This window comes from Proteiniclasticum aestuarii (genome assembly GCF_017368455.1).
Lineage (GTDB): Bacteria > Bacillota > Clostridia > Clostridiales > Clostridiaceae > Proteiniclasticum > Proteiniclasticum aestuarii.
Genome location: NZ_JAFNJU010000008.1, coordinates 1 through 56,584, shown reverse-complemented (window position 1 = coordinate 56,584; position 56,584 = coordinate 1). Strand labels below are relative to the sequence as shown.

Below are 56,584 nucleotides of genomic sequence, written 5' to 3'. Positions count from 1 at the left end.
GAGAAACATCATCGTGGACTACACGGAGCGGATCGGAAGAGGGCTTGACATCGTGGGTCTCTACAACATCCAGTTTGTGGTGGACCAGAGCGGCAAGGTCTTTGTGCTGGAAGTGAATCCAAGAAGCTCCAGAACGGTGCCTTTTCTCAGCAAGATCACCGGGATGCCCATGGCGGATATCGCCACTCAGGCCATCCTTGGGGTAAGCCTTACAGAGCAGAACATTCCGCTGGGCCTTCTGCCGGAAGAGAAGCAGTATGCCGTGAAGATGCCGGTGTTCTCCTTCGGAAAGCTGAGAAAGGTGGACATTGCCCTGGGACCGGAAATGAAATCCACGGGAGAAGTCATCGGAAGAGATGGGTCTCTCCACAAAGCGCTCTATAAGGCCATGATCGCTGCAGGGTTCGAGATGCGAGCATACGGAAAGGTGCTCTTCACCATCGGAGACCGGGACAAGGAGGAAGCTCTGTCTCTTGCGAGGCGCTTCAGTGACATCGGCTACGGCCTGGTGGCCACGGAGGGCACCAGAAGATTTCTTGAAGAGCATGGCCTCAAAGCCCAGGGGGTCGAAAAGATCGGGGAAGGAGAGGAAACGGTACTGGATGTCATAAGAGGAAGGAAAGTGCAGTTTGTGGTGAACACCTTCTCTATGGCAAAAAGAGATTTCATCTCCGACGGCTTTCTCATCCGAAGAGAATCCGTGGAAAGCAACATCCCCTGCCTGACGTCGCTGGATACGGCAGCAGCCATTTTAAATGTACTGGAATCCATGAACTTATCTGTGGAAGCCTATTAGGAGGAATTCAATGAGTAAAGTGATGAAGATGAAGATCCTGACCAATGAATCCATTGCCAAGAAAGTGTTTCGCATGAAGCTTTCGGCGGAGGAAGTGGACTTCAAGACCCTCTCTCCCGGAACCTTTCTCAACATCAGAGTGGGCAAAGGGATGGAGCCTCTGCTGAGACGCCCCATCTCCATCTTCGATGCCGATGAGAAGGAGAAGACTCTGACCATCATCTACAAGGTGCTGGGGAGAGGCACCGAGCTGATGAGCTTCCTGAAGGAAGGGGAGCATCTGGACGTGCTGGGACCTCTGGGCACAGGGTTTCCTGTGCAGGATGAAAGCCGGAAGGTGCTTCTTGCAGGCGGGGGCGTCGGTGTGCCTCCACTTTATGAGCTGGGAAAAAGGCTCAGGGAGAATGGGGTGGAGATTGTGACGGTGCTGGGTTTTCGAGATGAAGCCAGTGTCTTCTGCCAGAAGGATTTTCTGAAGCTGGGAAAGGTGCTGATCGCCACGGAGGACGGTTCTGTAGGAGTAGAAGGATATGTCACCGATGCCATACGAGAGATGGGGGAGGATTTTGATACCCTCTACGCCTGTGGTCCCAGAGCCATGCTGAGAAGCCTGGATGAAGCCTATCAGGATAAGAAGAAAGGCTATCTCTCCTTTGAGGAGCGGATGGCCTGCGGCATCGGCGCCTGCTACGGATGCATGACGGAAACGAAAGATGGACTGAAGCGGGTATGCAAGGACGGACCTGTATTCAGGCTGGGCGAGGTGGTTTATGAATAAGGATATGCTGGCGGTGAATCTCCCTGGACTGAATCTCAAGAATCCTGTGATGCCGGCTTCAGGCTGCTTCGGATTCGGAAGAGAATTCGCAGAGTATTATGATCTGGGCCTTCTAGGCGCCATCATGGTGAAGGCGGTGACGGAGGCGCCCAGACGCGGAAACAATATGCCGAGACTTGCGGAAACGCCGGCGGGGATGCTGAACGCCATCGGGCTTCAGAATCCGGGCCTGGAAGGAGTAAGACGGGAGCTTGCATGGCTGGAACAGTATCCGGTGCCCATCATCGCCAATGTGGCAGGATATACGGAAGAGGAATATGTCCGGGTGGCGGAGAAGATTTCGCAGTCGCAGAATGTGGCGGCGCTGGAGATCAACATCTCTTGTCCTAATGTGAAGGAAGGAGGCATCCTCTTCGGTCAGGATCCGGAGGTGGCCTATGCTCTGACGAAGAAGATCAAGGCGGTCTCGAAGAAGCCGGTCTACATGAAGCTCAGCCCCAATGTGACGGACATCACCGCCATGGCAAAAGCGGTGGAGGCGGGTGGCGCCGACGGCATCACCATGATCAATACGCTGGTGGGCATGCGGCTGGATCTTCAGACCGGAAGAGCTGTCCTTGCCAATGGAACCGGGGGCCTCTCCGGGCCTGCCATTAAACCTGTGGCCGTCAGGATGGTCTATGAGGTCTACAAGGCGGTGAAGATCCCCATCATCGGCATGGGCGGGATTTCAACGGCAGAGGATGCCCTGGAGTTCTTCTATGCGGGCGCCAGCGCCGTGGCGGTGGGCACAGAGAATTTCGTCAATCCCTACGCCTGCCCGCAGATCATAGAGGGTCTGCCAGAGCTGCTTAAAGAATATGGATTCAGTCATGTGAAGGACGCTGTCGGATACGCACACAGATAGAGAAAAGGAGAAAAATATGAAAGATGTGATCATAGCCCTGGATTTCAGAAACAGAGAGGAGGTGCTGACCTTTCTGGACAGATTCCAGGAACCCGTATATGTGAAGGTGGGGAAGGAGCTGTTCTATGCGGAAGGTCCCTCCATTGTGAGAGAGATCAAAGCTCTTGGCCATAAGGTGTTTCTGGATCTGAAGTTCCATGATATTCCCAATACGGTCCAGGGTGCTGTGAGAAGCGCCGCAGGACTGGATGCGGATATGCTGAATCTTCATGCCATGGGTGGAGGCGAGATGATGCGCGGCGCCATGAAGGAGCTGGAAGGCAGAGAGAAGAAGCCGCTTCTGATTGCGGTAACGGTACTGACCAGCATGGATGAGAAAACGCTGAAGAGCGAACTTCATGTATCGCTTTCCCTGGAGGAGGAAGTGCTTTCTCTTGCCAGTCTGACAAAGAAATCAGGACTTCAGGGTGTAGTCTGCTCCGCCCTGGAGGTGCCGAAGCTGAAAAAGGCTCTGGGCGAAGATTTTCTGACCATCACGCCAGGCATCCGCCCCAAGGAGAGCGCCTCGGGAGATCAGAAGAGAGTGGTGACACCGGCCATGGCAAGAGAGCTGGGGTCAGACTACATCGTGGTGGGCAGACCCATCACTAAGGCAGAGAATCCTTATGCAGCTTACCTGAAAATCAGAGCGGAATTCATGGGAGGAGAAAGAATATGAGAGAAATAGCAGAGATTCTACTGAAGATCAGAGCCGTGAGTCTTTCTCCCTCAGAGCCCTTCACCTGGGCTTCCGGAATCATCTCCCCCATCTACTGTGACAACCGGCTGCTTCTTTCCTACAGGAAAGAATGGGGCGTGGTCATGGAAGCCATGCGAGAAGTGGTGGAGAAGGAGTTTCCCGATGCCGAGTGCATCATGGGCACTGCCGCAGCAGGCATTCCTCATGCATCGGTACTGGCCTATCTCATGGAGAAGCCCTCAGGCTTTGTCAGAGGAAAAGCCAAGGATCATGGAAGAAAGAATCAGATTGAAGGAAAGATTCAGGAAGGCATGAAGGTGGTGGTCATAGAGGATCTGATCTCCACAGGAGGCTCCTCCATCGAGGTGGTGGAAGCCCTGCGAGAAGCCGGATGCGATGTGCTTGGTATGGTCTCCATCTTCACCTACGGTATGGAAAAAGCGAATCGAGCCATGAAGGAAAAAGAGGTGAAGCTTCATGCCCTCACCACCTACAGCGAGCTTCTGGATACGGCGCTTACCATGGACTACATCACGGAGAAGGACAGAGAAAAACTGAAAGTCTTCATGGAGAATCCTCAGGATGAGGGATGGAGAAAGATGTAGAAATAAAATAGAAGGATGCACCGGATTGCCCTTTCAAGTAGTATGAAAGGAGAAATCCGGTGCACTGTTTTATTCGGTCTGATCTGATCGTATTCATTTCTAAAATTACAAGAAGGAGAATATGAAGGTCCAAAAGATGTATGTAAGCGAAAGGATGAGTATTACTCCTACAAAAATCGTTAACCGTTTAGGAATTGAAAATTCAGTGTTTCTCATTTTCAGCTCTTTACGCGCATCCATCCATCCCCAAAGGTAAAAACCGGATATAAATAATAGCGTTCCCACGGCAGTTCCGTGATAGGTGCTAACCATGAAAGAAACAGCACTGTTGATTATCCATAAGATGATAATGGTGCCTAGTATCATTTTCTTGTAGTGATCATTTTTCTGTAAATACAATGCCAGCTCTTCATCTGTCTCGTCTAAAGAATCAGCATCTTTCTTGAAGGAGTCTTTTTGTGACATCATGCACCTCCGTGGCGTTTCATGTTTTCTTTTAGTATAGCTAAAATCAGGCAGGGATTCCATTTTTCAGCGCTACCACCATGCAGTGTCTTCTCTTCAGCTAGGAGCGCAGCACCTGATTCTAATACTGTCTTTTTCGTTCGTATCAGTGGCATCCTATACGAAGGAAAAAGACAAAGTTCAAGATATGAAAATGATACGCTCATACAACTTCTGCCATTAGTATAACTTTGTTTATAGGATGAAGAGTTGAAATATAGAATACAAAACTGCATAGAATAATAACGTTTTGAATATTCAGTATAAATTCTTATGCTATTGTTTTATGATAGATTTAGATGCATATAATAAATCAAGGAGGTACATATGAAAAGATCAGACGTTTCAAGAAACATTTTACTGGCAGGTGGTGTGATCGCTCTGTTATCTGCGCTTCTACCCTGGCAGAGCAAAGATATCATTGGCCGGATTCTTTTTGGTGTGCTTAGTGTTTTACTCTTTGCTGGTGCCTATCTTCAGCAGAAAGATCATAAGAAAAGGAATTAATGCAGTCCGATCCCGAAGAAGCTGTATATAGGATTCCAGTGGATTCTTCTTTCGATTCGATCCAGGTCAGAGTGGATGGTCAGACTGAAGCATATGTGAAAGCGTTTTGAAGTAAAAACAGGTTGGAGGACACATTATGTGATGATGAATCAGAATAACTGAAGTAAAATTGATGTTTTTCAGTGAAATCCTTGACTGTGCACCTTGTGCGTAGTTTAGAATTGAGACATAACTAGGGGGGGATGGCTTCAGTGAAGATCAGAGAAATTGAAATCAGGACTGGAATGGACCGAACCAATATCCGGTTCTATGAAAGAGAAGGCTTAATCAGTCCTTTGAGACAGGATAACGGATACCGGGAATTTTCAGAGGAGGATCTGGAAACTCTTCTGAGAATCAAGCTTCTGAGAAGTATTCATGTACCACTGGATCAGATCAGGGGGCTGATGGAGGGGGAAATATCTCTTACTGACCTTCTGGATAATCAGATTCATGTCCTGGAAGATGAAAAAGAAGATGTGAATTATGCTCAGGAAATCTGTAGACTCATGAAAAATGAAGAAAGCAGCGTTCTGCATCTGGATGCGAAAAAGTATCTGGATCAGCTGGATGAAAAATCTTGTCTTTCAAAAACGGATTACTTCTCAGTTAAAAAGGATAAACTTCCTCAGGTATACAGTCCCGTGAGAAGATTATTGGCTAGAATATTGGATTTATCCATCTATGGCTTCTTACTGGATTCTGTTCTGGTGTTCATTTTTAACATGATTACATCAAACAGAAATGCAGTGGAAAATTTACTGTTCACTGGGGTGGTTATATTATTCATGCTGCTTATGGAACCACTTCTACTGATGAAATTTGGCACAACACCTGGGAAGGCACTTCTGGGACTAATAGTGAGAAATCCCGAAGGAATGAGACTTTCTTATGCAGAGGGATTTCGAAGAACCTTCGGTGTCATCCGCTATGGAATGGGGTTTCAGATTCCAATCTATAACATCATACGCCATTACAAGAGCGCAAAAATCCTTGAAGAGAAGGAGACTCTTCCTTGGGATGAGGAGATCGCCTACACCATGAAAGATGAAAAGGTCTATCGGAATGCTCTTTTCATCGGTGCTGTGATTGTCGTGATCGCTTCGAATGTGTTCCTTATAGATTTGGAGATGCTGCCACCGAATAGAGGGGAGCTGACCATAGAAGAGTTTGTGGAGAATTACAAGCATTATGAGAAAGTGCTTGAAGTCGGAAAGGATGATTATGAGCTGAACAGATTCGGAGAGTGGATCAGTACGCGAAATGATCAGGTTTTCTATGTGGATATTGCACATTTTGAAAAGCCCCTATTCAGATTCGAACTTTCGGATAAGATCATTAAAAGTGTGTCTTTCGATGTGACGATAAGAAACAAGAAGATGCCTCTGGCAAGCAATCGTGAAGAGATGATTCTGACCTATTATGCTCTGGCAGGAGCTCAGAAGGAGACGACAGTCTTCTCGCAGCCGATCCATGAATTCAGCCTGCAAAACCTTGAGAATGGATTCACGGGATTCAGTGAGACCCATCGAGGTGTGGAACTAGATGTTGAGGTTTCCTATGAGGGATATGAGGAAATGGCGGGCGTGCTTTTCCCGGTGGATGAGGAGACGCTCCAGAATTATAGCCTCGCTTTCTCTGCAGCTGTACACTAAAAGGATAAGACAGCATAATCAAAGGCGTAGAATAAAGTTATGGAGGGCAGCAACTATGTTTGAGGAAAGAAACAAGAAAATATGGGAAAAAGTCAGACCCAAAGGAATGAAATCCTATCTGATTCAAAACGGATTACTGACGCAAGGTCTGACTTTCTTCATCGCATTGGGCTTCATTTCACCGCTTGTTAACCATGGGTTTTCAGCGTATTATTTCCAGTCTGAAGCGTTTCGAAACAGACTGATTTTCATCGGAATCGTGGCTCCAGTGTATGGTGTGTTCATAGCGTATTCTTCATGGAAATCCCTTGAAAAGAAATTCGGATAGTTACAGCATGGTTTCAATAATATAACAGTTGAAAAATGAATACTTCATACAGTCTGGAATCGGCTGTATATAGACAAGAGCTGCAAATGGATTATTGAATCTTCATCTGCAGCTCTTCTAGTTCAGGTTCAGTTTACGGCCAGGGCCACAGATTGAATGTGCTCTATATGGAAGGGGCCCCACGCGCGGGAATCGGAGCTGTCCAGCCTGTTGTCGCCCATGAGAAAATATTCCTCTTCACCCAGGGTCATGAGAAGATCGTCTTCCCCGGGTCCGCTGTAATAGGCATAGGGTTCACTGAGAAGTTCATGGTTGATGTATACCTGATCTCCATCTATGCGGATGGTCTCTCCAGGGAGTCCAATGATCCGCTTCACGATGATGAGAGGTTCACCGGAATCTTCCACAGGGATTCCCTGGTAGGTGACCTCAGCGCTGACGATGTCTCCACGCCTGATTTCCTTGAACTCCGGGTCGATGTAGAGAATCCTTGAGTCCTCAGTGACGGCTTCATGCATGGATTCCCCGAAGATATTCGTATGCACATAAAGGCCGAGATGGATGAGGATGCTTAAGGTGGTGATGAAGCCCAGAAGCAGGGATAGAATCGTCAGTGAGGAAAGGAGGAAGATCAGATTCCCTTTTGGCAGTTTTCTGTTCATCCATTTTGCTCTCATAGATAGAACCCTCTCAGAAGAAAGAGCAGCGTGCCCAGAATCCCGATCAGATAAGCGGCGGGCAGGATTCTCAGGGCATATCTCAGGAAATCTCCATTGGTGTATGATTTTGATGCTGAAGCATCAGAGGCGCTTCCTGTAGGTGTTTTCTCTCTATTCATGGACTTCATCTCCTCTCATGGTAAAAGGTTTATTTCATATAGTAACATTATTAGGTATTGCTATATGAAAATCAAGAAGAATGGAAAAGAATCGGAAAGGAAGAACTTTCTACTAAAGAAACTTTTATGCTTGAAGGACTATGATGTCTACTGTTGAAAGAAAACAGGAAACAGGTAAATAGAAGAAATATAGAATTTCAGGGAGCGGATGAAAGATGATGGAGAAAGTTAGAAGATTTATGCAGGGTCGCTATGGTGTGGATGAACTATCGAGGTTTCTAATGTTTTTAAGCATCGGGATGATTTTTCTGGGCGGAATCACGGGAAATGGACTTCTGAACCTATTAAGCATTGTCTTCATCGGATTTGCCTATGCGAGGCTTCTGTCTAGAAACTTCTACAAGTGTTCCACGCAGAACCAGAAGTATCTCAAGCTCAGATATAAAGTCATGGGCAGATGGAGCAGTTTGCTCACGGGATTCAGAGAGAGAAAGATCTACAGATTCTACAGCTGCCCTCAGTGCAGCCAGAAGGTGAGAATTCCTAGAGGGAAGGGGAAGGTAAGAATCACCTGTCCCAAGTGCAGTAATGAGTTTTCAGGAAAGAGCTGATAGGGCAATGAATTCATAGAGGAGGACATCGCGGAAGCGGTGTCCTTTTCCATGCCTCTGATTATTGTGATTATAATGAACAGAATGTGCAGATCAGTGGAATGAAAGGAAAATCGGGACCAATTTGACATGCTTGGCTAAAGTTGCAATCGGATATGGTAAAATACCTATAGGAAAAGAAATATTTTTGCTAAAAAGTCATCATGCATCAGAGGAAAAGACCGATTGCAGGATGGCAAGGGGAACAGTCTCTAAGCGAATCAGGGGGTATAGTATGGAAAAAAGAAAATTTGAAAAACTGGGTGTTTCACCTTCACTGCTGGGATACGGGTGTATGCGGTTTCCAGTGAGAGAAGATAAGACCATAGACGAGGAGAAGGCCCAGGCGCTTCTGGACCACGCCATTGAAAATGGCGTCACCTACATCGACACAGCCTATCCTTATCATGATCAGCAGAGCGAGACCTTTGTGGGAAAGGCACTATCAAAATATGACAGGGACAGCTACTACCTGGCCACAAAGCTTCCAGTCTGGATGGTGAAGGAGACTTCAGATGTCCGGAAATACTTTGAGGAGCAGCTGCGAAGACTTCAGACAGACCATGTGGATTTCTATCTTCTTCATGCGCTGAACAAGGAAAGATGGGAAGACATCAAGAGACTGGATATGATCCGTGAAGTGGAAAAGCTGCGGGAGGAAGGAAAAATCAAGTACATCGGATTCTCCTTCCATGATGAATACCCTGTGTTTGAGGAGATTCTCACCTACAGAGACTGGGACTTCTGCCAGATTCAGCTGAATTATGTGGATACGGTGATTCAGCAGGGCATGAAGGGATATGAGCTCACTGAGAAGCTGGGTATTCCTGTGGTCATCATGGAACCTGTGAAGGGCGGAGCTCTGGCAAAGCTTCCTTCTGTCATGGAGGACATCTTCCATGAAGTGAGTCCGGAAAGATCCGTGGCTTCCTGGGCGTTCCGCTATGTGGCTGCGCTGCCCAACGTCAAGGTCATTCTCTCAGGTATGACGGAGAGGAGTCAGCTGGAGGACAACCTTCAGACCTTCGGGAACTATAAGGTTATGTCTCCAGATGAGATGGAGGCCGTGGAAAAGGTCACGAAAATCTACAGGAGCAGGCAGAAAAATGAATGCACCGCCTGCGGATACTGCATGCCCTGTCCCTTCGGCGTGAACATTCCAGGGAACTTCAAGCTCTGGAATCATGGTGCCATCTATGAGGACCTGGCCGGAGCTAAAGAAAAGTACCAGCTTATGGATGCATCCAAACGAGCAGACATGTGCCAGGAATGTGGAGCCTGTGAACCACAGTGTCCACAGTTCATCACCATCATTGAGGATCTGAAGCGTGTGGCCCTGGAGCTGGGCTGATCGGTCACATTGCATGTGAGAAGAAGTCCGTGAGGTCTTTAAAAGAATAATAATCTGAAGCCGTCCTTCTCTTTTGGAGTGGCGGCTTTTATGCTACCAGAATGAAAGCCAAGGAGGATAACGATGCCTGAATCAACTGTTAATGAAGCCATTGAAAGATTCCTGTCCCAGGCGCTCTTAAGAAGTTACTTTCCAAGAAGCTCCTATGCCAGGGAGGCCGTCTCCAATCTTCTTGAAATGCTGCGGTCAAACTATAAAAGTAGAGAAGCAAGGACTCTCTTTGTATTGGAGTACCCTATCTAGTATCTGTTTTTTCAAAGCGGTATTATGCGATATTATTGTGTTTCAGGCTTTGCAAATTGTAGTACAATGTGTTACAATTGATTTACGAAAGGAAGTGATTAAATGAGTACTGTATCAGTTAGAATGAACAAGGAAGAGCAATCTGTATTTACTGAATATGCAAAATTGACAGGAGTGCCATTATCTACTTTACTTAAAAAAGCGCTTGAAGAAAAAATAGAACATGATTTTGATCTGAAATCAATTCTGGAATATGAGAAGAGCATTGCAGACAATACTTTGAAAACCTATACCCATAGCGAAGTGAATAAGATGTTAGAGTTGTAATATGGGATATGAAGTTATTTACTCAAAGGAGGCTGTAAAGAGCCTTAGAAAACTAGATAAAGGGCAAATTAAATTAATCTATAGCTGGATTGAAAATAATCTCGTGAATACAACCAATCCAAGAACTAACGGGAAACCATTAAAGGGAAATCTGAAGGAATATTGGAGATACAGAGTAGGAGAATATCGTATTATTGCAGATATTCAAGATGCGAATATTACGATTGTAATTGTGAACATCGGTCATAGAAGGCAAGTTTATAAATAAAAAGCATCCTCCTCGAAGGGTGCTTTTTGTTTATAAACATCTCTACCCCGAAGAAGTTTGGGGAAAGAGTGTTCCCGTTCCTTTAAATGGCAGATGGATCTGGCTAAGAGATTCAGTTTGAAGTGCTCAGCATGGAAGGATTATCGAATAAGTTATGGGTCGGCAAAAGAACGCCGCTTCGAGGAAGCAGGAACCATGCATCCTATCTTCAGGACGCGAAGTATCTGGGGGAAGCGGAGCTAAGTGGATACGGGCTCTATGATCTTGGAAGCTACCCGGGCATCAGGTGAAGTTTATGCAGTAGATCGGGAAACCCCTCAGCGCCTTCATGTTCTGGAGGGAGAAGGTGAAATATATGCCTATGAGGAGGTCAAGGTGGAAATGGATGGAAAGGAAATGCAGCATGTGGGTACCTACAGGTATCTTCATGAGGTGAAGGGAGAGAATCAGATTCCTTATGAGGAACAGCCCTATGGTAAAGAAAGGAAATAGAAGAACCTTGTCTGGTACGCGGCCTATGGTTCCAATATGCTGGAGGAAAGGTTCCTGCACTATATCCATGGCGGCAGCTTCAGAGGAAAAGGCAGAAATCAGAAGCCCTGTGGGGACACCTCCAGTCCAAGAGCGAAGAAAGCCTATGTGTTTGAGCACGACATGTACTACGCCAAGGAATCAGGAGCCTGGGAACATGGAGGCGTCTCCTTTCTGGATGTGACAAAACCTGGTAAAGCCTATGGCGTGGCTTATCTCATCACAGAAGAGCAGCTGGATCATCTCTGGAAAGAAGAGAATGGTGGACAGATGCCTGTATCGGGGAAAAGCTGGTATGATCATAAAGCGGAACTCGGCACCATGGACGGTTATCCGGTGTTGACCGTGACAAACAGAAGGGTCCTTGAGAAGAATGAACCTGGAGAAAGGTATAAGGATGTGCTCATGGAAGGGCTCCGGGAAAACTATAAGGAGCTCAGCGAAGTAGAGATCAGATCCTATGTGGAGTCAAGAAACAGATAGGTCAGCAAAGTAAAAATCAGATCGGCGCCATGGGGAGGCGCTGATCTGATTTTTCTTGTTGAAGGGCTATGAAATAATGAAGTTTTTGATCCCTATCTAGGCAGGAATGCCAGCTTCAGGACGAATACGATGGCCAGGAAGTAGACCAGAGGATGAATCTCCTTGGGCTTTCCTGCCGCAAGCTTTGTGATGGGATAGAAGATGAGTCCCGCACCGATACCGTTGGAGATGCTGTAGGTGAATGCCATGACAGCCAGGGTAAAGAATGCTGGAAGGGATTCTTCGAAATCATCAAAGTTGATGTTTTTGATGGTGGTCATCATGAGAACGCCCACGATGATCAGTGCTGGAGCAGTTGCCTGTCCTGGTACCATCAGTGCAAATGGAGCAAGGAAGATGGCCAGAAGGAACAGGACTCCTGTGGTTACGGCTGTTAGACCAGTCTTACCACCTTCTGAAACACCGGCTGCGGATTCCACGTAGGTTGTGACAGTGGATGTTCCAAGAAGAGCACCAGCTGCAGTTGCTACGGCGTCAGCCATGAGCGCTTTGTTCATGTTCGGAAGCTTTCCGTTTTCATCCAGCATACCCGCTTTTGCGCCGGTTCCGATGAGGGTTCCGATGGTATCAAACATATCTACAAGTACAAAGGATAATACGACCACAAAGATGCTGCTGGCTACTGCGACGAAGCCGCCGCCCATGCTTAAGAGGTCTGAAAAACCTGGGTTGAGTGCTTTACCGAAGGTAGGCATGATATTCAGGGAGAATGCGTTCCATGTGGTATCGGTGACGCCCATGGGAATACCGATGAGTGTGGTGATGATGATACCAAGAAGCAGTCCGCCTCTTACTTTTCTGGACATAAGAACAGCTGTGATCACAAGACCGATGACAGCAAGAAGAACCGTTGGCTGTGTGAAATCACCAAGGGTGATTAAGGTTGCTGGGGAGTCCACGACGATTCCGGAGTTCTGGAAACCGATGAAGGCGATGAAGAGACCGATTCCGGCGCCGATGGCGTGCTTTAAGGAGTTCGGAATGGCTTCCACGATGGTTTCTCTGAAACCTGTGACGGTCAATAGAATGAAGAAAAGTCCGGAAATGAATACGGCAGCAAGAGCTGCTTCCCAGGTGTAACCCAGGGTCAGGACCACGGTGTAGGCGAAGAATGCGTTCAGTCCCATACCCGGTGCCTGTGCGAAAGGAAGTTTCGCATAAAGACCCATGATCAGCGTACCGATTGCTGCAGAGATACAGGTTGCCATGAATACGGCGTTGAAATCCATGCCTGCTTCAGCAAGGTAGATGGGATTCACGACCAGAATGTAGGCCATGGTGACGAAAGTGGTGATACCGGCAATTACTTCAGTTCTGACTGTGGTGTTGTGTTCCTTTAACTTAAAGAAATCGTTCATTGTTTGCCTCCTGATTTTGCTTTGATTTGGTTGAAGTCTGAAAAACACTCTTATAACTGGAAAAATCTAAACACATATATAATTTCGCTGGTTCAAAAAAAATAAAGCTCGGAAGGATAGGCCTGTGTTACAAGTGAAACCTATCCGTCCGGGCTTTTCTCCCATCGGTGTGACATTGAAGTCAATGTCTGTATCGCTCGGTCCAGCTTCTCTTTTAAAAGAGAACGGAACCCTAGATACACTTTCACTCATAGTAGGATATTTTACGGTCATCCTGTAGAGACTGTCGAACCACATTATCGGACATTATATGAGCTGTTTTCATTATTCAATTCATGTGTTAATAATACCAAATGATACGGTGCAGGTCAAACATTTTCTTATAAAAATATTTTAATGTTCGTGTTTTGATCCTGGAGAGGAGAGAGTGGTAAGAAAAGTTCATTTGATTTTAAAGATCGCTTTGTTTACTATGCACAAAGAAACAGATTGAATTTTAGATACTTTACGGATGTATTGCTGGTCCTATCCATGATAAAGTGGTTCATAAGAAAAGGATTTCAGATTGGAAAGGAAGGAATAGAAATGAAAACAGCAGTGATAGCAATTGGTGGAAACGCCATCATAAAGGAAGGACAGAAGGGGACTCTGGAGGAGCAGTTTGATAATGTCATGAGTAGCTGTGACCATATCATCGATCTTCTCGAAGAAGGATACAATGTGGTGCTGACCCATGGAAACGGTCCTCATGTCGGAAACTCCATCATAAAGGGCGAAGTGGCCAAGGACAAGGTGCCTGCCTATCAGATGGATGCTTATGGCGCAGAAACCCAGGGGCTTCTCGGATACATCATCAAGCAGAGTCTGTCCAACAGACTGAAGGAAAGGAAGATGGAGAAGGAAATCGTATCTCTTGTCACCCAGGTGGAAGTCAGTGAGGCCGATGGAGCGTTTCTGAATCCGACCAAACCAGTTGGGCCTTTCTTCAGCAAAGAGGAAGCGGAGCAGCTCATGGCTCAGAAGGGCTATATAATGAAGGAAGACAGTGGAAGAGGATATCGCCGAGTGGTTGCTTCACCAAGGCCTATGGAAATCATCGAAAAGAAAGCCATCAGAGACCTGGCTTCTTCAGGGTACATCGTCATAGCAGCCGGCGGCGGCGGCATTCCAGTTGCCAGAGGTGAGGAAGGCCTCTATCATGGGGTGGAAGCGGTCATCGACAAGGATTATGCATCGGCGCTCCTGGCACTGGAAATCGATGCGGACCTTCTCATCATCCTCACGGGTGTGGAAAAGGTATCCATCAATTTCGGCAAGCCGAACCAGGAGAACCTGGATGTGATGGATGTGGAAACAGCAAGGAAACACATGGCCGATGGTCAGTTCCCGGCTGGAAGCATGGGGCCGAAGATTGATGCTGCGCTATCCTTTGTGGAAACCACAGGCGGAAGTGCACTCATTACATCCATGGATGAATTGAAGCGGGCTGTGAAAGGCGAAACCGGTACTAGACTGGTCAAGTATTAAGCGTATACTGAGAGATCAGAAGAGAAGAAAGGTCAGGAGCAATGCATCTCCTGACCTTTCTTGTGGTTATGAAGAATTTTCTTAAGAAATCAGAGATCCAGCAGTCTGTAGATCTTCAATGCCAGCTGATATTTCAGAATCTCATCGGACTCCTTCAGATCGGACTGAAGGATTGTGCTGATTCGATCGATACGGTAGAGGATGGTATTCCTATGGGTGAAAAGGGAGCGAGCCGTTTCGGCGATATTGAAGTGATTGGCGATCCAGGTTTCCAGAGTAGGAAGAAGTTCGCTGTTGTACTTCAGGTCGTAGTCGTGGATGGGGCCTAAAGTGCTTTCGAAGAAATGTCTCATTTTGAGTTCATTGATGTTCTCTTCCAGGAAATGGTGAACCAGGAAATCGTCGAAATGATAGATTTTCTTCTCAGAAGGGGTCATATGGATCAGTCGGAGAGCTTCCTGGGCCTCTCTGAAGGATTTATGGAGATCCAGAAGTGACTTGGAGGTTTTTCCGATGCCCATTTTTATGCTGATCTGGGGAATGTTTTCTTCAGTTTTTCTGAGGACTTCTTCTGCAATGGCCTTCATCTCCTGGATGGATAGGAACTCTTTGGGATTTGTTCCCAGAAAAAGAATGATCTGGGTGTTCTGACTGAAACCATGGAGAACAAAATTCCCATCACTTTTGTAGTGATCCAGATATCGGAGGGTATCCTTGATCTTCTCATCTTCAAAGCTTTTCTTGTCGATGAGGCTGTCTGTTGAAGAAGAGGAGAAGATCTCCAGATCCAGAATCATGGGCGTGTAGGAAAGAGCTGGGTTCAGGCCATGAATCTCACAGAGATACTGCAGATTTTCGGTGTCTCTGATCTTGCCGGAAAGAAGATCATCGAAAAAGTCTCTTCGAATTCTGTTCTTTGTCCTCATGAGCTCATTGTTTCGGATTCGCTCCAGAGCAAAGGACATGGCCGCATTTTCCAGTGCGATATAGTCGATATCGCTCAGATCCTTCTGGGTATTCAGAACCATGATATAGCCATGATGCACTGCGCCGATGGATACAGGCATCAGTACGAAGGGAATCTCCTGTTCTTCAAGGATAAGCGTTCTCACAAGCGGTTTCTGAAGGCTTTCGAATTCTGGGGGAAGGGTCTCTATGAACGGTTCTCCCGCAAAGGATTTCTGAACTTCCAGTTTCAGCAGGTTCTCGAAATCGTAATGGGTGTCGTCCTGCAGGTCCCAATGTAGAACATTCCAGTATTTGTCCATGAGCACAACCGGATTCTCGATCATGGAGGAGAGACTCTCACAGATTTTCCTGAGTCCGCCTCCATGGAGAGAGATCCTAAGAAATTCCTCATGGATCTCCAGGGACTTTCTGTTATTGATGTCATATTTCTCCAGGGTTTCCGCCATGACAATGGTGGTGATTTTTGCAAAGGAAAGACCATAGGGGATTTCAATGACAGGAATCCCATACTCATCTCCAAGCCTCAGGATGCATTCCGGGATTTCTCCGAAGTATCGCTTCGGCTTGATGCAGAGGGCAGGGCAGTTGATGTTCTTCAGCTGCTTCATGACTTTTTCCTGGGCTTCTCTGCTGTCTTTGAAGAAATAGCCTGAGGTCACAAGCATTTCGCCGGGAGAAAACCAGTCCAGGGCATCAGGATTGTCCATGATGTTGACGCTGGTGATGATATGGTCGAGCCCCTTTTCTCCTGCCAGAAGTTTCAGATCGATGAAGGAGGATAGTTTCAGAAACTGACGTATGGTGAGCATGGTAAACTCCTTTCCTGATAAAAACAGATTGTGTCGGATTCACTTTTCATTTGACTCAATTATAGGCACTATTGACAAAAAGAACAATGAATTTGTTTCTATTGCACAATCGAAAAGTTCGATATTAGGTTATATCATCCAATGATGAAACTGTTTACAAAGCGTATTATGATACATGACAAGACCAGTTAGGAGGAAGAATCTGAACGGGATCCCCAGGAACTTCTTCCATACAAGACAACGAACTGATAAATAATTTATTTTGGAGGTATATCATGGGTCAACTTATTGGCTGGAAAAAGGGAGACTGGGGTGCTTACTTCGGACTTCTGGCAAACAATCTTACGAATTTCTTTACCATGGCGGGGCTGCTTATCTTTGCGGTAGGGATGCCTGCTGACTTTGTCTATACAAGAATCGCACCAGGATTTGGTCTGGCGATTTTACTGGCAGGATTCTTCTACTGGTATGCAGGGAAGAACCTCATCAAGAAAACAGGTAGAACCGATGTAACGGCGCTGCCTTCAGGTCCCAGTGCACCATCGATCTTCATCGTCGTGTTCCTGGTGATCATGCCCATTTCCAGGTCCACCGGTGACATGTACTATGCATGGCGTGTAGCCTTAGGCTGGTGTTTCCTGGAAGCGGCCATCGAACTTTCCGGAGCCTTCATCGGTGAATGGCTGAGAAGAATCATTCCCAGAAGCGTTCTTCTATCGGCTCTTTCAGGACTGGGTCTTCTGCTTCTGGCGATGAATCCAATTCTGCAGTCCTTCGAAGCACCTTATGTATCCTTCGTGGTCATCGCAGTGATCTTCATCAACTGGTTCGGTAAGAAACCCATATTCCCGAAGATTCCAACCGGATTCCTCATTCTTGCAATGGGTACGGTTCTTGCATGGGTATTCGGTCAGATGGATCCAGCAGGTGTTACAGAAGGCCTGAAGCAGGTTGGTTTCTCCATTCCGCTTCTGCAGGTGGGCGATCTCTTCCAGGGAATTTCACCAGCCATGCTGTTCCTGATCTCTGCCATTCCACTGGGTGTGACAAACTTCATCTTCACCCTTGAAAACATTGAATCCGCTTCTGCAGCGGGAGATGAATACAATGTCAGAAACATCATGCTTGCCAATGGTCTGTCTTCCATAGTGGGAAGCTTCTTTGGAAGTCCTTTCCCTACAACGGTCTATATCGGACATCCAGGATGGAAGTCCATTGGAGCAGGTATCGGTTATACATTGGTTACTGGCATCACCGTATTTTTCATCAGCATCCTGGGACTGGGTGGACTGTTCCTTGGCATCATTCCACTGAGCGCCGTATTCCCAATTCTTTTCTATGTCGGAATCGTCGTTGCCAAGCAGGCAGCCAACGAAACACCTAGAATCGAACTGCCTGTGGTATTTGTATCCCTTTTCCCATGGATTGCAAACTGGGCACTGACCCTGCTGAACAATACCCTGAGTGCGGCAGGCACCAACGCGGCGGAAGTCGGTCTGGAAGCATTCACCAGTGCAGGTGTATACCATAGAGGCCTGGTGGCCCTTGGCAGCGGAGCACCGATCTCCAGTATCGTCTGGGGATGTATGGTGGTATTCGCCATCCGAAGCGACTCAAGAAAGGCCATCATCACGGCCATCACGGCGGCAGTTCTTACTTACAGCGGCGTCATTCATTCCGCTTCAGTAGGACTGGGCCAGCAGGTGGAGATCACCATCGGATACCTGCTCATCGCAACACTTTTCGGTTACAAGCTTTTCATGGACAAAAAAGGAACCAATGCTGAAGGAAGCAATATGCCTGACCAGACAGCATAAATCATAGAAAACAGAAGAATCGGAAGGAAAAGGGTGTATTCCTTTCCTTCCGTATTTGAAAAGGAGAACATCGTATATGAAAGAAGAATTACTAAAGCAGGCGGAAGCTGAAAATCTGGAAGAGATAAAAAGACTGCTTTCTGAAGGAGCAGACATTGATATGCAGGACGATCAGGGCAGAACCCCTCTGATGATCGCTGTCCAGAAGAACAATCTGGAAATGGCCACATACCTGATGGAGCAGGGCGCGGATCTCAATGTGAGAGACAACACCATGCTCAGTCCATGGCTTTGTGCCGGTGCCAATGGATTCCACAAAATTCTGAAGAAGGCTCTGGAGTTCGGCCCTGATATAAAAAGCGCCAATCGATTCGGCGGAACGGTTCTTCTTCCAAGTTCGGAAAAGGGGTACCTGAAGACCGTGGAAGTGGCCATCGAAGCAGGAGTTCCAGTAAACCATGTGAACGATCTAGGATGGTCTGCGCTCCAGGAGGCGGTAATCCTTGGGAATGAGAGTTTTCTCTACAGCGATATCGTGCGACGCCTCATGGAGAACGGAGCAGACGCCAATACAAGAGACCATGATGGGAACAGCAGCATCGATGTGGCGAAGAAAAGAAATGAAAAGAGAATTCTCGCCATTCTTGAGAAAAGAGAAGAAGAAATGGAAGAAGAGATTCTTTCCATCAGAAGTCTGATGGATAAGGAAGCCTACGGGGAAGCGCTGAAGGAGATCGAAGCACTTCTTTCAAAAGATGAGAATCACCTGGAAGCCTACTATCTGAAAGGATACGTGCATACACTCCTGGGAGAGTATGAAAAAGCGCTGGAAGCGTATCGAGCGGGCGCAGAAAAGGAAGGAGATCTACCTGAATTCTACTTCTACACAGCGAATATTCTAAGGCTCATGAAGCGAAGCGATGAGGCTCTGAAAGAATATGAGAAAGCCATAAGCATGGATGAGAAAGATTTCTTCTACCGTTACCATATGTCAAATTACCTGAGAGAGCTCGGAAAGCATGATCAGGCCATCGAGGCCATGGATGCGCTTCTTGCGGAAGACCCCATGAGATACGACTACTATTTCCACAAGGCAAACAGTCTACGTTCTCTGGGCAGACACGAAGAGGCAGTAGAGGCCATGGATCAGGCCATTCTGGCGGATCCGGTGAATTCACTGTATGTGTTTCATAAAGCCCAGTCCTTCCATCTGATGAATCAGCTGGATGAGGCGAAGAATCTTCTGGTAAAGGCATTGTCCATGAAGACCAGTCCGGTATATGAAGCGGAGCTGAAAAAAGTGGAAGAGAAGATGATGCAGGTGTAGCAAAGGGCATGCATGTAGACAGGACGGAGGAAGGGGAGATCATAAAGATGGAAAGAGGAAGCATGGAACTTGCGGGACTTAGGATTCATGAAGGTTTTCATGAGAGGCTTAAGAAAGGCGGCTTCAAGGGCAGAGTCCACAGTGTGTTTCAGAAAGCTGTGAACATCATGGATGAAGAGGAAGTTCTCTATACCCTTCTGAGCGCGGAAATGGATGAAGGTCCCATGGCGCTTCAGGTGAATGCTGCGAATCTCTCTGCCCTCATGATCCGCCCCGGCGATCCTGTGCATGGGGATGCCGACAGGTTGACCCTGGGTCCGGTGCGTTTTACCCTTCGAGATGTTCCAGTCTATGAGCTTCTGCAGGAAGAGTATGTACCCTCACCCTTCCTGAGCGAGAATCTCATAAGGGCCAGAGCTGTGCTGGAAACAAGGAAGGAGAAGGAGCAGTCTGCCTATGAGGTGGAGATGAACCGGGTGCTCAAGAAGAGAGTTTCCTCTCTGAAGCAGGCTTTCCTTGAGGAGAACACTGACGGCATTCTCTCCGCTTCCTACTCCCTCGTGGGTCTGGGTCCAGGGCTCACACCCAGTGGAGATGATGTTCTCCTGGGGATTCTAACCATCCTGAACAGGAAAAATCATCCCTATGAGCAGTTCAGACCCCTCTTTGAAGAGATAGTGGACTATGCTCGCATGCAGACGAATGTGCTCAGCTACTATGGACTCAGAAGAGCCTACGACGGGTTCATACGCAAGGATATAACGGACTTCGCCTCTGCCCTGCTGAAAAAAGAGAAGTTTCAGCAGGAATTGGAACGGATCCTGATGATCGGACATAGTTCAGGTCAGGATATTACTGAAGGCATACTGATGATGCTTGAAATCATAGAAACAAGAAAGAAGGAGTGTAACAATGGCAATTAGAACAATTATTAAGAAGAATACCTATTTTGATTCTGTATCCCTTATGACCCTGTCTACGAAGGCCAACAGCGTAGAAGGTGTGAAACAGGTGAACATCGCCATGGGAACTACAATGAACAAGGATGTACTGAAAAATACCGGACTTCTACAGCCGGAAGCGGACAATGCGAAGCCAGGAGACCTCATGATCGTCATCGAAGGTGAGGAAGGATATGACATGGATGCGCTGCTTCAGCAGGTGGAAGAAGTGATGGAGAGAAAAACCCAGCAGGAGGATGACAAGGAAGTCACCTACAGCAGCATCGAAGCGGCAGTGAAGCAGCATAAGGACGCGAAGATTGCAGTGGTTTCTGTACCAGGAGCCTACGCGGCAAGAGTTGCAGGCAAGGCGCTGAGAGAAGGACTGAATGTCATGATGTTCAGTGACAACGTATCTCTGGAAGATGAAATCGCGCTGAAGAAGGAAGCGCACGAAAAGGGCCTGCTGATGATGGGACCAGACTGTGGTACCGCCATTCTCAACGGCAAGGGACTCTGTTTCGCCAATGAAGTGAGAAGAGGATCCATCGGGATCGTGGCGGCATCTGGTACAGGCGCACAGGAAGTCAGTGTAAGAGTCCATGACTTCGGCGGCGGAGTATCACAGCTCATCGGAACAGGCGGAAGAGATCTCTCCAAAGAAGTGGGCGGAATCATGATGCTGGACGGCATCAAGGCTCTGCAGGAAGACGAAGACACGAAAATCATCATTCTCGTATCCAAGCCACCTGCAAAGGAAGTTGCCGAAAAGATCTATGAAGAAGTCAGAAAGAGTGAAAAGCCCATCGTGATCTGCTTCCTGGGTGGAGATCAGAAGGAAATCGAAGCATCAGGAGCCATCTATGCGAAAACAACAAAGAGGGCTGCGCTTCAGGCGGTGATTCTCTCAGGAGTGCCAGAGGAAAGCATCAACAAGCATTCCCTGAATCTGGAACTCATCGAAGAAGTGAAGGCGAAGCTCAATCCGGAACAGAAGTATGTTCGTGGACTGTTCTGCGGCGGAACCATATGCAGCGAAGTGGCCTATCTTGTGAAGGAACAGGTAGGAGAAATATACAGCAACATCGCCAAAGATCCGAAGTATCTCATCGGAAACATGGAAGAGAGCAAGGGCCACACCTTCATCGACTTCGGGGATGACAGCTTCACCCAGGGAAGACCCCATCCTATGATCGATCCTTCCCTGAGACTGGACAGAATCATCAAGGAAGCAAAGGATCCTGAGGTTGGAGTCATAGCCATCGATATGATCTTAGGGTATGGCGCGCATATGGACCCTGTAGGTGCAACACTGCCTGCCATCATTGAAGCGAAGAGAATCGCCAGGGAAGCAGGAAGACATCTGGAAATACTGGCCTTCGTGCTGGGTACCGAACGTGATCCGCAGGTCTTTGATGACCAGGTGGAAAGACTCATGGCTGAAGGCGTGACCATCTCCAGCAGCAGTGAGAACACAGGTCTTCTTTCCAGAGGATTTATTACAAAGGAGGACAAATAAGTGGCTACAATGAATGAGATTTTTAAGAATGAACTGGAAGTGATTAATGTCGGTCTGGAAATGTTCAAGAGTGATCTTTCCGAACAGGGCGTGAAGGTTTCACAGGTGAACTTCATTCCGCCTGCCGATGGAGATGTGGAAGTGCTGGATGCACTGGATTATCTGGATACGCCTGGAATCAGAGAAAAGATCGACGCAGCCAACAAAGAGGTTGTGGAAAAGATCATCAATTCAAGACCGATGCTCATCGGTTTTGATCAGGCCATCAATGTCATACCTGGCATGAAGAAGAACATGATCATCCACGCAGGCCCCCCTGTGAAGTGGGAAAACATGTGCGGAGCCATGAGAGGTGCGGTTACGGGTGCGCTGGTCTTTGAAGGTCTTGCAAAGGATATTGAAGATGCGGAAAGACTGGCGGCTTCAGGAGAAATCGAATTCTCGCCTTGTCATGAACATGCAACAGTAGGGTCTATGGCCGGAGTGACCTCTCCTTCCATGTATGTCCACATTGTGGAGAACAAGACCTATGGAAATGTCTCCTATACTAATCTCAGTGAGCAGCTTTCCAAGATTCTCAGAATGGGTGCCAACGATCAGAGCGTCATCGACCGTCTTGTATGGATGAGAGATGTACTGGGACCCATGTTGAAGGAAGCGATGGAAATCGCTGGGGAACTGGATCTGAGACTCATGCTGTCACAGGCGCTTCATATGGGTGATGAATGTCACAATCGTAATGTGGCGGGAACGACCCTTCTGATCCAGGCCCTTACGCCTTATCTTGTCCAGACAAGTTTCTCCACACAGGATAAGGTGGATGTATTCAACTTTGTCGCTTCCTCCGATTACTTCTCTGGTCCTACCTGGATGGCTCTTGCCAAGAATGCCATGGATGCTGCCCACAATGTGGAATACAGCTCTGTTGTAACGACCATGGCCCGAAACGGATATGAGTTCGGTGTGAGAGTCAGTGGCCTGGAAGGAAACCAGTGGTTCACAGGACCTGCTCAGGTTGTTGTCGGTCCGCTGTTCGCAGGATTCAAGGCTGAGGATTCAGGGCTTGACATCGGAGACAGCGCCATCACGGAGACCTATGGTCTTGGCGGATTCGCCATGTCCACTGCACCAGCCATCGTATCTCTGGTCGGTGGAACCGTCAACGACTCCATCCTTACCACCAAGAAGATGGGAGAAATCACAGTCACAGAGAATCCGAATGTGACCATTCCGATTCTGAACTTCCTGGGGATTCCAACTGGAATCGACATCAGAAAGGTGCTGGAGACAGGCGTTCTTCCGCTGATCGATACTGCCATTGCTCATAAGGAGCCTGGTATCGGTATGATCGGTGCAGGTGTGGTCAATCCGCCCATGGAGTGCTTCAAGAAAGCGGTTCTGGCTCTGCGTGACCGTATCAGGGAACTGGAAGGCTAGAATAGTAGAAATAGAATAGACTGACATGCAAAAAAAAGTATCCGGGTTTCTTTCGAGAAACTCCGGATACTTTTTCATATGAATGAAGCGAGCAGATCTTCCGCAATAGTGCTTATTTTTTTCAGAGCTATGAGCAGGAGGATTCTTTTCAGGGGTTCATCCAGTTCTTGTAATTCATCTCCTACACTTTCTGCTCTTCTTGCTGAAACAGTCGACTCATTCAGAAAAGGGATGAAAAAGGTTGAACGTTATTCCCTTCGTTTACACTGTTCCTGATGTATGTTAATATTCTATTAACGACACATTTCAGAATGTGTCTGCAAAGAATGGTATTAAGAATGGAGGATTCCATGGCAGATTATTATGAAATTGCACTTAAAAAGCATGAAGAATGGAAAGGTAAAATCAGTGTGGAATTGAAGGCGCCTTTGGAGAATAAGGAAGATCTTTCCATTGCGTACACACCAGGTGTGGCTCAGCCCTGTATTGAGATTTCTAAGAACAAGGATGAAGCATATAAATACACATGGAAGGGGAATATTGTGGCAGTCGTATCCGATGGAACAGCAGTCCTGGGACTGGGAGATATCGGTCCTGAGGCCGCCCTTCCTGTCATGGAAGGAAAGGCAGCGCTTTTCAAACGCTTTGCAGGAGTCAATGCGATTCCAATTGTGCTGGACACAAAAGATCCGAAGGAAATCATCGAAACCATAAAGCGCATCGCACCGACCTTCGGCGGAATCAATCTGGAAGACATCAGTGCACCCAGATGTGTGGAAATTGAAAGAACCCTGATTGAAGAGCTGGACATTCCGGTTTTTCATGATGATCAGCATGGCACGGCCATCGTGGTCACTTCAGGAATCATGAATGCACTGAAGCTTGTGGGAAAGAAAGCGGAAAACTGCACGGCAGTGATTTCCGGTACAGGGGCGGCAGGAAGCTCTGTCATCAAGATGATGAAGAACCTGGGCATTGCGAACATTTATGCCTTCAATAAAGAGGGACTTCTTAGTAAGAGTGAGATGGAAAACTATAATTTCGTGGAAAAGGAAGTTGCAGAGATCACGAATAATGAAAATGAAAGACTGACCATGGCGGAAGCCATGATGAGAGCGGATATTTTCATTGGTGTCAGTGCACCGAAAGTCATCACGAAGGAAATGGTCTCCACCATGAAGAAGGATGCCATCATTTTCGCCATGGCGAATCCGGAGCCCGAAATCACCTATGAGGATGCAGTGGCAGGTGGCGCAAGAGTCGTGGGAACAGGACGCTCCGACTTCCCGAACCAGGTCAACAATGTGCTGGCATTTCCGGGACTCTTCCGTGGAGCACTGGATGTGAGAGCAAGTAAGATCACAGAAGAGATGAAGCTTGCAGCGGCAGAAGGTATCGCATCGCTCATATCCGATGAGGAGCTCAGCGAAGAGTATGTGATTCCAAATGCCTTCGATCCGAGAGTTGCTGAAGTGGTGGCAAAAGCCGTTGCTGAAAAAGCGAAGGAACAGGGTCTAGCCAGAATATAAATAGAACAGGAGGATGAATTGGAATGATTCATCCTTCTTCAGAGGTAGTATGAAATCGTAATCAGAGAAGTAATGATTCAGTATAGATAGTGAGGTAAAGTATGGAAATAAGAAAACAAGCCATAGCTGGAACACTGCAGTCCAATGACTGTCAGGTTCGCATTGTGCCAGGAGAGGGTGGCATTGATCTCTCCATTGAAAGTTCGGTCATGGAGACCTTTGGAAAGCAGATTGAAAATACCATAAGAGAGACGCTCGTGAGATTAGGGGTGGAGGACTGCAGAATTCTCGTGGAGGATCGTGGGGCTCTCGACTATACCATCAGAGCAAGAGTGGAAACGGCGGTGAGAAGAGCGTATGAGTAGAAGAAGTTTACTGTTTATGCCTGGCAACAACCCGGGAATGCTGACTTCAGCAGACTGCCTGGAAGCAGACTCCATCATCTTTGACCTGGAGGATGCAGTCTCCCTGAAGGAAAAGGATGCGGCGAGAATTCTTGTGAGAGAAGCACTGTCTTTTCTGCCCCTGCAAGGAGTGGAAGTGACCGTGAGAGTGAATCCCCTGGATTCTCCCTACTGGAAGGAAGATCTGGAAAGCATCATTCCTGCAGAGCCAGATGGAATCGTCATTCCGAAGGCCAGCGTGGAATCGGTTCAGACCATGGTGAAGGAAATCGAGAGACTGGAAGAAGCCCATCAAACGGGGAAAAAGACGAAGCTACTACTGATCATCGAAAGCGCCATGGGACTCATCGATCTTCGAAATATCATCGAGTCCTCAGATCGTATCGATGCGATTCTTTTAGGCGCAGAAGATCTGTCCAGTGATATGGGCATCAAGAGAACCAGGGAAAGCAAGGAAATCGAATATGCCAGATATCTGGTGGCTACCGCTGCAAGAGCCTACAGGATCGATGCACTGGATACACCTTTTACAGATATTGATGATGTGGAAGGCCTGGAAGGCGATACAAGATTTGCCAAATCCATAGGATTCACTGGAAGACTGGCTATCAATCCTCGTCAGATTGTGACCATTCATGAGGTTTTCTCACCTACTCAGGAAGAAATCGAAGAAGCGCAGATCATTCTAAACGAGGCGGAAGAAGCGGAGAAGAAGGGTCTTGGTGTGTTCAGCTATAAAGGGAAGATGGTGGATCTGCCCGTCATCAAGCGTGCGGAGCAGATTGTAGATTCTGCCAGGAAATGGGGGTTAGTCAGATGAGAAATTCAATAGGAAGAGAAGGACTGGACAGGCCCTATGAGGGACCGTTCAAAAATGTGAAGACTCATGCATTCGTCTCTCCAAAGAAGGATCTTGCCAGAAAACCTGTCTTTTCTGATAATCTGGATGAAGTTCTGGACAAGCTCGATCTTCATGATGGCATGACCGTAAGTTTTCATCATCATATGAGAAACGGAGACCATGTGCTGCCCATGGTTATGGAGAAGCTTCATGAAAGAGGTATCAAGAATATGACAGTGGCCGCCACATCGATTTTCCCCTGTCATTCATGCCTTGTGCCCATGTTTGAAGATGAAACAGTGACGAAAGTACTTGCTTCCTATATTTCCGGACCAGTGGGCGTTGCCATCAGTAAAGGAAAGCTGAAGGAAATCTGCCATATGACCACCCACGGTGGTAGACCAAGAAGCATGATTGAAGGTGAAGTGAATGTGGATGTAGCCTTTATAGCCGCACCGGCAGTGGATGCCAATGGAAGCCTTACTGGCTCTGAAGGTCCTGCATCCTGCGGTGTGCTCGGATATGCTCATGCGGATGCCGAAACAGCCAAGAAGGTTGTGGCAATCACGGATTATACATCGAAGACTGTGAATAGACCGGAAATTTCAGGACATCTGGTGGATTATGTCGTGAAGGTCCATTCCATAGGGGATCCCAAGGGAATTGTCAGCGGAACGACTCAGATCACCAAAGATCCGGTGGGGCTGAAGATCGCCCGTGATGCGGCAAAACTTATAGAGCACAGCGGATTACTGGAGAACGGAATGAGCTTCCAGACCGGTGCAGGAGGAATCTCCCTGGCTGTTGCCAATGAGCTCAAGAAGATCATGAAGGAAAAGAAGATTAAGGGATCCTTCGCATCAGGAGGCATCACGGACTATCTGGTGAATCTCCTGAAGGAAGGATATTTTGAAAAGCTCTATGATGTTCAGTGCTTCAATCTGGATGCGGTGGAATCCATCAAGGTCAACGAGAACCACATCAAGATGAGTGCGCATACCTATGCGAACATCAACAATCCTGATAACATAGTGAACAAACTGGATGTGGTGATTCTCGGGGCCAGCGAAATCGATCTGGACTTCAACGTCAATGTCACCACAGGCAGTGATGGCATCATTCTTGGCGGTTCTGGTGGACATGCGGATACTGCAGCTGGAGCGAAGCTTGCCATCATCGTTTCAAAACTTGTGAATTCAAGAATCTCCTGTCTGGTGGATGAAGTGACCACAGTCACCACACCTGGGGAGACGGTGGATGTACTGGTCACAGAACGTGGCATCGCTATCAATCCGAAACACAAAGAGCTGATTGATAAACTGAAAGAGGAAACCAATCTAAAGATCATGGAGATCCATGAACTGAAGAAGATTGCGGACTTCTATACAGGCATTCCGGAAAAGAGGGAAAAGAGCGACCAGATTGTTGCGGTCAGTGAATACCGTGATGGGACCATACTGGATGCGATTTATAAGGTATAGAATCAAATAAAGAATAGAGCCAAAAGGAAGAAGCGCATGGAATCTGAGTTTCCATGGGCTTCTTCCTTTTCACTCTATGAGATCAGTCTATTGCAGATGCATCGTGTTCTACGGATAAAAGTCCGGTGCGGCTTCCAGAGCGGAAAAGGACAGATCGTTATCCTTAGTGGTCTTTTTTTTTGGCCATGAGGATTCTGATGGCTTCTCTTATGTTCTGAAGTGCCTCCTTCGGATCAGTGGTATCCAGGACGGATTTTTCCAGGGGACACATGCCGTTTTTCTCTCTGTTCAGGATGTAGGGAACAACGGTTTCGGCATAAAGTTTTACACCATGGACTTTTGCAGCCTCCACCGCAGCCCTGCTTGCCACAGGAGTATGGATGGTTTTCATGTTCAGCAGCACCGACAGGAGAAGGGCCGCTTTTCCGATGACCTTGTCGATGAGGAGAAGATCCTCTTTTTCATAGCCTTCTGGATACTTCTCCATGAACTCCAGCAGCGGTTTTACACCAATGCTCTGAGAATGATGCAAGAGCGTCTCTCCACTGTAGATGAGGCAGGCGGCCTCTTTTTCTTCCAGAAGTCTAAGCATTGTATCGGACAATATGTTCACCCGCCTTTTCCAGTAGCCGGATCATTACAGGGATAAAGAGCAGCTGAATCAGCATTCCTGGGATTCCTGTAAGGAGAGCTCCGGTGAAATAGGCTGACGGAGAGATCGTAAGTCCCAGAACCGGCTGCAGCGTGTACACGGTCAGAGCAAGAAATACTCTACCCATGATCATGGACAGCACCAGGGACACATAGATGTTCAGTTTCTTCTTCTGGTAGAAGAATCCTGCTGCAAACCCATAAACGGTGACCTCCACAATCATGAAGTAGAGTATGGGAATCGCCGGCATGCCTGTCAGGAAGGAGCTGAAGATCGGTGCCAGAAAACCGATGAGTGCACCCTGAATGCCACCCAGATAAAGCCCCGCCAGGAGCACTGGAATATGCATGGGCAGAAAGACCGGTCCGGTTCCTCCGAACAGATGAAAGATCTGGGGCAGCAGGATGCTGAAGGCCAGAAACAGGGCTGTATAGGTTATTTTTCTCGAATTTGACATTGATACCTCCATGAATTCTGATTCCGGATAGAGTGTTTTCACTCTGCATCGTAGGCTGTCGTGATTTCATATTCTGATTTCCATAAATTGATATTCTGACAGATCTCAGAAATATCATTACTTTTCCTATTATCGCATGATTGTCATTTCATTTGCAAGACACAGAAGGAGGGGCAAGCCTTGAGAACGGATTATTTGTGCTTGTTCATTTAAGTGGATTATAATAAATATAATACAGCTGCAGGAAGGAAGGGATGAAGATGAAAGTTGTGGATCTCCACTGTGATACGCTCATGGCACTGAGTAAGGCGAGGCAGAGTGGTATAGAGAAGACATTCGGAAGAAATGATCTGCACGTGGACCTTTTCAAGCTGAAGAAAGGAGACTACCTTCTTCAGTGCTTCGCGGCATTCACCGATGCTAAGAATAGCCCATCCTCTCCCCTTATTGAGACCCTGCAGGAAATAGATATTTTTCATGAGATCATGAAGGTGTATGCTTCGGACATGGCACCTGTCTACTGTTTTTCGGACATTGAAAGAAACAGGGAAGAGGGAAAGATTTCGGCTCTTCTCACCATCGAAGATGGTGGTGTCACAGCGGGAGATCTTTCGGTGCTCCGGATGATGCATCAGCTGGGTGTAAGGATGATCACCCTCACCTGGAACTATGAGAACCCCATCGGATATCCAGCCACGGATTTCGAGAAGAGTGCGACAGGTTCCTTCAGGGGATTGAAAGAGCAGGGACTCGCCTTTCTCTCCGAGATGGAAAATCTTGGCATCATGGTGGATGTCTCCCATCTGTCTGATGAAGGCTTCTATGATGTGGCAAGGCATGCCAGAAAGCCTTTTCTTGCCAGTCATTCCGATTCCAGGAGCCTCTCTAGCCATCCACGAAACCTTACGGACCATATGCTGAAAGTACTGGCGGAAAAAGGGGGTATTGTGGGTATGAACTACTGCCTGACTTTTCTGGATGAAGATCGAGACAGACTTCGCCAGAGAGGAGCAGCAGAAACGGTGGCAGACCATATCGAGCATGTCCGGAAGGTGGCAGGCATCGATGTCATCGCACTGGGTTCCGATTTTGATGGCATCGAAGAGACGCTGGACCTTGCGGATGCTTCGAAGATGCATCTGCTGGTGGATGCCCTGGAGAGAAGGGGCTTCAGTACAGGAGACATGGATAAGATCTTCAGCCAGAATGCTCTGAGATTCTTCAGAGAGATTCTGTGAACAGGAGAGGAATATAAAGCCGTAGTTCTTCCAGAAACAGGAATCAGACTACGATGAACGAGCTGGCACAATAGGGAGATTGAGAAGGAAGGGGCAGGAAAGATGAGCATTGAAAAGAAAGAAATCATAGAGATAGAAATCATAGCGAGAATCGAAACGGATTTTCACTCGAAGTTCGGCATTCCAAGGCAGAGCGGCCTTGTGGATAACCTGGAAGGAAGAATCGTTTTTGAACCGGCATACAGAAATGAGGCAGCGGTGAAGGGCATAGAAAATTATTCCCATCTGTGGCTCATCTGGCAGTTCTCCGAGAATGTGGATAAGGGATGGTCTCCCACAGTGCGTCCGCCGAGACTGGGTGGAAATACCAGGATGGGAGTCTTCGCCACACGTTCTCCTTTCCGGCCGAATCATCTGGGCTTATCTTCCGTGAAACTGGAAAGAGTAGAGATGGATGAGAAGCTGGGACCGGTTCTTTATGTGAAGGGAGCTGACCTTATGAATGGCACCCCGATTGTGGATATCAAGCCCTACATTCCTTATGGCGACAGTCATCCCGAGGCCACTTCCGGGGTCTTTGAAGTGGAAAAGGTGAGACTTCTTGTGGATATTCCAGAAGGGCTTGTGGACAGAATTCCTCCCGATAAAAGGGAAGCGCTGAAAGATGTGCTGGCGGAAGATCCGAGACCTTCCTACCAGAAGGACCCGCACCGCATCTATGGCCTGTCCTTCGCCGGGAAAGATATACGTTTCCGTGTGGAGGAGAACCATCTGACGGTGATGGAAGTGGAAGATCTCTAGGGAATCGGAGCAAGGAAAATTCAAAGAAGAGGGTCATGCAGGAAACTGCAGGAAATCATTGCATTCTTTGAAATCTGTAGGAGTGAATAACTGAAAACAGGAGAGAAGACCGATCCGGAAGGGTCAGATATGCCGCTGAAACTCACAACGCTTCTCAACTACAAGGCCATCAGTGATGAAATGGCGGAGACGGCTGTGAATTTCTGGCAGATGATCTGGGACAGAAAAGAGGGTGCACTGCCTCAGCGCATGAAGCTTCTTCTATCCATGAGTAATGTCGTGGGGGCTGGAAGACTTCGGCAGGCAACCCGGGAGCTGATCAAATCCTATGCGTTGGGCACGACGTCTTTGGAACTGGATGAGATTTTCGAGCTTTTCGCCTGGAATCAGGGCATCGGACATTTCTCCTCCGAAATCGGACCTTCTCCCTTATTCAGCGCCTATCGACTCATCAAGGAGAAGGAGAAGGAAGGCCTTTCCCGGGAAGAGGTGGTCCAGGCTGTCATGGAGAAATTCGGAGAAGCCAATCCAGGGGTAAGCACCCTGAGCAGGCTGCCCAGGAAGGATCCATAAAGGGGCCTGTGATAATGTGAAATATCTGGCAGAGTGGTTGTGCCTCCGCTGAAGATACTGTATAATTTCTAGATGCGAATGATTTGCGTTTAGCGCGGATCTTTTCAGAAGGGATGAGAGGAGACGCGTTCTGTCGTACTTCTTTTCATAGAACATCATGGGAGGCCAATATGATGAGAAAACTTCACGGGAGTGGAAAAGCACTCCAAGCAAAAAAGTGGGATGTAATCATCCTGTTCTCACTGATCCTGATCAGTTTTGTTCCTGCACTTCTGTTTCATTTTAACACTTCTACAGGTGGCGGGGAAAAGCGCATCATCGTGGAGAAGGATGGCAGAGAAATCTTCAGTCATAGCCTGGAGGAGAAAGGGCAGAAGTATGTAGCCTTTCCCTTTGAACACAATGGGAAAACATTTGAGGGCAATCTGGAAATCAAAGACGGATCTGTGATGCTGCACAGACTTCCGGAAGAAATTGTTCCTCTATCCATTCATGAGGATATGGGCTGGATCAGCAAGTCCTATGAAATCATTGTGGCACTGCCCATTAAGCTGGTCATAAAGATAGCGGATGATGTGTATAATGAGATTGATGTCTCCACCTGATGAAAAAGCTCAGGACTTCGGACTCACAATAATTTCAGGATTTCCTGATGAATCAACCCCGTAATCCATGGATGAAAAGTGGATTACGGGGTTTGTGTGTTTATATTCAGCTCGAAACTCGGGAAGGGCAAGCTCGATTTTGGTTAAACCCTGCAGTGTGGGAAGGTTTTTCTTCCAGTTCTGATTATTGATATGGTATACTTTGCATATCTAATATTCGTCTGATCTCCTGATGAAAGGTAAAAGGCGATGAACAGCCTGCTGGTGATGACCTTAAGTCGCCATAGAATAGGCCAGACTATGGTGAAGACAGGTAGAATTGCGAAATCACTTTCAGATGATCTGTTCCACGGGAAGACTTCTCTGAAGAGAAGGACTTCTTCAAGGTAGAGCGCAATGTCGTTTTTGATACTTTTTGATCAGGATCTGAAATCCCTGCAAGAACTGTGACAGCAAGATCCTAAGCACCTGTCAAAAACCGTTGACAAAGAAAAAAAGGGCAAATATAGAGCATGTAAAAGACTTTTGATGGCTGAATCTCATGAATTTGAGTAGAGTGGATGATGAAAGGAGGAGGAGTAAATGGAACTCGGAAAACAGATCAGGAAATACCGCAACGAAATGTCCTTATCTCAGGATGCACTTGCTGAGAAAGTTTTTGTATCCAGACAGACCATATCCAACTGGGAGAATGACAAAAGTTATCCCGATGTGAACAGTCTAATACTTCTGAGTGAAGTCTTCGAAACCTCCATCGACAAACTAATCAAAGGAGACATCGAAATTATGAAGAAAAAGATTCAGAAAGAAGATCAGAAGAACTTCGAAAAACTTAGTAATGTATTTGGGATACTGCTTGCTCTAGTGATCCTATCACCCGTGGCGCTTGTCCATTACCTGGGCGATGTGGGTATCGTCATCTGGGTGGTTTTGGCGGGGATCACATTCTATGTTGCAGTGAAAGTGGAAAAAAAGAAAAAGGAGTTTGATATCCAGACCTATCGTGAGATCATCGCATTCACCCAGGGAACAGGCTTGGATAACATATCAAAAGCAAGGGAAGAGGGGAAAAGACTGTATCAGAAAATCCTGCTGGCTTTAGGAGCAGGTCTAATGACGCTGATTATTGCAGGTATTTCTGCAGTGCTTCTGAAATGAAAAACGAAGGAAAGTTTTGCAGAGGTTTTAAAGAAGAAATGCAGAAGCTGCAGATGCGCTGTGAACTGGAGGGTGCGGAATGAGACTTAGAAAATATCTGCTGAATAATCGGGCTGTGGTGACATTGGTTCTGATCAATCTTGTCATTTATATCCTATTGAAAGCGTTTCCTGGCCTATCTGGCGTATTTCTCCTTGATCCGGATCTGTCCATGGTCATGGAGAAACCCTGGACTGTAGTGACGGTGTTTTTTTCTCATGAAATTCTTATTCATGTTCTGCTGAACATGATGCTGGTCCTTGTTTTTGGGACACAACTGTTTAGGGAGACCAATGCGAAAGTCATTTATATTATCTATATTCTATGTGGCTTGATTGGCAGCTGGGCGATTTTCGGGTATGCCTCTTTTGTGGAGTATACTGGTGGACCTATTGCTGGAGCTTCTGCGGCAGCCTTAGGTATTGTAGCCGCCTATGCAGCGCTTCAGCCTGATGCAATCATCTTGAAATCCAAATCCAAACACTGGCTCCTTGCTTTATTCATTGTGAATGCGGTTCTGACCATCCAGAATCCATCAGTTTCAGTTGGCGGACCTGCTCATGCAGCTGGTATTGCAGCAGGATTCATCACGGGCAGACTACTGAGAAAAGAGAAGTCATTGAAGAATATTGGTCAGAGCGGACTAGATGAGGACAGCAGGATAGAGGATGTGAGGAAGTCCGTTTCGGAATGAATCCATTTAAACCGGCGCATACCTGATGTGGCATCATAGGATGGATGGTTGCGGGGACCCTTTCCAACGGCTTTGTGGAAACATTGCCAGCGGGGGAGGGTCTTTTTTCTGCGGATGAATTAAAGGATTCTGCAATAAGCTAACAGGGAGTTTGGAGGATTTCCTCCGTTTGACCATGCACAAAAGAAAGGAAACAGAGGGATCTTCATGCATCCTTCTGTTTCCTTTCTCTGTATAGTGTTCATCAGGAGAAAACTGTATATCAGTAACTTCTTTTCACGTTCACTGTGAGCACTCCGTCTTCATAGACTACGCTGCCGCTGTCCACAAGAGAACCCAGGAGCCGCAGTTCCTGGCGTTTTCCAGTGGCCCCCAGAAGGCTCCAGTAATATTCCTCATATTCCTGCTTAATTGGTTCATTGAGCAGATTCTCCAGATGCTGATGATCTTTTGGGGGCATCTTTGTGGTTCCGGAGACCGTGATATCCATTTTCTCCTCATCAGCAAAGAACTTAATGTCCATATGGGCGATTTCATGATGAATGAAATAACCGATGACTTCCTCTAGTATTTTGACGGATCTGATTCTGTTCTGCATTATTTTTCATCCTCCCAGGTATTTGTGTTGATATTCAGGGAATCAAAGATGGGGACCAGTATGGCAGCCACAAATCCACCTGAGAATCCGTTGTTGTAGAGATTCATGCCTCCATGCAGATAACCCACATTCATCACCACGGCCATATGGAGAAATCCTGCAAGGATTCCTGGAAGTATGCCGTAGGCACCGGCGATGGGTGCCAGGGTCGTGGCGAAGAGTGCTGCGAGAAGAGAACCGATGGAGGAGACTTCCCACATGAAGAGGAGATTGGCAAGGTAGATGCCGACCATCACCGGCACTACGTTCTTCACATGCTTACCGAAGGCGCCGAAGCCCACCACCGTGAAGATCCCGCCGAGGATGGGGCCGTTCAGCGTTCCGCCTGTCAGGATCACATACCCGGTGGATAGAAATCCCAGAAGTCCCATGTTGATGAGGGTCACGGGAAATCCGTCTGATGCCACAAAGTCGGATACCAGGCGTCCGGGGTGGGCGAAGAGATGACCAAGTCCCTTTCCGATATCCTGACAGGTTTCGAATCCGTAGAGGATCATGGAAAGAAACAGGATGGTGAGATAGATCGCAAGCCCCTGCATATGCCCTTCCAGAAGAATAGCTGTGGGAGGGTTGTTCAGGTCTAGTCCCCGCAGAAGACTCATGAAGAGCAGTCCCACGATGCCCGAGGTGAATCCGATGTTGTAGAGGTTATACCCCTGATGGAACCGGATGAAGTGACTGGCCAGAGGGGGCAGGATGAATCCGGCCGTGATACCAGCCAGGATGCCCAGAAGGATGCCTGCAGGTTGCGTCAGGGCGAACCCGAAGGAAATCTGGCTGACCAGTGGTCCCAGAGCCGTTCCGAAGAAGGCGGGAAGAATGAATTTTCCGAAGGGTTCCTTCTGAACCTTGGCATAGAGAAGAACACCCGTCATGATGGGCCATATGTTGTATAGATTCTTTCCGAAGAAGGCAAAGCCCCCGATGGTGAAGACCGCTGCGATGAGGGGACCACTGACGGAAGTGTTGCTTCTCATGGCGATGAAGATGGAAAGAAGCATGAGGATCCCGCTGTTCACAAAAGCAGAACCGATACTTCCCACTGCCATATAGTCTGTCAGGAGAATGCTTGACGAAATGAGAATTCTGCCAAGACCCTCCAGAATTTCTCCAGGGCTGTTGAAGAAAAATCCTGTGACGAGAGTCAAAGCGGATACGAAGATGAGGTAAGTGATTCTCTTCTTCTCGGAGATCTGAGGCAGGTCCTGTCGTATGCCCGGATGTTTCATAGAACCCGGAGTACGGATGAATGACGATAATAACGGCAAAGGGATTCCTCCTTTTCTGGCTGAAAGTTTTTTTCAGTATACCAGAAAGGGGTATATCGGAAAAGAAAAAAATGTCCAAGGAACGCATTATTCACACAATGGAAATATCCTGCTCTTCTGTCTTCAATCCTGGGGCGTCCTGTAGTGGTCCACCGCATAGCGAAATCCCTCCAGGAAAAAGGTTGTGGCTTCTTCACTTATTTTCGCTCTGGGACAGATGATATCAAAACCATGGTAGCATCCCGGATAGACCCTGAAGTCTACGGCAGCACCGGCTTTTCTGAGATTCTCCATATAGGAGATGGTTTCATCTATGAAGGGTTCCAGATCGCCTACAAAGGACAGTGCAGGTGGAAGAAGCGAATACTCTTTCGCCAGCGAAGGCGCTGCGTAAACAGGAACTCTTTTCCGTGAAGGGAGCCCAGGTAGAGCTTCCAGGAAAAGGAATTGGTCTTCTGGTTCCAGATGGGTGCATTGTTGTCTCTGGCGGATTCGGTGGTTCCCGAAGGGTCGATCATGGGATAGAGGATCATCTGAAAGGCGATGCGCACGTCACCTTTATCCCTTGCATAAAGGGTAAGGGCTGCAGCAAGACCGCCTCCGGCGCTTTCCCCTCCTACCATGAGCTGATCCTTCCGGATACCGAGCTCTTTGGCCTGGTTCTTCATATAACAAAGGGCCAGGTAGGCATCATTCAGAGCGGCGGGATAGGGCGCTTCTATCGAGAGGCGGTAATCGGGAGCGATGATGACACAAGGCCTGGTATTCATGAGTTTTCTATAGGTGCCGGCGCTCTGCTCCGGAATCCCCATGGCATAGCCTCCGCCATGAAGCCACAGCACACCGGGGACAGGGCTATCCTGCTTCTCCAAGGGCTCATAGATGCATAGCCGAAGCCTGCTTCCATCCTGGCGAGGGATCCATTCTTCTCTCATCCTAAGACCTTTCTTTCCTCTTCCTTTCAGAAAAGAGAGGAACCTTCCAGAACGCTTCATGAAGCGGAGAAAACCCGCTTCGCTTCTGCTTCTCATGAAAAGATCAAGGAGATGGCCTCGTCTTCTCAGCTGGGGATCGATCATTTCTCTGGTCACTTTCATGGGAGCCTCTCCTTTTCCTAGTCCGATGAGGGCGGTTCTTACTTCAGATGATATACTAGAAAGAAAGCGAAAACAATCGGAGGAAGCGAAAGATGAGAGAATATATCTACGTACTGAAACTGAAGCAGGCGTATCATGATGAAAAGAGCTGGACTAAGGTGCACCATAAAATCATAGAGGAACATTTCATGAGACTGAAGAAGCACTGCGAGGAAGGGCTTGTGGTCACAGCTGGAAAGACAGATGCTGTCGATGAGAAAGGATTCGGCATCGTAGTCTTCCTGGCGGAAAACGATGAAGAAGCGGAGGTATTCATGAAGGAGGACCCGGCAGTTCTAAAGGGAATGATGACAGCGGAAGTCTTTCCCTACAGAACCGCGCTGCTGAAGAAGTAAGGGTTGAGGCAAAAAAGAAAAGACGTCCATGAAATTTCCCTTGGTCATGAGTCAAGTGGAAACAACATGGGCGTCTTTGAGATGAATAGAACAGATTCATTCAACGTGGATGGGGATAGTAGATGGTTGCTTCTTTGAAAAAGCCGATCTGCCTTTCTAAAGAAGAGGGGCAATGGCTTTCAATATGATGCCGGTGACCTTTCGGGTGAGCTTTTCATTTTTCATGGTTAATCTTGTGACCATCCGGCACTTTGGCAGAAGCTTCAGAAAATCCTCTTCCATTTCACCGATGCAGTCCACACCATACATGTAGGTGGCGCATTCAAAATGGTGATACAGACTGCGATAATCCAGGTTGATCGTGCCCACGACGGCTTCTTTATGGTCCGCCACGAAGCTTTTGGCGTGGACAAAACCGGGGGTGTATTCATAGAGCCGGACACCGGCATCGATGAGTGCTCCGTAGTGCGTAAAGGCCAGAGCATAGGGCGTGAACTTGTCAGGGATTCCCGGCAGAATGATGCGGACATCCACCCCGCGCTTTGCAGCAAACATCAGGGCGTTTTCAAGTTCTCCGTCCAGAATGAGATAGGGCGTCATGATGTAGACATATTTCTGTGCCCGATTCAGGATATCGATGTAGACCTGTTCGCCTACTTTCTCACCATCCAGCGGCAGATCTCCGTAAGGAAGGACAAAACCTTTCGCATCTTTCCTGGGATTTGTGGGGAAGGCCAGGAAATAGTCAAATTCCTTCGTCTTCTCTTTCAGGGACCACATCTGCAGAAACATCAGGGTGAAATTTCTGACAGCATCTCCCTGCAGCATGATGGCGGTATCTTTCCAGTGTCCATACTTCTCGTATTCGTTGATGTATTCATCAGCCAGATTGATGCCACCATTAAAGGCGGTGTGACCATCGATGACCAGAATTTTTCTGTGATCCCGATTATTGTAATGAGTGGAGACAAAGGGGGTGATGGGCGCAAAAACTCTGCACTGGATGCCCAGTTCCTCCAGGCGCTTGGGATAATCACTGGGCAGAGTGGAGAACTCGCAGGTGCCATCGTACAGGACACGCACATCAATTCCCTCAGCTGCTTTTCTGGCCAGTACTTCCAGGATCTGACCCCACATTTTCCCTTCACTGATAATGAAATATTCCAGAAAAATGAAGTGCTTGGCCTGCTCCAGCTGAAAAAGCACTTCTTTGAACTTATCCTCTCCAAGAGGGAAGTAGCTTACTTCTGTGTTGCCGTGAACCGGGTAGCAGCCGCTTCGCGCGATGTATCTGGACAGGGAGGCAGCACCTGGACTGGCGAAGTGGAGATCATCCGCGGTTTTTCTGTTCTGAGGGATTATATTTCTCGTCTCCTCAACGGACTTTGAAGTTCTGGATTTCAGCGTGCGATGGCCGATGTCTCTTTGCGTATACAGATAAAAGAGAGCACCGAAAATCGGCAGCAGCATGATGATGATCAGCCAGGTGATCTTTCCGGTGGGATCCAGACGAGAATTCAGAAGGTATAAGACCATGAGCAGTGTAAAAAGGAACGTACCACCATAGATCTCAGGCAGGAAATTTTCAAACCATCTGAACAGGCTGAACAGCAGAAAGAGCTGAAGCAGGAAAAGGACCAGGATGATGCCTAGTCTACTGAAAATCGTTGATAAAATTCCTTTTCGACCCTGTTCCACCAGCATAATGCCCATACCTTCGTTTTCGTTTATCATAATATCACCTTCTTTTGCATGAATTAGTATCGTACTTCTAGATTACCACATTATCTGATTCAGTATAGAGTCCTCTGATAATAGAAGGTGACTCCAAAGAAATAATGTGCATTCATTTCTTCAGTTTCAGTATGATTCTCAGTCCTCCCTGAGGGCTGTTTCGCACATCAATGCTTCCTTCATGGGCTAGGATGATGTCCTTTGCGATGGCCAATCCAAGGCCGCTTCCTTCACTTGTTTTCTTTGTGTGCGTTCCACGGTAGTATCGTGTGAATAGTCTGGGCAGCTCGTCCGGATCCACGCCTATGCCATCATCCTCTATGGACAGGGTTACCCAGTCGGGATCATCAGCGTCCAGATGGACCAGAACGGACACAGGATTCTCGTTGTGCACAATGGCGTTGTGGATCAGGTTCAGCATCACTCTCTTGAACAGTCTACGGTCCAATGACAGATGGACTTCATCTGCTGTATGGGTGAAGGATAGATCCAGTTCATTGAACTTCGTGTTGAGCACATCAATGAGAATGGTCTTTATTTCGGTAATCAGATCCACGGACTCTAAATGAAGGGGTAGCTGATGATGCTTCAGTCGCATGGCGAGATTCAGATCGTTCAGAAGATTTTCGATGTAGGTCCCTTTTTCCAGGATGATGGTTCTGTATTTTTCTCGCTCTTCGGCGCTCAGAAGGTATTCCGGATCGCCCAGGAGTTCTCCGTACCCGATGATGGAGGTTAAGGGGGTCTTGATGTCATGGGACAGGTTAGAGATCCACTCTTCTCTGGTGACCTCTGCAAGAGCCCTTTCCTGATGGGAGGTTTCAAGCTGTGAGGAAAGGGTGTTCAAGGCGTTTTCCACGGTGTCGAAAAGGCCTTTTCCGGATTTTTTTGTCTCATAGTGGCCTTCTGACAATCGGATGATGCGATCCCCTATGAGGTTCACGGGCCGACTGATCCGGAGTGCATAGATGTAGCTGATGAAAAGGAGCAGAAAGAGATTCATGCCGACAAGCCAGATGGGATTATAGGCTAGCTCCACCAGATCCACGTTGTAGGTGTACTGCTTTCTGCTGACCGCATCCGGATCCATGAACAGTAGAAGGGTGTAGTCTCTGCCATCGATGTGCTGTGCACTGATGAAAGCGGTTGTGGATGGACTCTCATAGAGGCGGATCAGCTCTTCAGGGCTATAGGTATCCTGGGTGTCTCTGAAATGGTTGTTTAGCTGGATAACCTCCTTCAGCTCCTGGTCGATGAGCTGAAATCCGATTCCTTCGTTTTCGAGATAGATAGCCAGCTCTGGATCCGCAACGATTTCAGAGGAGGCGCCCGCATAGATACCTTCAGCAATTCGCTCCATATAGGGATCGGGACTGAAATGGTAAAGCTCCTCATTCTGGTAGATGGAGTTACTCATATACAGCACGTTGATCAGCACAAGAATAAACGCGGCGATGAAGAAGGAAACGGCATAATGAATCATGATTCTACGCTTCATACTTCCTCCGATCCAGGACGAATTTATAGCCCAGGCCGATGACGGTCTGAATCCACTTTGGCTCCGAAGGGTCTTCTTCAATCTTCAGACGGATTTTTCTGATGTGCACGGAGATGGTATTGTCGAATCCGATGAAATCTTCCTGCCATACATCCCGGCAGATCATTTCCTTGCTGAGGATGCGATTGGGATTTTCAATGAAATAGAGCAAAAGCTTCAGTTCCTTGGCTGTGAAATCAAGCAGCTGACCGTTCTTCCAGACCTCTCCGGCATCCGGGTCTACGCACAGGTCTCCGAAACAGTGTTTTTCTTTTCTCTGCGGTTCATGTTCCGCAATGGGATGGGCACTGAGATGTTTCAGTCTTGCTTTGACACGGTAGGCAACCTCTTTTGGACTGAAGGGTTTTGTGATGTAGTCTTCAGCCCCTAGGGCAAAGCCCAAGAGGCGGTCCATTTCCTCATCTTTTGCGGAGATGAACAGAATCAGCGTGGGCTTTATTTTCTGGAAGGCACCAAACAGTTCAAACCCGTCGCCATCTGGAAGCATAATGTCCAGAAGCACCAGATCCGGATGAATTCTTTCAAATGTATCCAGGCCGCTCTGGGCCGTGGATGCTGTAAAAACATGCTCAAATCCTTCTCGCTTTAAAACGGCTGATATAAGGGCGGCGATTTCCTCTTCATCATCAATGATGAGGATTACGGGGTGTTCTTTTCTCTGCATCATCATTTCACTCCTTGTGGTTTTCCTGTAATTCCATCATACCCTTTTTTCATCCCCTCCAAGCAGAAATATGGAGATTTAAGATGGATTTATGACAGGCGTAACGTGAGCTTCACCCGACGGTAGTATACTGATGCTGTTATCACAAAAGTATACCTACGAAGGAGAACACCATGCAGGCTATTATGGAACCGATTTTTCATGTCAGTTATCTGTCCAGCGTAATCATCATTGGAATGATCATGCTCACAAAGTCGAGAAAGAACCCCTATTTCAGGTGGTTTGGCATCATGGCGGTCACCTTAGGCTTTGGGGATGCGTTTCATCTGATTCCAAGAATCATAGCACTTTGGACCACAGGCTTTGAAAGCCATGCGATTTCACTGGGGTTCGGCAAGTTCGTCACCTCCGTCACCATGACGATTTTTTATCTGATTCTCTACAAGCTCTGGAAAATCAGATATGAGGTCAGGAATGCACATAGACTGGATATCGGCATGTGGAGTCTTGCCACACTCCGGGTCGCTCTTTGCTTCTTTCCTCAGAATCAGTGGTTTGTCTATAACCCACCCGTCTCATGGGGGATCTACCGTAATATTCCATTTGCCATCATGGGGATCATCATGATCATACTGTATTACAGAAAAGGGAAAGAACGAAAGGATACGGAAGCACTGAAGATCAGTGCGGCAATTGTCCTGTCCTTCGGGTTCTACATTCCCGTGGTGCTCTGGGCACAGGTGAATATGCTCATCGGTATGCTGATGATTCCCAAGACACTGGCCTATCTCTGGATTGTGTTTATCGGCTATGCAGAGTTCAGGAAAGAAGTTAAGCCGGAGGCCCAGAAAATTGCATCCTGACCGCACAAGTGATGCCGTTTTCTTCTGGCTTTCATGCTGGAGGATTCCTGTGCAAGAGATGCAGAAACAGAAACTGCACTTGACATAGAATCAGTCGAAGTAAAGAAAACACCTCCGCCTTGCAGGAAAACCTGCGCGGAGGTGTTTTTCTTACATCAGTTCAAGCTGTTGTAAGGGGGCGCTCTGAAACGGATACTGCCTGATCTGTCTCATGCTTCACCATCACTGGATGCCCACGGGGACAAGTCCCTCATGGGTTTCCATGATCTCCTCCAGATCCAGAGACTCCAGTCCGCTCTGATTTCTGAGACTGGCATCGAAGAATTCCAGTAGAAGCTTCTTCTGGAGAGAAATACCTTCTCTTCCACCCAACTCTCCGGAGAATCCGACGTACTTTGCAAGTGGCGAATACATGTAGGCCATGGAAAAGTCCACATGGTTGGTCTTGTTCATCTGGAGAAAGGTGCCTTCCTCCGAGGCAGAAAGCAGCATGCCCAGTGCGGTATTGTTGGGTCCCTGGCTCCACTGCTCGCTTCGGATGAAGAGGGCAGGAATATCAAGCCCCTGGCTCAGCACTTCCTTGTCCAGAGGATTCACCCAGGCATCCAGGCCCAGCAGGGCTCTGATGCGGGCATCCTTAAGGGCTGCATGGACATCACCGCCACCGCCGGTGGAGTGTCCCATGACCCCGATGGAGGAAAGATCCATTCGATCCTTCAGGAAGTCATCCTCCCTGTTCTTCTTCTCCAGGTCATTGAGTACGCTGATGACATCTTCCCCGTAGGTTGTCACAAGGAGCTGGGAAGATTCTGCAAAGCCCTCTTCGCCATAGCTTCCTGGAAGGGCATCAGGATTGAGATAAGCCACGGTTTCGTCAGGCAGTCTTACCGCCTGGGACCCGTAGGTATGGTCGATGGAGACAGCGATGAATCCGTTTGAAGCCAGCTCTTCCGCAAAGTCTGTATGAAGTTCTCGAAACCCCTGCCATCCGTGGGAGATGATGACGACGGGATAGGGTTCTCTTTCATCACGAAGTGGGGCGCTCAGGTAGGAATTAGACTTTATGTCTGCGGTGTGGTCCAGCATGAAGAAGGGAAAGCGAAAGCTTCTTGCCAGCTGCCGGGTGAGGACGGTGCCTTCCGTGATCCACCGGGCTTTCTCATACCCTTTCGTCTCTTCTGCAGGATACCAGATCTGATACTTGATTCTTCTAGAATCACCCTCTGCTTCCGTGTAGTGTTCCGCTCTGGAAGGGTCCTCCAGATCGTAGACTCGGGTTCCGATGGCAAAAGGGCCGGTGGGAAGAGGAAGAGTATCCTTAGGGAAAGCGAGGAGAGACAATGCGGATAGGACGAGGAGAGCGAGAGCTGCGCCTAGTATCCATCTTCCCCCTCGTGCGCCGATTTCAAGACCTCTCAGGTGATATAATGCGGAAAGAATGAAGTATAGGGCCAGGACCAGGTAGAAGGGATACAGCTGCCATCTGGGCTTCATGAAGAGAAGCTGCATCGCAAGAATGAGCATCAGAAGCGGACCTATGACTTTTGATTTTTCCAGGAGCATCGTCAGCGTATTCATGATGCACCCTGCCCTTCCTGGTTCGTCTTTCTGATGTTCTCCACGGCGAAACCGTGGCGTTTCAGAAAGCGAAGGATGTCCAGAAGATCTTCTTTTCTCATCTGAGGTGTTCTGGACAGAATCCACAGGCTGCTTTTCTTCTCCCCCATGACCACTGCATATCTGTAGTCTGAAGCCAGTTTGATGACGTTATAGTCTCCTTTGAAAGGCCAGAAGAACTGCACAAAGAGGCCGCCGGTGCACGTTTTGTCCCTTGGCCAGGCTTTTCCCCGGATCCCCCTCTTCTTTCCATTCTTATAGCCTTTGTTTTCCACTAGAATCTTACCGCCTTTCCCCGGGCGATAGGTTGCCGTGACATGAGTAAGGCCCGTTTGTCCTCTGGCTGGAAGTTTTCCGATTTCATACCAGAGGCCCTGATATTTCTGAAGATCCAGGCTGCACAGCAGAGGGATCGTATTGAGATTCTGTATTTTTCTCTTCACTGATTTCACCTTCCTTGAATAGTAAACGGATAACGGAAGTGTATAGGATATTTTCTTCATGGTACCACAAAATCATGGCGAGGAAATGAAATGTTGAAGAATGATTTTATTCTGTGTTACAAAGGGTTTTGCATTGCAGTATACAGAGATCCATATTATAATTCCACTATAGTATAAATAATGAAAAAGAGTAGTTGAATAAGCAAAAAATATAGAAATTCAGATTCAATAGGAAACTAAATATAGTGTTTCATACTGGGAAAGGCATGGGAGAGATGGAGAAGAACAATAGAATTTTCAAAGGCATACTGGTCATGGCTCTGATACTGATTCTGGCAGGGTCGGGGAGTGTATATTATTTCAGGTTGGATGCGCCTGTTTTCTTTCCGCATTACTATGATCTCAGGGTCCAGCGTGATGACATGTATGCGGAGAATCTTGTGCTGAAGTATGTGACCAATGCCTATGATACAAGAGAGGTGACAGCTGCTCAGTTCGTGGAGATGCCGGAAGTTACGCTCTACGCATCGGAAAGGGAGGAGGCGATCTTTTCGTGGGAATCTCAGGAGAAGGGTGTGCCTGGTGAAATCCATGGAAGATACAGCGTCCGAAAGGTATACGTGAGAAACCTCTTCATTCCGGAAGAGGTCCAGGTGGATGGAAAGATCATCCGAAACCTGAAGGTGCAGTTTGACGACGGAAGTGAAATGACGGTGGATATCGGAGAACTGCATCTGTATGAGCCTCAGAAGAATGGGGGAGAAAGTCCCTATGAACATGTCTCTTCTTCCGGATCCTCCGATGGCACTTCTCTGACGGTCTACAGAATGCTGGAGGAGCTGACCCTTGCTGAGGTAAAGAGTCCTCTTGCGGATAAGCTGAAGGGTCGTCTGGACTGGAGAATCGATGAGAAATTTCCAGAGGAAGCCGTGGGTCATGTTTATGGAGAAAGAAGCATCCTCAATGTATCCTCTGAAGTTCTGCCTGGAGAGGATGTCATGGAAGCCTATGCGGTTTTTGATGTCCAACCGCAGCTTACCTTCACGGACGGGGAAGGAAAGCCCTTTACCCAGAGATTCTACAATATGAGAAGCCAGGCGGAAAACTACAGCTTTTCCGGACTACGGGCGTTCATCCGAGAAAGGGGGGAGAAGAGATGAGCAAGGGATACAGAAAAATATTCTGGGGTACGATTCTTGTGAGCTTTCTTTCCCCTGGGGGCAGCATCTCCCTGGTCTTTGTACTGATCGGATGGGCCATACTGACATCTGGTATCGGTGCCCTTGCTGAACACTCAGCCTCGGGCAGATTTAAAAGACTGGAGAAAATCGCCATTGCGGCAGCAGCAGTATCCCTTGTCGCTGGTGTCTTATATGAGCTGCTGCGCATGAGCTTTCCGCCGATCGTCTATTATCCTATTGTGGTGATGACCGTCGAGCTCATCCTCTTTCATGGAATCTTTGCCGCGTCTTACGAGCATTTCAGTGGCATGGAGGACGCAGACACTGCCAGGATGATTCAAGAAAAAGACCGAAGCTATATGGTTCTTATGGGCACTACGCTGGTCGTTCTTTCCGTCTTCTATACATTCAATCACTCTGTCACAGGGATTCTTGGATTTTTTGCATCGCTCACTTCTAAAATCTATCTCCTCGGCAGCATGCATGAGCTGAAGAGGGCATGTGAAGAGGAGGAAAGCATTGAAGAAGAGCAGCCGACAGCGTAGTGACAGGACGTGCATTCCAGATAAATCATCAGGGAGGAAGAACTTTTGAAGAAGAAAAATAGCATTCTAGTCAGCATAGCCATCATCATCATTGTCATCATGGGGGGCTATGCACTTTATCCTCATTCTCTGGAGGACGTGGTTTCTTCTGAGGAGCGTCTGTATGTGCTTCATCATTTTCATGATGTGGAGGACGGTGAGCCTATACTGGAATTCAAGGAATATGAATTTGAGAAGGGATCGGAGGAAGCTGTGAAGATCAGAGAAATCCTCGGAGGATATACCTATCACAGAGGACTTCGGATCCTTTCCTGGGAGAATGATTTAGGCATCAGTGGGGAAGGTCACTTCCTTCAGCTTCTTTCCGGCAGCAATGCTCTTTCCTCAGGCGGTACAGGAGAAATCTTGCTGAATAGCAGAATCTACTCTGTGGATTATTGGGGAAGAAAGAATAACAGAGCGCTTCTTAAGGAGATTCTTGATGTGCTTAAGTAAGAATACAGAGGCAGGGTGTATCCCTGCTGTAAAAAAGGAGCTGGAGGGCGTATGAATAGGAAAGTTGAGTATATACTGATCGCACTGATTCTCATGGGCGTGACCTACTGGATCCTCTCAGCAGTACCGTTCAAGACGGACGTGGAAAAGCGGATTCCTGTAAGGATTTATGAAGACGGGGAGCATGTCATGGATTCAGAAGTGCTGATAGAAGGAGAAATCGGGAAATATCTCTTTTCAGGCAGGCAGCATTTCACTGGAAAGTTTCATCTGCTGGAGCTGCCGGAAGAAGCCACAGACAGCTACATCACCTGGATGGTGAACTCAGACATTCAGAAGATCCAGTCCATTTCCGCACCCCGAGGGGAGACGATCAGCATGGACAGATGGATGTTCATCGATAAGGAGATGGATTCCTTTGTGTTCTATTTTGAGGATGGACAGAAAATGGCAACCACATCCGGAGAACTCATGGAGTGGTTCAAGGAGAACTACAGATTCAGCAGGGAGTCCTAGACAGGAGGTCCCTTGCGTGCAGAGTATGGAAACGGTGCACAGGCCATGATGCAGAAGAGAAGAAAATTCAGATAGATACGGGAAAGTAGGACCTGGAAACATCAGCCGATACACCGGCTGCGGCTTCCAGGTCCTTTTCTGCGTATTGGGATAAAGCTTTCCTGAAGATGAAATCCCAAGAGCCTCTTGTGAAATCAATGAGAAGCGACTATTATAAAGAAATATAAATGCACTGAATACAACGCGCAGATAGAAGGAGGCGTTCAGCCTATGACTGAGTCCAGCAAGCCCGGAAGGAGGGAAGATGTGATGTATGATATGGAGGAGCTGTATGACGTATGTACGTCACTGGGAAAGAGCATGGGTATAGAGTTTGCTCTGATTGATGAGAAGGGGAAAGCGAAGTTTCGCATGGCCATACGAAAAGATGTGACGCTGTTCAAGTATCGGAGTCAGTATAAAGAGCAGATCATAGAGGAACTTGAGGGGACAAAAGAGAATGCCGTGCTTGTTTTCACGGACAATCTGGGGGCGCAGTATCTGGCTGTGGCCACCTGGGCGGAAAGCAGACCGTACTACCTTATAGGTGGACCGTTTCTGTCCATGCTGATCACCCGGGAGAAACAGAGTGCGATCATGGAAGAAAATCAGATTCCACTGCAGGATCAGCGGTTTCTTTTCGAGGCTATACAAACCATGAAGGTCCTCAATCAGGAAGAATGCGCATCGGTGGCGAAAATCATGCTGTGGATACTAAGAAAGAAGCATCTAACGGCGGATCTGATCTACAGAAAGAGCAGACAGGTGAACTATGAACTAGAACGGCCAAGAGAAATCGAAGAATCTTTTACCATCATCGATGAAAGGTACCGCATGCAGAATGAGATGATGTACTTTGTATCCATCGGAGATTCGGAAACAGCCAAGAAGATGGGCGGAAAGACGGTCTATGATTTCAGCTACCGCGTTCCGGGAGACCCGATGCGGGCTATAAAGAATCAGTATCTTACGTTCAACACGGTGCTCAGAATCGCCCTGGAGCGGGTAGGTGTAGCGCCGCTGTCGCTCCATCAGCTCTCAGACAACATGGCCATCCTCATTGAAAGAACCAGCAGTATGGATCAGCTGTTGTCCATGGGCAACAGGCTCATCGATGAATACAGCTCTCTGGCAAGAAAGCATCATAGCCGAGGGCTGACCAGAAATATTCATAATGCCCAGCGATACATCGAGAATCATCTGGCTGAGAAGATTCATCTGGATGAGATTGCAGAAGAGATTGGAGTCAGTGCATCCCATTTGTCCAGGCAGTTCCGGAAGGAGACAGGAAAAACCCTGACGCAGTTCATCCAGTCCAGAAGGGTGGAGAAAGCGAAATCCCTGCTGCGTCTCAATCAGTCCAGTATCACCGAGGTGTCAGTGAAATGCGGATTTGATGAACTGAATTATTTTTCGAAAGTCTTCAGGAAGCATACGGGATGTACACCGATGGAATACCAGAAGCTGCATAAATGCTAGTTGAAGTAAGACCAGGAGCCCCTTGGAGCAGAATTTTTTTCTGAGGGTGCTCCTGTTTTTTCAGGAGAGTTAGATTCAGTGTGGAAAAAAATTGAAAAAAGAACAAAATAATACTATAAGTGCAAAAATAGTATAAACGGGAATCGTTATCATATCTTATAATCAGTTCAGTTAACTAGAGTATGTAGAAAGTGAGGAATCAGTTTATGCTATATCCTATCTCAACCCAGACAAGAACCGTCATGGATCTTTCCGGTATATGGAAGTTTTCTCTGACGGAAAACCATGATCCCAGGACCCCCCTGTCATCGGAAGAGGTCATGGCGGTACCGGGTTCTTATAATGAACAGGGTGTCCTTCGAAGAATCAGAAATCACGTAGGTTCCGTATGGTATGAAAAGGAGTTCGAGGTGCTGCATGCACTACAGAAGGAGCGCCTTGTGCTTCGCTTCGGCAGTGCGACCCATCAGGCCAAGGTCTATGTCAATGGCCAGCTTGTCATGGAACATAAAGGCGGATTCATGCCCTTTGAAGCGGAGATCAATGACTTTCTTCAGCCAGGGAAGAACAGGGTCACCGTCGAGGTGAACAACATTCTGGATTATACGACACTGCCTGTGGGAAACTACTCGGAGAAAGACGGAGTGAAGAAAAACGCACCGAACTTTGATTTCTTCAATTATGCGGGTATTCACAGACCGGTGAAAATCTATACCACACCGAAGAGCTATGTGGAAGACATCACCATCACCTATGAGGTGAAGGGAGAGAATGCACAGGTGCACTTCAAAGAAACCGTCCAGGGAGACCATGACCGCGTAAGATTCGTGGTAAGAGATGAAGAAGGCGCTGTGGTCTGCGACACCTATGAGAAGAGCGCTGTGATTTCAGAGGTGAAGCTGTGGAATCCACTGGCGGCCTACCTTTATGAAGTGGAAATCCATGTGGAGAAAAACGGAGAGACAGTGGACCTTTACAGGGAGTCCTTCGGTATAAGAACGGTGGAAGTGAAGGACAATCAGTTCCTGATCAACGGAAAGCCTTTCTACTTCAAAGGTTTCGGCAAGCACGAAGACTTCTTCGTCAATGGGAGAGGCCTCAATGAAGCGTTGAACGTGACGGATCTCAATCTGATGAAATGGCTGGGAGCCAATTCCTTCAGAACAGCTCATTATCCTTATTCCGAAGAGATGATGAGACTCTGCGACAGACAGGGCATTGTAGTCATCGATGAGACGCCTGCGGTGGGCATCATGCATGGATTCAACTTTGCACTCTTTGGTGGAGATGGAGAGAAGAAAAACACCTATGAAGTCATGGATACGAGAGAAGCCCATGAACAGGTTCTGAGAGAGCTGATTGCGCGAGATAAGAATCTGGCCTGTGTGGTCATGTGGTCTGTAGCCAATGAAGCGGCTACACAGGAAGAAGGAGCCGATGCGTATTTCGCGCCGCTCATCCAGCTGACAAGAGACCTGGACCCTCAGAAAAGACCTGTGACCATGGTCCTCATCATGATGTCCATGCCTCATAATGACCTGGTATCCAAATACCTGGATGTCATCTGTCTCAACCGGTACTATGGCTGGTACATCAACACAGGAGAGCTGGAAGAGGCCAAATCGGCACTGCGCAAGGAGCTTTCGGACTGGAAAACAGCCTATCCGGATACACCAGTGATGTTCACAGAGTATGGAGCAGATACCGTGGCGGGATTCCATGCGGTGGATGACATTCCCTTTACGGAGGAGTATCAGGTCAGATATCTTCAGGCCAATCATGAGGTCTTCGACGAGTTTGATCATGTGATCGGGGAACAGATGTGGAACTTTGCGGATTTTGAAACGTCTGTGGGCATCATCCGGGTACAGGGGAACAAGAAAGGACTCTTCACCAGGCAGAGGCAGCCGAAGATGGCAGCCCATACCGTAAGAGAAAGATGGATGAAGATTCCGGATTTTGAGTATAAGAAGAGATAGAACATGAATTCTGACACCATAGCAGAAGAGGCGGCAGCTTGCCCTGTCTCCTCTCTGCATGATGGTTCAGTAAAGATACACCGTTTCGCTTCCAGTCGGCATCAGGTTTATAGTGTGTTATCCTATTTTCAATATTTTTTATCATTGAAGTAAACGTTTTAATCATATATATCGGGAGGAAATCAATGGAAACCAGAAACCAGGTCATATACAACAGATCCTCAAATCTTCAGATCGGACTTTTTGTTTTAAATAATACCGCAACGAATCTCTACATGTTCTTCATGATGTTTGTATCCTACTATGCCACAGGTGTGGCGGGACTGCTTGTTGTGGCTGTCACAAGCATCATGACCGCCATGAGAATCTTTGACGGATTCACGGATCCCCTCATCGGCTTCATCATCGACAAGACGGAGTCTAAAATCGGTAAATTCAGGCCCTACATGGTCCTTGGAAACATCATTCTGGCCGTCAGCGTAATACTTCTTCATACCACAACCCATCTTGTGCCTCAGAACATGAGACTGCTCTATTTCATCCTGATCTATTCCCTATACATCATCGGCTATACATTCCAGACAGCCTGCACCAAGGCGGCGCAGACGGTGCTGACCAATGATCCGAAGCAGAGACCTCTGTTCACACTCTTTGATGGAATTTTCAACACCGTTGTTTTTGTGAGTGGACAGTTCCTGGTATCAGGGGTTCTGGTTCCGAAACACGGAGGATTCACGGAAGGATTCTTTACGGAAATGATGATCGGCGTTATTTCCATCTCTGCCCTCTTCACCGCTTTATCGGTACTTTCCATCTGGAAAAAGGATGTGAAGGAAAACTGGGGTGTTCCCTCTGATGTGCAGATCCGACTGAGAGACTACTGGCCCATCATCAAGGGCAACAGACCTCTTCAGATGCTGATTGTTTCCGCTTCCACGGATAAGCTGGCGGCCACCGTAAGACAGAACTCCGTTACCGTCATCATGCTCTATGGCATACTTCTCGGAAACTATGCGCTATCTGGTACCCTGGGGCTCATCATGACACCGCTCACCATCCTTCTGACCTTTGTGGGAATCGGCTATGCCAGAAGGCTGGGTCAGAAAAAGGCTTACGTCACTTCAACCTGGATTTCGGTGGCCCTGAGCGTGCTGCTCATCCTGTTCTTTGTGACAGCGGATCTTACGACCATTTCCCTGTCCAATCTGAATCTGGCGACCCTGATCTTCATTGCACTCATGGTCCTTCAAGGGGGCGCCATGTCCATTGGTACGAATATTGTCATCCCGATGATTGCTGACTGTTCCGACTATCAGACCTATAAGACCGGTCAGTATATTCCTGGGATGATGGGCACCATATTCTCCTTTGTGGACAAGCTGATTTCAGCCTTCAGTGCCAGTATAGTAGGCGTCATGGTGGCTTTCATCGGATTCAGAGACCAGCTGCCCACTGCGGAAACACCTGTCAGCAGACCGCTGTTCTGGATGACCTTGTTCTTCTTTGTAGGCATTCCAGTGCTGGGCTGGCTGGCATCTCTAGTATCCATGAAGTACTATGATCTGGATGGAAAGAAGATGGAGGAAATCCAGCAGGCCATTCACGATATGAAAACAGCAGTGGAACCTACTGCATAAACATAATACGCAAAAAACTGTCCGCTTCAAAAAAAAGCGGACAGTTTTTTTTCGGAAATTAGAAAAATCAGCTGCTTTGACGTTCTGAAAGCAGCTGATTTAAGGGGTAGCAGATAGAAATGGTTTCTTACCTGTCCTCCAGAAGGCTCACATATCTGGCATCGCTTACGCCATCCAGATAGAGGAAGTTTGTGATGTCCACCTGCACGATGCAGGAGTCATCCATTTCCGTAAGCGCCCGAAGACTGGGATGCTTTTGGACCAGTTTTTCGATGATCTCCAGTGACCAGTCTCTGTCCCTGATGATGCTGGCATGACCGTAGACGGTCAGAGCTTTCACCTGGGGCTGCTTCTCGGTGATCTTCTCTCTGGTGTCAATAAGAAGGCTCACTTCCGGATTCTCCACGATACTTGCATATTTCGTGCTTCCTTTCAGTGTGACCATATAGAGCTTTTGTGCATCCTCGTCCGTCATGTAGAGCATCAGAGAACTGTTGGTCCTCTGATCCTTGCAGGTGGACAGCACGCAGAAGTTGTTTTCCTTCACCATGGCTTTGCATAGACTGATATTCATGATACACCCTCCATTCTCAGTATTCTTTTTCTCAGTATAGCATGCAGATGTCCGGTGACAGGTGGTCTAAAAGAATATTTCCTGAAACTTTATGATCTCTTCACTCCTTGTGATCGAACCGATTTGATGAGAAGAAGGTTCTTTAGAAAGAAGAAGGGTCTTTCGGCTGAGAGAATCGTTGAAGTCCCAAGCAAACAATCCTGAAAGTTGATTTTCAGCTGATTTTGCAATATAGTGTGAGCATAAAAGAAGAATGAAAGTCTTCGTCAGGGATCATAATGATTCTAGTCGTACCGAAAGGAGAAGATGAAAATGAAAGCAGTACAGGTTACAGGGTATGGAGACATAGATAAACTTCACGTGGTTCATATCGAGAAGCCACATCCTAAGGAGAATGAGGTGCTGATCAAGGTCAAGGCCTGCGGGATCAATAATACGGAAATCTGGATGAGAGAAGGTGCCTACGGAGCGGATAAGGAATCCGGTTGGAGGCCCGAAGGTGTGCAGTTTCCGAGGATTCCCGGTTCGGACATAACCGGCACAGTGGTGGAAGTAGGGGAAAATGTGGATAAAAGCATCCTGGGTAGGAATGTTGTGGTGTTTCCCTTCACCTCTTCAGGAGAGGAAGGAACGGAGCACTACGCAGAGGACATGTCCTTCATCGGATCGGAATATGACGGCGGATATGCAGAGTATGTGGCCTGGCCGGAAAGTCTATGCTTTCCCATGCCGCTGGAAGACTTCAGTCAGAGCGCCGTGTTTTCCGTCAGTGGGCTCACCGCCTGGCATATGGTGGAGCAGATCAGACCGAAGAAGGAAGAGACCATTCTCGTCACTGGCGCCAATGGAGGCGTAGGGTCCATGAACGTGCAGATCGCATCGAAGATCCATGGGGCAAAGGTAATTGCTCTAGTGGGAGACCCGAGTCTGAGAGACCGGATGAAGGAGCTGGGTGCTAGCCATGTGCTTTCCTATAAATCAGCGCATCTTGCAGAAGAAATTCTGGAGCTGAATGGAGGCCCTGTGGATTCCGTGCTGGATGTGGTGGGAGATGCCTTGTTCAAGACCGTCATCAAGGTTCTGAAAAAAGGAGGAAAGCTCTGCATCTCAGGGTCCATCGGCGGACAGACCACCCATGTGGATTTAAGAGACATCTATCTCAAGCACATCACCATTTACGGTTCGGTGCTGGGCACCAGGAAAGAGTTCAAGGACATGCTGGATGCTGTTGCGAAAGGAAAGCTGAAGCCCATCATCGATAAGACCTTCCCCCTGGAGAAGGCTGCAGAAGCCCAGACCTATTTCAAGCAGTCGGGTAAGCTGGGGAAGATCGTGCTGCTGCCGGAAGAGGAAAGCGAAGCGTAGGGCATACGATTTTTTCTCCTCAGTTTTCTCTATCCGTCCTGCAGTAGAGGAAATAAAGGCAAGTATTTTAAAACTCCTGATCCAAGGGCGGATCAGGAGTTTTTCAGTTTCTGTCAGAGATTATTTCGGTTCATCATCCTTTTCAGGTTCCTCAGGCGCTTCCTTCTGCTCCTCCTTATTGACCAGTGCATGGTCCTGCACCACGGTATTGATGACCTCGTTGATGATGTGGTCTTCCCGGACCTCCCGCACTTTTCTTCTAACGATTTCCTCCACTTCGAATTCCTGCTTCAGACCTTCTCGGAGGGAGTAGATCATGAGCATGAGAATGATGGCGAAGGGAAGGCCCGTGATGACGGACGCTGTCTGAAGGGCTGTGAGGCCACCTCCGATGAGAAGGGTTGCGGCTACGACGCCTTCCATGACAGCCCAGAATACTCTCTGAGGAACAGGAGAGTCCAGTTTTCCTCCGGAAGTCAGGTGATCCACCACCAGGGATCCGGAATCGGAGGAGGTGACAAAGAAGACGGTGACAAGGATGATGCCGATGACGGAAAGAATGCTTGCCAGGGGCAGTGCATCCAGCATGGCGAAGAGGGCCAGGGACTCATCGATCTTCACAGCCTCGACGATCTTTGCCAGACCGTTTGACTCCAGGAAGATGGAGGTTCCTCCGAACACGGACATCCATAAGAAGGACAGGAGGGAAGGGATCAGCATGACGCCAAGGATGAATTCCCGGACGGTTCTGCCCTTGGAGATTCTGGCGATGAACATTCCCACAAAAGGCGACCAGGAGATCCACCATGCCCAGTAGAAGATGGTCCATCCACCCTGCCAGTTGGTGTTTCTGAAGGTCTCGGTCCACATGCTCATTTCAATGAAATTGGACAGATAGTAGCCCAGATTCTGTGTGAATCCGCTCAGAATATAGACCGTGGGACCAGCTATCATGATGAAGATGAGAAATACGCCAGCCAGAATCATATTGATCTCACTGAGACGCTTGACGCCTCCGTCCAGTCCCAGGACAACGGAGATGGTGGCCAGGGCTGTGATGCCGATGATAAGCCCCACCTGAACAGGCACACTGATGGTGATGCCGAAGAGATGGTTCAGGCCTGCATTGACCTGGGACACACCCAGTCCTAAAGAGGTGGCAAGTCCTGTAAGGGTGGCCATGACGGAAAGCACATCGATGAGATTGCCCCAGAATCCGTAGATTTTGTTTCCGATGATGGGATAGAAAATGGAACGGATAGTCAGAGGCAGTCCACGGTTATAAGCAAAGAAGGCCAGGGACAAGCCGACGATGGCATAAATAGCCCAGGGGTGGATGCCCCAATGGAAGAAAGTGGTGGCCATGGCAGCCTGGGCAGCTTCCGCTGAACCTGCAGCCATTTCTCCGAACATAGGGGAGGGGGAATTCAGGTGCGAGACGGGTTCTGCGACGCTCCAGAAGAGAAGTCCGATGCCCATGCCGGCGCTTAGAAGCATGGCATACCAGGCGAACTTGGTGAATTCCGGTTCCGCTTCCGCGCCACCGATCTTCAGATTCCCGTAGCGTCCGAATGCGAAAAGAAACGCGGCGACTACGAAGATGTTGGCTGCTGTGATGAAGAACCATCCTGCATTTTTTGTGATGCCAGCCAGAAGGTTTTCGAAGAGACTCTCTGCATTACTGGGGAAAATCAGGGTTCCTGCAATAAAGATGACCAGCAGAACAACGGAAATGATGGTTACCTGAGGATGAATGTCAAATCCGAATCCTGCCCAGTTGTTTTCACCGGGTTCCTGCCGGTCTGCCTCGTCAAAGAGGGAAACGGTGGGGCGGATCTGGAGTCCCTTGAAGGGCTTTCTGTTCTTGATGGCTTTGATTCGGGCTTCCCTTTCCGCTTTTTTCAGTCTTTTGGCCAGCAGCTTTTTTCTGGCCAGTTCTTTTTTCTGATCCTCGTTCATGATAATGATCTCCTTCTTTGGTAAATATAGTAAATGAATGAATAACAATGTGGAATGATGAAAATGGGTTGATTGCTGTCTCAGAAACAGTGAATTTATGACCTCATTATACCATCCTTCAGTGAAACTGAAGTTGGCAGTCTTGTCTATTGTAAAAACTAATAGAAAAAAATGCAATGAAAAACGGGGATTAACAATTAAAATGGGAGAAAACATGTAAAAAAGAGCGTTATTTTGATGAATCTCATGAATTTCCTTAGTGTAGAATATTTGTTGGATGAATAGAAAAAGAGAATAGCTCAAACCGTGTTATGATAAAAATACGACCTAATAACACAACCGGAAGGAGCTACCCTCATGAACATTATAACCGAGCTGAACAGGAAAATCACTAGCCACATGTCAATATGTCTGGAAAAGGCAGTAGAAGAAAGGACAGGACTGACAGGAATGGTGGAATCTACTCTTGCCCTTGTGCGAGAAATGGGAAGAGAAATGATTGAAGATATGATCCGTACTGCTGAGGAGTCTCTCCTAAACAGCAAGGAAAGATCAATGGAGTGGGTTGTACAGAGCAGAAATAGGGAGAAGACTGTTTCCACACTTCTGGGAGATATCTGCTATCAGAGGACTTACTACAAGAACAGAGAAAGCGGGGCCTTCAGGCACCTGA

61 protein-coding genes and 1 riboswitch (1 of these 62 cut by a window edge) are annotated in these 56,584 nt (G+C 47.7%); of the genes, 43 read left to right on the top strand and 18 right to left on the bottom strand.

The genetic code is table 11. The annotated features are described in order from the left end of the window. The 5 genes in view from carB to pyrE are tightly spaced (at most 16 nt apart) and all read left to right on the top strand, a layout consistent with a single transcriptional unit that may run on beyond the window. A protein-coding gene (gene carB, locus J3A84_RS10890) for a carbamoyl-phosphate synthase large subunit (RefSeq protein WP_207600063.1) crosses the window boundary here: on the top strand, nt 1–796 show its end. 2,384 nt of this gene lie to the left of the window's left edge; 796 of the gene's 3,180 nt are visible here — the last part of the coding sequence; the start codon falls outside the window, past its left edge; the stop codon is at nt 794–796. Between the two features lie 10 nt (nt 797–806). Next, nucleotides 807–1,574 (top strand): dihydroorotate dehydrogenase electron transfer subunit, encoded by a 768-nt coding sequence (locus J3A84_RS10885; RefSeq protein ID WP_242694170.1) that lies wholly within the window; start codon nt 807–809, stop codon nt 1,572–1,574. Beyond that, nucleotides 1,567–2,481: a dihydroorotate dehydrogenase gene (locus J3A84_RS10880; RefSeq protein ID WP_207600062.1), complete on the top strand. Its 915-nt coding sequence runs from the start codon at nt 1,567–1,569 to the stop codon at nt 2,479–2,481. The genes J3A84_RS10885 and J3A84_RS10880 overlap by 8 nt, the downstream gene beginning before the upstream one ends. A gap of 16 nt (nt 2,482–2,497) precedes the next feature. Continuing rightward, complete coding sequence (gene pyrF / locus J3A84_RS10875; protein ID WP_207600061.1) at nt 2,498–3,199, top strand: orotidine-5'-phosphate decarboxylase; 702 nt, start codon at nt 2,498–2,500, stop codon at nt 3,197–3,199. Beyond that, nucleotides 3,196–3,825, top strand: a complete 630-nt coding sequence (gene pyrE, locus J3A84_RS10870) for an orotate phosphoribosyltransferase (RefSeq protein WP_207600060.1) — start codon at nt 3,196–3,198, stop codon at nt 3,823–3,825. Before pyrF ends, pyrE begins: the two co-directional genes overlap by 4 nt. Nucleotides 3,826–3,930: 105 nt before the next feature. Here pyrE and J3A84_RS10865 read toward each other — a convergent pair whose 3' ends face one another. Then, nucleotides 3,931–4,290 (bottom strand): hypothetical protein, encoded by a 360-nt coding sequence (locus J3A84_RS10865; RefSeq protein ID WP_207600059.1) that lies wholly within the window; start codon nt 4,288–4,290, stop codon nt 3,931–3,933. 366 nt (nt 4,291–4,656) lie between these two features. Here J3A84_RS10865 and J3A84_RS10860 point away from each other — a divergent pair, with 366 nt between their 5' ends. The 3 genes from J3A84_RS10860 (at nt 4,657) to J3A84_RS10850 (ending at nt 6,858) form a co-directional block, all read left to right on the top strand. Continuing rightward, nucleotides 4,657–4,836, top strand: a complete 180-nt coding sequence (locus J3A84_RS10860) for a hypothetical protein (protein WP_207600058.1) — start codon at nt 4,657–4,659, stop codon at nt 4,834–4,836. A gap of 251 nt (nt 4,837–5,087) precedes the next feature. Continuing rightward, nucleotides 5,088–6,530 carry a MerR family transcriptional regulator gene (locus tag J3A84_RS10855; RefSeq protein ID WP_207600057.1) on the top strand — a complete coding sequence of 481 codons (1,443 nt, stop codon included), beginning with the start codon at nt 5,088–5,090 and terminating at the stop codon, nt 6,528–6,530. A 55-nt stretch (nt 6,531–6,585) separates the two neighbouring features. Continuing rightward, nucleotides 6,586–6,858, top strand: a complete 273-nt coding sequence (locus J3A84_RS10850; RefSeq protein ID WP_207600056.1) for a hypothetical protein — start codon at nt 6,586–6,588, stop codon at nt 6,856–6,858. A 128-nt stretch (nt 6,859–6,986) separates the two neighbouring features. On the opposite strand, the gene lepB is transcribed toward J3A84_RS10850, so the two are convergent. Both lepB and J3A84_RS10840 read right to left on the bottom strand, forming a co-directional pair. Beyond that, entirely contained in the window at nt 6,987–7,535 is a 549-nt protein-coding gene (gene lepB / locus J3A84_RS10845) for a signal peptidase I (protein ID WP_207600055.1), read from the bottom strand. After that, nucleotides 7,532–7,696 carry a hypothetical protein gene (locus J3A84_RS10840; protein ID WP_207600054.1) on the bottom strand — a complete coding sequence of 55 codons (165 nt, stop codon included), beginning with the start codon at nt 7,694–7,696 and terminating at the stop codon, nt 7,532–7,534. Before J3A84_RS10840 ends, lepB begins: the two co-directional genes overlap by 4 nt. Before the next feature lie 215 nt (nt 7,697–7,911). Here J3A84_RS10840 and J3A84_RS10835 point away from each other — a divergent pair, with 215 nt between their 5' ends. The 8 genes from J3A84_RS10835 (at nt 7,912) to J3A84_RS10800 (ending at nt 11,609) form a co-directional block, all read left to right on the top strand. Then, entirely contained in the window at nt 7,912–8,307 is a 396-nt protein-coding gene (locus J3A84_RS10835; protein WP_207600053.1) for a zinc ribbon domain-containing protein, read from the top strand. 274 nt (nt 8,308–8,581) lie between these two features. Then, nucleotides 8,582–9,697: an aldo/keto reductase gene (locus tag J3A84_RS10830; RefSeq protein WP_207600052.1), complete on the top strand. Its 1,116-nt coding sequence runs from the start codon at nt 8,582–8,584 to the stop codon at nt 9,695–9,697. A 123-nt stretch (nt 9,698–9,820) separates the two neighbouring features. Continuing rightward, nucleotides 9,821–10,000, top strand: coding sequence for a hypothetical protein (locus J3A84_RS10825; protein WP_207600051.1), 180 nt, complete (start codon nt 9,821–9,823; stop codon nt 9,998–10,000). A gap of 102 nt (nt 10,001–10,102) precedes the next feature. Continuing rightward, on the top strand, nt 10,103–10,327 hold the full coding sequence (gene relB / locus J3A84_RS10820; RefSeq protein WP_207600050.1) for a type II toxin-antitoxin system RelB family antitoxin: 225 nt from the start codon (nt 10,103–10,105) through the stop codon (nt 10,325–10,327). Nucleotide 10,328: 1 nt separating this feature from the next. Further along, complete coding sequence (locus J3A84_RS10815) at nt 10,329–10,595, top strand: type II toxin-antitoxin system RelE family toxin (protein ID WP_207600049.1); 267 nt, start codon at nt 10,329–10,331, stop codon at nt 10,593–10,595. 131 nt (nt 10,596–10,726) lie between these two features. Beyond that, on the top strand, nt 10,727–10,885 hold the full coding sequence (locus J3A84_RS10810; protein ID WP_207600048.1) for a gamma-glutamylcyclotransferase family protein: 159 nt from the start codon (nt 10,727–10,729) through the stop codon (nt 10,883–10,885). Further along, nucleotides 10,854–11,087: a gamma-glutamylcyclotransferase gene (locus J3A84_RS10805; RefSeq protein ID WP_207600047.1), complete on the top strand. Its 234-nt coding sequence runs from the start codon at nt 10,854–10,856 to the stop codon at nt 11,085–11,087. The genes J3A84_RS10810 and J3A84_RS10805 overlap by 32 nt, the downstream gene beginning before the upstream one ends. Nucleotides 11,088–11,123: 36 nt before the next feature. Beyond that, nucleotides 11,124–11,609, top strand: coding sequence for a hypothetical protein (locus J3A84_RS10800; protein ID WP_207600046.1), 486 nt, complete (start codon nt 11,124–11,126; stop codon nt 11,607–11,609). A 92-nt stretch (nt 11,610–11,701) separates the two neighbouring features. On the opposite strand, the gene J3A84_RS10795 is transcribed toward J3A84_RS10800, so the two are convergent. After that, the gene (locus J3A84_RS10795; protein WP_207600045.1) at nt 11,702–13,027 is read right to left on the bottom strand and encodes an NCS2 family permease; all 1,326 of its coding nucleotides are present in this window, start codon (nt 13,025–13,027) and stop codon (nt 11,702–11,704) included. Nucleotides 13,028–13,258: 231 nt separating this feature from the next. Beyond that, nucleotides 13,259–13,361: riboswitch (purine riboswitch) on the bottom strand. 251 nt (nt 13,362–13,612) lie between these two features. On the opposite strand from J3A84_RS10795, the gene arcC reads away from it, so the two are divergent. Beyond that, nucleotides 13,613–14,554 (top strand): carbamate kinase, encoded by a 942-nt coding sequence (arcC, locus tag J3A84_RS10790; protein WP_242694169.1) that lies wholly within the window; start codon nt 13,613–13,615, stop codon nt 14,552–14,554. Nucleotides 14,555–14,643: 89 nt separating this feature from the next. Here arcC and J3A84_RS10785 read toward each other — a convergent pair whose 3' ends face one another. After that, nucleotides 14,644–16,332 carry a PucR family transcriptional regulator gene (locus J3A84_RS10785; RefSeq protein WP_207600043.1) on the bottom strand — a complete coding sequence of 563 codons (1,689 nt, stop codon included), beginning with the start codon at nt 16,330–16,332 and terminating at the stop codon, nt 14,644–14,646. A 275-nt stretch (nt 16,333–16,607) separates the two neighbouring features. On the opposite strand from J3A84_RS10785, the gene J3A84_RS10780 reads away from it, so the two are divergent. The 9 genes from J3A84_RS10780 to citF all read left to right on the top strand — a co-directional run bounded on the left by J3A84_RS10780 (nt 16,608) and on the right by citF (nt 27,628). After that, nucleotides 16,608–18,149, top strand: coding sequence for a hypothetical protein (locus J3A84_RS10780; protein ID WP_207600042.1), 1,542 nt, complete (start codon nt 16,608–16,610; stop codon nt 18,147–18,149). 76 nt (nt 18,150–18,225) lie between these two features. Then, entirely contained in the window at nt 18,226–19,476 is a 1,251-nt protein-coding gene (locus J3A84_RS10775; protein WP_207600041.1) for an ankyrin repeat domain-containing protein, read from the top strand. 47 nt (nt 19,477–19,523) lie between these two features. Beyond that, nucleotides 19,524–20,399 (top strand): oxamate carbamoyltransferase subunit AllH family protein, encoded by an 876-nt coding sequence (locus J3A84_RS10770; RefSeq protein WP_207600040.1) that lies wholly within the window; start codon nt 19,524–19,526, stop codon nt 20,397–20,399. Then, on the top strand, nt 20,389–21,936 hold the full coding sequence (fdrA, locus tag J3A84_RS10765; protein ID WP_207600039.1) for an acyl-CoA synthetase FdrA: 1,548 nt from the start codon (nt 20,389–20,391) through the stop codon (nt 21,934–21,936). The genes J3A84_RS10770 and fdrA overlap by 11 nt, the downstream gene beginning before the upstream one ends. 9 nt (nt 21,937–21,945) lie before the next feature. After that, a complete protein-coding gene (locus J3A84_RS10760; protein ID WP_242694180.1) occupies nt 21,946–23,373 on the top strand; it encodes a YlbE family protein in 1,428 nt (475 codons plus the stop codon). 350 nt (nt 23,374–23,723) lie between these two features. Beyond that, nucleotides 23,724–24,902, top strand: coding sequence for an NAD(P)-dependent malic enzyme (locus J3A84_RS10755; protein ID WP_207600038.1), 1,179 nt, complete (start codon nt 23,724–23,726; stop codon nt 24,900–24,902). 101 nt (nt 24,903–25,003) lie between these two features. Then, nucleotides 25,004–25,267: a citrate lyase acyl carrier protein gene (gene citD, locus J3A84_RS10750; protein WP_207600037.1), complete on the top strand. Its 264-nt coding sequence runs from the start codon at nt 25,004–25,006 to the stop codon at nt 25,265–25,267. Further along, nucleotides 25,260–26,126: an HpcH/HpaI aldolase/citrate lyase family protein gene (locus J3A84_RS10745; protein ID WP_207600036.1), complete on the top strand. Its 867-nt coding sequence runs from the start codon at nt 25,260–25,262 to the stop codon at nt 26,124–26,126. Before citD ends, J3A84_RS10745 begins: the two co-directional genes overlap by 8 nt. Continuing rightward, the gene (citF, locus tag J3A84_RS10740; RefSeq protein WP_242694168.1) at nt 26,123–27,628 is read left to right on the top strand and encodes a citrate lyase subunit alpha; all 1,506 of its coding nucleotides are present in this window, start codon (nt 26,123–26,125) and stop codon (nt 27,626–27,628) included. The genes J3A84_RS10745 and citF overlap by 4 nt, the downstream gene beginning before the upstream one ends. Nucleotides 27,629–27,791: 163 nt before the next feature. On the opposite strand, the gene J3A84_RS10735 is transcribed toward citF, so the two are convergent. Then, nucleotides 27,792–28,232, bottom strand: a complete 441-nt coding sequence (locus tag J3A84_RS10735) for a DUF1893 domain-containing protein (RefSeq protein WP_207600034.1) — start codon at nt 28,230–28,232, stop codon at nt 27,792–27,794. Continuing rightward, nucleotides 28,213–28,737: an ECF transporter S component gene (locus tag J3A84_RS10730; protein ID WP_207600033.1), complete on the bottom strand. Its 525-nt coding sequence runs from the start codon at nt 28,735–28,737 to the stop codon at nt 28,213–28,215. The genes J3A84_RS10735 and J3A84_RS10730 overlap by 20 nt, the downstream gene beginning before the upstream one ends. Nucleotides 28,738–28,991: 254 nt before the next feature. On the opposite strand from J3A84_RS10730, the gene J3A84_RS10725 reads away from it, so the two are divergent. The 6 genes from J3A84_RS10725 (at nt 28,992) to J3A84_RS10700 (ending at nt 33,845) form a co-directional block, all read left to right on the top strand. Further along, nucleotides 28,992–29,975 (top strand): dipeptidase, encoded by a 984-nt coding sequence (locus J3A84_RS10725; RefSeq protein WP_242694167.1) that lies wholly within the window; start codon nt 28,992–28,994, stop codon nt 29,973–29,975. Nucleotides 29,976–30,077: 102 nt separating this feature from the next. Further along, entirely contained in the window at nt 30,078–30,776 is a 699-nt protein-coding gene (gene tsaA / locus J3A84_RS10720; RefSeq protein WP_207600032.1) for a tRNA (N6-threonylcarbamoyladenosine(37)-N6)-methyltransferase TrmO, read from the top strand. 129 nt (nt 30,777–30,905) lie between these two features. Then, nucleotides 30,906–31,349: a hypothetical protein gene (locus J3A84_RS10715; RefSeq protein ID WP_207600031.1), complete on the top strand. Its 444-nt coding sequence runs from the start codon at nt 30,906–30,908 to the stop codon at nt 31,347–31,349. Nucleotides 31,350–31,519: 170 nt separating this feature from the next. Beyond that, entirely contained in the window at nt 31,520–31,954 is a 435-nt protein-coding gene (locus J3A84_RS10710; protein WP_207600030.1) for a NusG domain II-containing protein, read from the top strand. A gap of 582 nt (nt 31,955–32,536) precedes the next feature. Further along, complete coding sequence (locus J3A84_RS10705) at nt 32,537–33,112, top strand: helix-turn-helix transcriptional regulator (protein WP_207600029.1); 576 nt, start codon at nt 32,537–32,539, stop codon at nt 33,110–33,112. Between the two features lie 79 nt (nt 33,113–33,191). Continuing rightward, nucleotides 33,192–33,845, top strand: a complete 654-nt coding sequence (locus J3A84_RS10700) for a rhomboid family intramembrane serine protease (RefSeq protein ID WP_207600028.1) — start codon at nt 33,192–33,194, stop codon at nt 33,843–33,845. Between the two features lie 262 nt (nt 33,846–34,107). Here the strand turns inward: J3A84_RS10700 and J3A84_RS10695 are convergent, their stop codons facing one another. The 4 genes from J3A84_RS10695 to J3A84_RS15410 all read right to left on the bottom strand — a co-directional run bounded on the left by J3A84_RS10695 (nt 34,108) and on the right by J3A84_RS15410 (nt 36,868). Then, on the bottom strand, nt 34,108–34,443 hold the full coding sequence (locus J3A84_RS10695) for a hypothetical protein (RefSeq protein WP_207600027.1): 336 nt from the start codon (nt 34,441–34,443) through the stop codon (nt 34,108–34,110). Next, entirely contained in the window at nt 34,443–35,771 is a 1,329-nt protein-coding gene (locus tag J3A84_RS10690; RefSeq protein ID WP_207600026.1) for a DUF1576 domain-containing protein, read from the bottom strand. Before J3A84_RS10690 ends, J3A84_RS10695 begins: the two co-directional genes overlap by 1 nt. A gap of 123 nt (nt 35,772–35,894) precedes the next feature. Further along, complete coding sequence (locus tag J3A84_RS15415; RefSeq protein ID WP_281069638.1) at nt 35,895–36,149, bottom strand: alpha/beta hydrolase fold domain-containing protein; 255 nt, start codon at nt 36,147–36,149, stop codon at nt 35,895–35,897. Further along, nucleotides 36,104–36,868 (bottom strand): alpha/beta hydrolase, encoded by a 765-nt coding sequence (locus J3A84_RS15410; protein ID WP_207600024.1) that lies wholly within the window; start codon nt 36,866–36,868, stop codon nt 36,104–36,106. Before J3A84_RS15410 ends, J3A84_RS15415 begins: the two co-directional genes overlap by 46 nt. 92 nt (nt 36,869–36,960) lie before the next feature. Here J3A84_RS15410 and J3A84_RS10675 point away from each other — a divergent pair, with 92 nt between their 5' ends. After that, on the top strand, nt 36,961–37,263 hold the full coding sequence (locus J3A84_RS10675) for a YciI family protein (RefSeq protein ID WP_207600023.1): 303 nt from the start codon (nt 36,961–36,963) through the stop codon (nt 37,261–37,263). A gap of 156 nt (nt 37,264–37,419) precedes the next feature. Here J3A84_RS10675 and cls read toward each other — a convergent pair whose 3' ends face one another. From cls to J3A84_RS10660, 3 genes are all read right to left on the bottom strand, one after another. Then, nucleotides 37,420–38,997, bottom strand: a complete 1,578-nt coding sequence (gene cls / locus J3A84_RS10670; protein WP_207600022.1) for a cardiolipin synthase — start codon at nt 38,995–38,997, stop codon at nt 37,420–37,422. 112 nt (nt 38,998–39,109) lie between these two features. After that, nucleotides 39,110–40,495 carry a sensor histidine kinase gene (locus J3A84_RS10665; RefSeq protein WP_207600021.1) on the bottom strand — a complete coding sequence of 462 codons (1,386 nt, stop codon included), beginning with the start codon at nt 40,493–40,495 and terminating at the stop codon, nt 39,110–39,112. Further along, nucleotides 40,485–41,222: a response regulator transcription factor gene (locus tag J3A84_RS10660; protein ID WP_342590963.1), complete on the bottom strand. Its 738-nt coding sequence runs from the start codon at nt 41,220–41,222 to the stop codon at nt 40,485–40,487. Before J3A84_RS10660 ends, J3A84_RS10665 begins: the two co-directional genes overlap by 11 nt. Before the next feature lie 170 nt (nt 41,223–41,392). Here J3A84_RS10660 and J3A84_RS10655 point away from each other — a divergent pair, with 170 nt between their 5' ends. Then, a complete protein-coding gene (locus J3A84_RS10655) occupies nt 41,393–42,082 on the top strand; it encodes a hypothetical protein (RefSeq protein WP_207600020.1) in 690 nt (229 codons plus the stop codon). A 222-nt stretch (nt 42,083–42,304) separates the two neighbouring features. Here the strand turns inward: J3A84_RS10655 and J3A84_RS10650 are convergent, their stop codons facing one another. Further along, nucleotides 42,305–43,660: an alpha/beta hydrolase family protein gene (locus tag J3A84_RS10650; RefSeq protein ID WP_207600019.1), complete on the bottom strand. Its 1,356-nt coding sequence runs from the start codon at nt 43,658–43,660 to the stop codon at nt 42,305–42,307. Continuing rightward, a complete protein-coding gene (locus J3A84_RS10645; RefSeq protein WP_207600018.1) occupies nt 43,657–44,142 on the bottom strand; it encodes a lipocalin family protein in 486 nt (161 codons plus the stop codon). Before J3A84_RS10645 ends, J3A84_RS10650 begins: the two co-directional genes overlap by 4 nt. A gap of 275 nt (nt 44,143–44,417) precedes the next feature. Between J3A84_RS10645 and J3A84_RS10640 the strand changes: the two genes are divergently transcribed. The 7 genes from J3A84_RS10640 to J3A84_RS10610 all read left to right on the top strand — a co-directional run bounded on the left by J3A84_RS10640 (nt 44,418) and on the right by J3A84_RS10610 (nt 52,013). After that, nucleotides 44,418–45,302 (top strand): hypothetical protein, encoded by an 885-nt coding sequence (locus tag J3A84_RS10640; protein ID WP_207600017.1) that lies wholly within the window; start codon nt 44,418–44,420, stop codon nt 45,300–45,302. After that, nucleotides 45,299–45,868: a hypothetical protein gene (locus tag J3A84_RS10635; RefSeq protein WP_207600016.1), complete on the top strand. Its 570-nt coding sequence runs from the start codon at nt 45,299–45,301 to the stop codon at nt 45,866–45,868. The genes J3A84_RS10640 and J3A84_RS10635 overlap by 4 nt, the downstream gene beginning before the upstream one ends. Nucleotides 45,869–45,913: 45 nt before the next feature. Beyond that, nucleotides 45,914–46,363: a hypothetical protein gene (locus tag J3A84_RS10630; protein ID WP_207600015.1), complete on the top strand. Its 450-nt coding sequence runs from the start codon at nt 45,914–45,916 to the stop codon at nt 46,361–46,363. Nucleotides 46,364–46,414: 51 nt separating this feature from the next. Then, the gene (locus tag J3A84_RS10625) at nt 46,415–46,879 is read left to right on the top strand and encodes a hypothetical protein (protein WP_207600014.1); all 465 of its coding nucleotides are present in this window, start codon (nt 46,415–46,417) and stop codon (nt 46,877–46,879) included. A gap of 270 nt (nt 46,880–47,149) precedes the next feature. Further along, nucleotides 47,150–48,397: a helix-turn-helix domain-containing protein gene (locus tag J3A84_RS10620; RefSeq protein ID WP_207600013.1), complete on the top strand. Its 1,248-nt coding sequence runs from the start codon at nt 47,150–47,152 to the stop codon at nt 48,395–48,397. Nucleotides 48,398–48,603: 206 nt separating this feature from the next. Further along, nucleotides 48,604–50,376: a beta-glucuronidase gene (uidA, locus tag J3A84_RS10615; protein ID WP_207600012.1), complete on the top strand. Its 1,773-nt coding sequence runs from the start codon at nt 48,604–48,606 to the stop codon at nt 50,374–50,376. A gap of 185 nt (nt 50,377–50,561) precedes the next feature. Further along, nucleotides 50,562–52,013 (top strand): MFS transporter, encoded by a 1,452-nt coding sequence (locus J3A84_RS10610; RefSeq protein WP_207600011.1) that lies wholly within the window; start codon nt 50,562–50,564, stop codon nt 52,011–52,013. Nucleotides 52,014–52,140: 127 nt separating this feature from the next. Here the strand turns inward: J3A84_RS10610 and J3A84_RS10605 are convergent, their stop codons facing one another. Then, nucleotides 52,141–52,587 (bottom strand): pyridoxamine 5'-phosphate oxidase family protein, encoded by a 447-nt coding sequence (locus tag J3A84_RS10605; RefSeq protein ID WP_207600010.1) that lies wholly within the window; start codon nt 52,585–52,587, stop codon nt 52,141–52,143. 312 nt (nt 52,588–52,899) lie between these two features. Between J3A84_RS10605 and J3A84_RS10600 the strand changes: the two genes are divergently transcribed. Beyond that, nucleotides 52,900–53,952, top strand: a complete 1,053-nt coding sequence (locus J3A84_RS10600) for a zinc-binding dehydrogenase (RefSeq protein WP_207600009.1) — start codon at nt 52,900–52,902, stop codon at nt 53,950–53,952. A 120-nt stretch (nt 53,953–54,072) separates the two neighbouring features. On the opposite strand, the gene J3A84_RS10595 is transcribed toward J3A84_RS10600, so the two are convergent. Then, entirely contained in the window at nt 54,073–55,911 is a 1,839-nt protein-coding gene (locus J3A84_RS10595; protein WP_207600008.1) for a BCCT family transporter, read from the bottom strand. Nucleotides 55,912–56,268: 357 nt separating this feature from the next. Here J3A84_RS10595 and J3A84_RS10590 point away from each other — a divergent pair. Further along, nucleotides 56,269–56,584 (top strand): UPF0236 family transposase-like protein (locus J3A84_RS10590; RefSeq protein ID WP_207600007.1); only part of this gene is annotated, 316 nt, incomplete at its 3' end.

Coding starts and splice junctions, on each gene's coding strand:
- J3A84_RS10885 (WP_242694170.1), top strand. CDS start 807: ATGAGTAAAGTGATGAAGATGAAGATCCTGACCAATGAATCCATTGCC.
- J3A84_RS10880 (WP_207600062.1), top strand. CDS start 1,567: ATGAATAAGGATATGCTGGCGGTGAATCTCCCTGGACTGAATCTCAAG.
- pyrF (WP_207600061.1), top strand. CDS start 2,498: ATGAAAGATGTGATCATAGCCCTGGATTTCAGAAACAGAGAGGAGGTG.
- pyrE (WP_207600060.1), top strand. CDS start 3,196: ATGAGAGAAATAGCAGAGATTCTACTGAAGATCAGAGCCGTGAGTCTT.
- J3A84_RS10865 (WP_207600059.1), bottom strand. CDS start 4,290: ATGTCACAAAAAGACTCCTTCAAGAAAGATGCTGATTCTTTAGACGAG.
- J3A84_RS10860 (WP_207600058.1), top strand. CDS start 4,657: ATGAAAAGATCAGACGTTTCAAGAAACATTTTACTGGCAGGTGGTGTG.
- J3A84_RS10850 (WP_207600056.1), top strand. CDS start 6,586: ATGTTTGAGGAAAGAAACAAGAAAATATGGGAAAAAGTCAGACCCAAA.
- lepB (WP_207600055.1), bottom strand. CDS start 7,535: ATGAGAGCAAAATGGATGAACAGAAAACTGCCAAAAGGGAATCTGATC.
- J3A84_RS10840 (WP_207600054.1), bottom strand. CDS start 7,696: ATGAATAGAGAGAAAACACCTACAGGAAGCGCCTCTGATGCTTCAGCA.
- J3A84_RS10835 (WP_207600053.1), top strand. CDS start 7,912: ATGATGGAGAAAGTTAGAAGATTTATGCAGGGTCGCTATGGTGTGGAT.
- J3A84_RS10830 (WP_207600052.1), top strand. CDS start 8,582: ATGGAAAAAAGAAAATTTGAAAAACTGGGTGTTTCACCTTCACTGCTG.
- J3A84_RS10825 (WP_207600051.1), top strand. CDS start 9,821: ATGCCTGAATCAACTGTTAATGAAGCCATTGAAAGATTCCTGTCCCAG.
- relB (WP_207600050.1), top strand. CDS start 10,103: ATGAGTACTGTATCAGTTAGAATGAACAAGGAAGAGCAATCTGTATTT.
- J3A84_RS10815 (WP_207600049.1), top strand. CDS start 10,329: ATGGGATATGAAGTTATTTACTCAAAGGAGGCTGTAAAGAGCCTTAGA.
- J3A84_RS10810 (WP_207600048.1), top strand. CDS start 10,727: ATGGAAGGATTATCGAATAAGTTATGGGTCGGCAAAAGAACGCCGCTT.
- J3A84_RS10805 (WP_207600047.1), top strand. CDS start 10,854: ATGATCTTGGAAGCTACCCGGGCATCAGGTGAAGTTTATGCAGTAGAT.
- J3A84_RS10800 (WP_207600046.1), top strand. CDS start 11,124: ATGCTGGAGGAAAGGTTCCTGCACTATATCCATGGCGGCAGCTTCAGA.
- J3A84_RS10795 (WP_207600045.1), bottom strand. CDS start 13,027: ATGAACGATTTCTTTAAGTTAAAGGAACACAACACCACAGTCAGAACT.
- arcC (WP_242694169.1), top strand. CDS start 13,613: ATGAAAACAGCAGTGATAGCAATTGGTGGAAACGCCATCATAAAGGAA.
- J3A84_RS10785 (WP_207600043.1), bottom strand. CDS start 16,332: ATGCTCACCATACGTCAGTTTCTGAAACTATCCTCCTTCATCGATCTG.
- J3A84_RS10780 (WP_207600042.1), top strand. CDS start 16,608: ATGGGTCAACTTATTGGCTGGAAAAAGGGAGACTGGGGTGCTTACTTC.
- J3A84_RS10775 (WP_207600041.1), top strand. CDS start 18,226: ATGAAAGAAGAATTACTAAAGCAGGCGGAAGCTGAAAATCTGGAAGAG.
- J3A84_RS10770 (WP_207600040.1), top strand. CDS start 19,524: ATGGAAAGAGGAAGCATGGAACTTGCGGGACTTAGGATTCATGAAGGT.
- fdrA (WP_207600039.1), top strand. CDS start 20,389: ATGGCAATTAGAACAATTATTAAGAAGAATACCTATTTTGATTCTGTA.
- J3A84_RS10760 (WP_242694180.1), top strand. CDS start 21,946: ATGAATGAGATTTTTAAGAATGAACTGGAAGTGATTAATGTCGGTCTG.
- J3A84_RS10755 (WP_207600038.1), top strand. CDS start 23,724: ATGGCAGATTATTATGAAATTGCACTTAAAAAGCATGAAGAATGGAAA.
- citD (WP_207600037.1), top strand. CDS start 25,004: ATGGAAATAAGAAAACAAGCCATAGCTGGAACACTGCAGTCCAATGAC.
- J3A84_RS10745 (WP_207600036.1), top strand. CDS start 25,260: ATGAGTAGAAGAAGTTTACTGTTTATGCCTGGCAACAACCCGGGAATG.
- citF (WP_242694168.1), top strand. CDS start 26,123: ATGAGAAATTCAATAGGAAGAGAAGGACTGGACAGGCCCTATGAGGGA.
- J3A84_RS10730 (WP_207600033.1), bottom strand. CDS start 28,737: ATGTCAAATTCGAGAAAAATAACCTATACAGCCCTGTTTCTGGCCTTC.
- J3A84_RS10725 (WP_242694167.1), top strand. CDS start 28,992: ATGAAGATGAAAGTTGTGGATCTCCACTGTGATACGCTCATGGCACTG.
- tsaA (WP_207600032.1), top strand. CDS start 30,078: ATGAGCATTGAAAAGAAAGAAATCATAGAGATAGAAATCATAGCGAGA.
- J3A84_RS10715 (WP_207600031.1), top strand. CDS start 30,906: ATGCCGCTGAAACTCACAACGCTTCTCAACTACAAGGCCATCAGTGAT.
- J3A84_RS10710 (WP_207600030.1), top strand. CDS start 31,520: ATGATGAGAAAACTTCACGGGAGTGGAAAAGCACTCCAAGCAAAAAAG.
- J3A84_RS10705 (WP_207600029.1), top strand. CDS start 32,537: ATGGAACTCGGAAAACAGATCAGGAAATACCGCAACGAAATGTCCTTA.
- J3A84_RS10700 (WP_207600028.1), top strand. CDS start 33,192: ATGAGACTTAGAAAATATCTGCTGAATAATCGGGCTGTGGTGACATTG.
- J3A84_RS10695 (WP_207600027.1), bottom strand. CDS start 34,443: ATGCAGAACAGAATCAGATCCGTCAAAATACTAGAGGAAGTCATCGGT.
- J3A84_RS15410 (WP_207600024.1), bottom strand. CDS start 36,868: ATGAAAGTGACCAGAGAAATGATCGATCCCCAGCTGAGAAGACGAGGC.
- J3A84_RS10675 (WP_207600023.1), top strand. CDS start 36,961: ATGAGAGAATATATCTACGTACTGAAACTGAAGCAGGCGTATCATGAT.
- cls (WP_207600022.1), bottom strand. CDS start 38,997: ATGATAAACGAAAACGAAGGTATGGGCATTATGCTGGTGGAACAGGGT.
- J3A84_RS10665 (WP_207600021.1), bottom strand. CDS start 40,495: ATGAAGCGTAGAATCATGATTCATTATGCCGTTTCCTTCTTCATCGCC.
- J3A84_RS10660 (WP_342590963.1), bottom strand. CDS start 41,222: ATGATGCAGAGAAAAGAACACCCCGTAATCCTCATCATTGATGATGAA.
- J3A84_RS10655 (WP_207600020.1), top strand. CDS start 41,393: ATGCAGGCTATTATGGAACCGATTTTTCATGTCAGTTATCTGTCCAGC.
- J3A84_RS10650 (WP_207600019.1), bottom strand. CDS start 43,660: ATGAATACGCTGACGATGCTCCTGGAAAAATCAAAAGTCATAGGTCCG.
- J3A84_RS10640 (WP_207600017.1), top strand. CDS start 44,418: ATGGAGAAGAACAATAGAATTTTCAAAGGCATACTGGTCATGGCTCTG.
- J3A84_RS10635 (WP_207600016.1), top strand. CDS start 45,299: ATGAGCAAGGGATACAGAAAAATATTCTGGGGTACGATTCTTGTGAGC.
- J3A84_RS10625 (WP_207600014.1), top strand. CDS start 46,415: ATGAATAGGAAAGTTGAGTATATACTGATCGCACTGATTCTCATGGGC.
- J3A84_RS10620 (WP_207600013.1), top strand. CDS start 47,150: ATGACTGAGTCCAGCAAGCCCGGAAGGAGGGAAGATGTGATGTATGAT.
- uidA (WP_207600012.1), top strand. CDS start 48,604: ATGCTATATCCTATCTCAACCCAGACAAGAACCGTCATGGATCTTTCC.
- J3A84_RS10610 (WP_207600011.1), top strand. CDS start 50,562: ATGGAAACCAGAAACCAGGTCATATACAACAGATCCTCAAATCTTCAG.
- J3A84_RS10605 (WP_207600010.1), bottom strand. CDS start 52,587: ATGAATATCAGTCTATGCAAAGCCATGGTGAAGGAAAACAACTTCTGC.
- J3A84_RS10600 (WP_207600009.1), top strand. CDS start 52,900: ATGAAAGCAGTACAGGTTACAGGGTATGGAGACATAGATAAACTTCAC.
- J3A84_RS10595 (WP_207600008.1), bottom strand. CDS start 55,911: ATGAACGAGGATCAGAAAAAAGAACTGGCCAGAAAAAAGCTGCTGGCC.